60 protein-coding genes and 3 tRNA genes (2 of these 63 cut by a window edge) are annotated in these 56,344 nt (G+C 46.4%); 22 read left to right on the top strand and 41 right to left on the bottom strand.

Annotated features, from left to right (window positions below):
* Window positions 1-267, top strand: partial view of a DUF1080 domain-containing protein gene (locus tag C2758_RS03630; protein ID WP_215329635.1) — the 3' end only. Its footprint begins 327 nt before the window's first position; only the last 267 of its 594 coding nucleotides appear in the window; the start codon falls outside the window, past its left edge; the stop codon is at window positions 265-267.
* Between the two features lie 58 nt (window positions 268-325).
* Here C2758_RS03630 and C2758_RS03625 read toward each other — a convergent pair whose 3' ends face one another.
* From C2758_RS03625 to acs, 4 genes are all read right to left on the bottom strand, one after another.
* The gene (locus C2758_RS03625) at window positions 326-631 is read right to left on the bottom strand and encodes a YciI family protein (RefSeq protein ID WP_215329634.1); all 306 of its coding nucleotides are present in this window, start codon (window positions 629-631) and stop codon (window positions 326-328) included.
* Between the two features lie 96 nt (window positions 632-727).
* Entirely contained in the window at window positions 728-1,300 is a 573-nt protein-coding gene (locus C2758_RS03620; RefSeq protein WP_215329633.1) for a phasin family protein, read from the bottom strand.
* A 235-nt stretch (window positions 1,301-1,535) separates the two neighbouring features.
* Window positions 1,536-1,626, bottom strand: a tRNA-Ser gene (locus tag C2758_RS03615).
* A gap of 61 nt (window positions 1,627-1,687) precedes the next feature.
* Complete coding sequence (acs, locus tag C2758_RS03610; RefSeq protein WP_215329632.1) at window positions 1,688-3,661, bottom strand: acetate--CoA ligase; 1,974 nt, start codon at window positions 3,659-3,661, stop codon at window positions 1,688-1,690.
* Between the two features lie 166 nt (window positions 3,662-3,827).
* On the opposite strand from acs, the gene C2758_RS03605 reads away from it, so the two are divergent.
* From C2758_RS03605 to C2758_RS03585, 5 genes are read left to right on the top strand one after another with little or no spacing between them, the layout of a single operon-like run.
* Window positions 3,828-5,351, top strand: a complete 1,524-nt coding sequence (locus C2758_RS03605; protein WP_215329631.1) for a fumarate hydratase — start codon at window positions 3,828-3,830, stop codon at window positions 5,349-5,351.
* A 57-nt stretch (window positions 5,352-5,408) separates the two neighbouring features.
* Entirely contained in the window at window positions 5,409-6,215 is an 807-nt protein-coding gene (gene murI, locus C2758_RS03600) for a glutamate racemase (RefSeq protein ID WP_215329630.1), read from the top strand.
* Entirely contained in the window at window positions 6,212-6,907 is a 696-nt protein-coding gene (locus C2758_RS03595; protein WP_215329629.1) for an energy transducer TonB, read from the top strand. Before murI ends, C2758_RS03595 begins: the two co-directional genes overlap by 4 nt.
* A gap of 4 nt (window positions 6,908-6,911) precedes the next feature.
* Complete coding sequence (locus tag C2758_RS03590; RefSeq protein WP_215329628.1) at window positions 6,912-7,604, top strand: MotA/TolQ/ExbB proton channel family protein; 693 nt, start codon at window positions 6,912-6,914, stop codon at window positions 7,602-7,604.
* A 2-nt stretch (window positions 7,605-7,606) separates the two neighbouring features.
* The gene (locus C2758_RS03585; protein WP_215329627.1) at window positions 7,607-8,020 is read left to right on the top strand and encodes a biopolymer transporter ExbD; all 414 of its coding nucleotides are present in this window, start codon (window positions 7,607-7,609) and stop codon (window positions 8,018-8,020) included.
* A gap of 2 nt (window positions 8,021-8,022) precedes the next feature.
* On the opposite strand, the gene C2758_RS03580 is transcribed toward C2758_RS03585, so the two are convergent.
* A complete protein-coding gene (locus tag C2758_RS03580) occupies window positions 8,023-8,340 on the bottom strand; it encodes a hypothetical protein (RefSeq protein ID WP_215329626.1) in 318 nt (105 codons plus the stop codon).
* A gap of 144 nt (window positions 8,341-8,484) precedes the next feature.
* Window positions 8,485-8,573, bottom strand: a tRNA-Leu gene (locus C2758_RS03575).
* Window positions 8,574-8,706: 133 nt separating this feature from the next.
* On the opposite strand from C2758_RS03575, the gene C2758_RS03570 reads away from it, so the two are divergent.
* The 4 genes from C2758_RS03570 to purU all read left to right on the top strand — a co-directional run bounded on the left by C2758_RS03570 (window position 8,707) and on the right by purU (window position 12,952).
* The gene (locus C2758_RS03570) at window positions 8,707-11,172 is read left to right on the top strand and encodes a penicillin acylase family protein (RefSeq protein ID WP_215329625.1); all 2,466 of its coding nucleotides are present in this window, start codon (window positions 8,707-8,709) and stop codon (window positions 11,170-11,172) included.
* A 78-nt stretch (window positions 11,173-11,250) separates the two neighbouring features.
* Entirely contained in the window at window positions 11,251-11,661 is a 411-nt protein-coding gene (locus tag C2758_RS03565) for a surface-adhesin E family protein (protein WP_251369251.1), read from the top strand.
* A gap of 82 nt (window positions 11,662-11,743) precedes the next feature.
* Entirely contained in the window at window positions 11,744-12,049 is a 306-nt protein-coding gene (locus C2758_RS03560; RefSeq protein WP_215329624.1) for a hypothetical protein, read from the top strand.
* Window positions 12,050-12,097: 48 nt separating this feature from the next.
* The gene (purU, locus tag C2758_RS03555; protein WP_215329623.1) at window positions 12,098-12,952 is read left to right on the top strand and encodes a formyltetrahydrofolate deformylase; all 855 of its coding nucleotides are present in this window, start codon (window positions 12,098-12,100) and stop codon (window positions 12,950-12,952) included.
* 7 nt (window positions 12,953-12,959) lie between these two features.
* On the opposite strand, the gene soxA is transcribed toward purU, so the two are convergent.
* The 6 genes from soxA to C2758_RS03525 are packed head-to-tail and all read right to left on the bottom strand — an operon-like array spanning window position 12,960 to window position 17,721.
* On the bottom strand, window positions 12,960-13,745 hold the full coding sequence (soxA, locus tag C2758_RS03550) for a sulfur oxidation c-type cytochrome SoxA (protein ID WP_251369250.1): 786 nt from the start codon (window positions 13,743-13,745) through the stop codon (window positions 12,960-12,962).
* Window positions 13,742-14,071: a thiosulfate oxidation carrier complex protein SoxZ gene (locus C2758_RS03545; protein ID WP_215329622.1), complete on the bottom strand. Its 330-nt coding sequence runs from the start codon at window positions 14,069-14,071 to the stop codon at window positions 13,742-13,744. Before C2758_RS03545 ends, soxA begins: the two co-directional genes overlap by 4 nt.
* Entirely contained in the window at window positions 14,068-14,553 is a 486-nt protein-coding gene (locus tag C2758_RS03540) for a SoxY-related AACIE arm protein (RefSeq protein WP_215329621.1), read from the bottom strand. The genes C2758_RS03545 and C2758_RS03540 overlap by 4 nt, the downstream gene beginning before the upstream one ends.
* Window positions 14,554-14,576: 23 nt before the next feature.
* A complete protein-coding gene (gene soxX / locus C2758_RS03535) occupies window positions 14,577-15,011 on the bottom strand; it encodes a sulfur oxidation c-type cytochrome SoxX (RefSeq protein WP_215329620.1) in 435 nt (144 codons plus the stop codon).
* Window positions 15,012-15,030: 19 nt separating this feature from the next.
* Complete coding sequence (locus C2758_RS03530) at window positions 15,031-17,262, bottom strand: molybdopterin cofactor-binding domain-containing protein (RefSeq protein WP_215329619.1); 2,232 nt, start codon at window positions 17,260-17,262, stop codon at window positions 15,031-15,033.
* A 9-nt stretch (window positions 17,263-17,271) separates the two neighbouring features.
* Window positions 17,272-17,721, bottom strand: coding sequence for a (2Fe-2S)-binding protein (locus tag C2758_RS03525; protein ID WP_215329618.1), 450 nt, complete (start codon window positions 17,719-17,721; stop codon window positions 17,272-17,274).
* Window positions 17,722-17,853: 132 nt separating this feature from the next.
* On the opposite strand from C2758_RS03525, the gene C2758_RS03520 reads away from it, so the two are divergent.
* The 4 genes from C2758_RS03520 to C2758_RS03505 all read left to right on the top strand — a co-directional run bounded on the left by C2758_RS03520 (window position 17,854) and on the right by C2758_RS03505 (window position 21,738).
* Window positions 17,854-18,207 (top strand): CidA/LrgA family protein, encoded by a 354-nt coding sequence (locus C2758_RS03520; RefSeq protein ID WP_215329617.1) that lies wholly within the window; start codon window positions 17,854-17,856, stop codon window positions 18,205-18,207.
* Window positions 18,204-18,929: an LrgB family protein gene (locus tag C2758_RS03515; RefSeq protein WP_215329616.1), complete on the top strand. Its 726-nt coding sequence runs from the start codon at window positions 18,204-18,206 to the stop codon at window positions 18,927-18,929. The genes C2758_RS03520 and C2758_RS03515 overlap by 4 nt, the downstream gene beginning before the upstream one ends.
* Window positions 18,930-19,105: 176 nt before the next feature.
* A complete protein-coding gene (locus C2758_RS03510; protein ID WP_215329615.1) occupies window positions 19,106-20,098 on the top strand; it encodes a tripartite tricarboxylate transporter substrate binding protein in 993 nt (330 codons plus the stop codon).
* Window positions 20,099-20,148: 50 nt separating this feature from the next.
* Entirely contained in the window at window positions 20,149-21,738 is a 1,590-nt protein-coding gene (locus C2758_RS03505; RefSeq protein WP_215329614.1) for a gamma-glutamyltransferase family protein, read from the top strand.
* A gap of 5 nt (window positions 21,739-21,743) precedes the next feature.
* Here the strand turns inward: C2758_RS03505 and C2758_RS03500 are convergent, their stop codons facing one another.
* Window positions 21,744-21,935, bottom strand: coding sequence for a hypothetical protein (locus C2758_RS03500; protein WP_215329613.1), 192 nt, complete (start codon window positions 21,933-21,935; stop codon window positions 21,744-21,746).
* A gap of 163 nt (window positions 21,936-22,098) precedes the next feature.
* Here C2758_RS03500 and C2758_RS03495 point away from each other — a divergent pair, with 163 nt between their 5' ends.
* Both C2758_RS03495 and C2758_RS03490 read left to right on the top strand, forming a co-directional pair.
* Window positions 22,099-22,392 (top strand): ADP-ribosyl-(dinitrogen reductase) hydrolase, encoded by a 294-nt coding sequence (locus C2758_RS03495; protein ID WP_215329612.1) that lies wholly within the window; start codon window positions 22,099-22,101, stop codon window positions 22,390-22,392.
* A 55-nt stretch (window positions 22,393-22,447) separates the two neighbouring features.
* Window positions 22,448-22,792, top strand: a complete 345-nt coding sequence (locus tag C2758_RS03490; protein ID WP_215329611.1) for a BrnA antitoxin family protein — start codon at window positions 22,448-22,450, stop codon at window positions 22,790-22,792.
* On the opposite strand, the gene C2758_RS10795 is transcribed toward C2758_RS03490, so the two are convergent.
* The 7 genes from C2758_RS10795 to C2758_RS03455 form a co-directional block, all read right to left on the bottom strand.
* Window positions 22,789-24,114 (bottom strand): ATP-dependent RecD-like DNA helicase, encoded by a 1,326-nt coding sequence (locus tag C2758_RS10795; protein WP_215329610.1) that lies wholly within the window; start codon window positions 24,112-24,114, stop codon window positions 22,789-22,791. The two genes, C2758_RS03490 and C2758_RS10795, sit on opposite strands and share 4 nt — an antisense overlap.
* Window positions 24,115-24,117: 3 nt before the next feature.
* Window positions 24,118-24,903 carry an SUMF1/EgtB/PvdO family nonheme iron enzyme gene (locus C2758_RS03480; protein ID WP_215329609.1) on the bottom strand — a complete coding sequence of 262 codons (786 nt, stop codon included), beginning with the start codon at window positions 24,901-24,903 and terminating at the stop codon, window positions 24,118-24,120.
* A 61-nt stretch (window positions 24,904-24,964) separates the two neighbouring features.
* Window positions 24,965-25,040 (bottom strand) — tRNA-His (locus tag C2758_RS03475).
* Window positions 25,041-25,103: 63 nt separating this feature from the next.
* Window positions 25,104-26,186, bottom strand: a complete 1,083-nt coding sequence (gene dusA / locus C2758_RS03470) for a tRNA dihydrouridine(20/20a) synthase DusA (protein ID WP_251369249.1) — start codon at window positions 26,184-26,186, stop codon at window positions 25,104-25,106.
* 28 nt (window positions 26,187-26,214) lie between these two features.
* A complete protein-coding gene (locus C2758_RS03465; RefSeq protein ID WP_215329608.1) occupies window positions 26,215-27,513 on the bottom strand; it encodes a HipA domain-containing protein in 1,299 nt (432 codons plus the stop codon).
* Window positions 27,513-27,764, bottom strand: a complete 252-nt coding sequence (locus tag C2758_RS03460) for a transcriptional regulator (protein ID WP_215329607.1) — start codon at window positions 27,762-27,764, stop codon at window positions 27,513-27,515. Before C2758_RS03460 ends, C2758_RS03465 begins: the two co-directional genes overlap by 1 nt.
* 110 nt (window positions 27,765-27,874) lie before the next feature.
* Window positions 27,875-28,774 (bottom strand): pseudouridine synthase, encoded by a 900-nt coding sequence (locus tag C2758_RS03455; protein WP_215329606.1) that lies wholly within the window; start codon window positions 28,772-28,774, stop codon window positions 27,875-27,877.
* Window positions 28,775-28,889: 115 nt separating this feature from the next.
* On the opposite strand from C2758_RS03455, the gene C2758_RS03450 reads away from it, so the two are divergent.
* The 3 genes from C2758_RS03450 (at window position 28,890) to C2758_RS03440 (ending at window position 30,508) form a co-directional block, all read left to right on the top strand.
* On the top strand, window positions 28,890-29,663 hold the full coding sequence (locus C2758_RS03450; RefSeq protein ID WP_215329605.1) for a TSUP family transporter: 774 nt from the start codon (window positions 28,890-28,892) through the stop codon (window positions 29,661-29,663).
* Window positions 29,664-29,775: 112 nt separating this feature from the next.
* Complete coding sequence (locus C2758_RS03445) at window positions 29,776-30,201, top strand: universal stress protein (protein WP_215329604.1); 426 nt, start codon at window positions 29,776-29,778, stop codon at window positions 30,199-30,201.
* Window positions 30,202-30,271: 70 nt separating this feature from the next.
* The gene (locus C2758_RS03440; protein ID WP_215329603.1) at window positions 30,272-30,508 is read left to right on the top strand and encodes a hypothetical protein; all 237 of its coding nucleotides are present in this window, start codon (window positions 30,272-30,274) and stop codon (window positions 30,506-30,508) included.
* A gap of 12 nt (window positions 30,509-30,520) precedes the next feature.
* Here the strand turns inward: C2758_RS03440 and arsH are convergent, their stop codons facing one another.
* From arsH to scpB, 16 genes are all read right to left on the bottom strand, one after another.
* Entirely contained in the window at window positions 30,521-31,240 is a 720-nt protein-coding gene (gene arsH, locus C2758_RS03435; protein WP_256441914.1) for an arsenical resistance protein ArsH, read from the bottom strand.
* Window positions 31,241-32,293 carry an ACR3 family arsenite efflux transporter gene (arsB, locus tag C2758_RS03430; RefSeq protein ID WP_215329602.1) on the bottom strand — a complete coding sequence of 351 codons (1,053 nt, stop codon included), beginning with the start codon at window positions 32,291-32,293 and terminating at the stop codon, window positions 31,241-31,243.
* Window positions 32,290-32,769: an arsenate reductase ArsC gene (locus C2758_RS03425; RefSeq protein WP_215329601.1), complete on the bottom strand. Its 480-nt coding sequence runs from the start codon at window positions 32,767-32,769 to the stop codon at window positions 32,290-32,292. The genes arsB and C2758_RS03425 overlap by 4 nt, the downstream gene beginning before the upstream one ends.
* A complete protein-coding gene (locus C2758_RS03420) occupies window positions 32,769-33,095 on the bottom strand; it encodes a helix-turn-helix transcriptional regulator (RefSeq protein WP_215329600.1) in 327 nt (108 codons plus the stop codon). Before C2758_RS03420 ends, C2758_RS03425 begins: the two co-directional genes overlap by 1 nt.
* 37 nt (window positions 33,096-33,132) lie before the next feature.
* Window positions 33,133-33,891 (bottom strand): molybdate ABC transporter substrate-binding protein, encoded by a 759-nt coding sequence (gene modA / locus C2758_RS03415; RefSeq protein ID WP_215329599.1) that lies wholly within the window; start codon window positions 33,889-33,891, stop codon window positions 33,133-33,135.
* 38 nt (window positions 33,892-33,929) lie between these two features.
* Window positions 33,930-34,346, bottom strand: coding sequence for a type II toxin-antitoxin system VapC family toxin (locus C2758_RS03410; protein ID WP_215329598.1), 417 nt, complete (start codon window positions 34,344-34,346; stop codon window positions 33,930-33,932).
* A complete protein-coding gene (locus C2758_RS03405; protein ID WP_215329597.1) occupies window positions 34,346-34,600 on the bottom strand; it encodes a type II toxin-antitoxin system Phd/YefM family antitoxin in 255 nt (84 codons plus the stop codon). The genes C2758_RS03410 and C2758_RS03405 overlap by 1 nt, the downstream gene beginning before the upstream one ends.
* A gap of 80 nt (window positions 34,601-34,680) precedes the next feature.
* A complete protein-coding gene (locus C2758_RS03400; RefSeq protein ID WP_215329596.1) occupies window positions 34,681-37,044 on the bottom strand; it encodes a Tex family protein in 2,364 nt (787 codons plus the stop codon).
* Between the two features lie 127 nt (window positions 37,045-37,171).
* Window positions 37,172-38,989, bottom strand: a complete 1,818-nt coding sequence (gene typA, locus C2758_RS03395) for a translational GTPase TypA (RefSeq protein ID WP_215329595.1) — start codon at window positions 38,987-38,989, stop codon at window positions 37,172-37,174.
* Window positions 38,990-39,059: 70 nt separating this feature from the next.
* Window positions 39,060-39,971: a tRNA pseudouridine(55) synthase TruB gene (gene truB / locus C2758_RS03390; RefSeq protein ID WP_215329594.1), complete on the bottom strand. Its 912-nt coding sequence runs from the start codon at window positions 39,969-39,971 to the stop codon at window positions 39,060-39,062.
* A 6-nt stretch (window positions 39,972-39,977) separates the two neighbouring features.
* Window positions 39,978-40,346 carry a 30S ribosome-binding factor RbfA gene (rbfA, locus tag C2758_RS03385; RefSeq protein ID WP_015420788.1) on the bottom strand — a complete coding sequence of 123 codons (369 nt, stop codon included), beginning with the start codon at window positions 40,344-40,346 and terminating at the stop codon, window positions 39,978-39,980.
* Between the two features lie 14 nt (window positions 40,347-40,360).
* The gene (gene infB, locus C2758_RS03380) at window positions 40,361-43,138 is read right to left on the bottom strand and encodes a translation initiation factor IF-2 (RefSeq protein ID WP_215329593.1); all 2,778 of its coding nucleotides are present in this window, start codon (window positions 43,136-43,138) and stop codon (window positions 40,361-40,363) included.
* Window positions 43,139-43,151: 13 nt separating this feature from the next.
* Window positions 43,152-44,633, bottom strand: a complete 1,482-nt coding sequence (nusA, locus tag C2758_RS03375; RefSeq protein ID WP_215329592.1) for a transcription termination factor NusA — start codon at window positions 44,631-44,633, stop codon at window positions 43,152-43,154.
* Window positions 44,630-45,121, bottom strand: a complete 492-nt coding sequence (gene rimP / locus C2758_RS03370; RefSeq protein ID WP_215330061.1) for a ribosome maturation factor RimP — start codon at window positions 45,119-45,121, stop codon at window positions 44,630-44,632. Before rimP ends, nusA begins: the two co-directional genes overlap by 4 nt.
* Window positions 45,122-45,294: 173 nt before the next feature.
* Window positions 45,295-47,037: a pseudouridine synthase gene (locus C2758_RS03365; RefSeq protein ID WP_215329591.1), complete on the bottom strand. Its 1,743-nt coding sequence runs from the start codon at window positions 47,035-47,037 to the stop codon at window positions 45,295-45,297.
* Window positions 47,038-47,043: 6 nt separating this feature from the next.
* Window positions 47,044-47,769, bottom strand: a complete 726-nt coding sequence (gene scpB, locus C2758_RS03360) for an SMC-Scp complex subunit ScpB (protein ID WP_215329590.1) — start codon at window positions 47,767-47,769, stop codon at window positions 47,044-47,046.
* Window positions 47,770-47,970: 201 nt separating this feature from the next.
* Between scpB and C2758_RS03355 the strand changes: the two genes are divergently transcribed.
* A complete protein-coding gene (locus C2758_RS03355; protein WP_215329589.1) occupies window positions 47,971-48,885 on the top strand; it encodes a patatin-like phospholipase family protein in 915 nt (304 codons plus the stop codon).
* Window positions 48,886-48,904: 19 nt separating this feature from the next.
* On the opposite strand, the gene C2758_RS03350 is transcribed toward C2758_RS03355, so the two are convergent.
* The 5 genes from C2758_RS03350 to C2758_RS03330 form a co-directional block, all read right to left on the bottom strand.
* Entirely contained in the window at window positions 48,905-49,567 is a 663-nt protein-coding gene (locus tag C2758_RS03350; protein ID WP_215329588.1) for a C40 family peptidase, read from the bottom strand.
* A 138-nt stretch (window positions 49,568-49,705) separates the two neighbouring features.
* A complete protein-coding gene (locus C2758_RS03345) occupies window positions 49,706-51,385 on the bottom strand; it encodes an ABC transporter ATP-binding protein (protein ID WP_215329587.1) in 1,680 nt (559 codons plus the stop codon).
* Window positions 51,382-52,407, bottom strand: a complete 1,026-nt coding sequence (locus C2758_RS03340; protein ID WP_215329586.1) for an ABC transporter permease — start codon at window positions 52,405-52,407, stop codon at window positions 51,382-51,384. Before C2758_RS03340 ends, C2758_RS03345 begins: the two co-directional genes overlap by 4 nt.
* Window positions 52,404-53,468, bottom strand: coding sequence for a microcin C ABC transporter permease YejB (locus C2758_RS03335; protein WP_215330059.1), 1,065 nt, complete (start codon window positions 53,466-53,468; stop codon window positions 52,404-52,406). The genes C2758_RS03340 and C2758_RS03335 overlap by 4 nt, the downstream gene beginning before the upstream one ends.
* A gap of 11 nt (window positions 53,469-53,479) precedes the next feature.
* Window positions 53,480-55,348 carry an extracellular solute-binding protein gene (locus C2758_RS03330; protein ID WP_215329585.1) on the bottom strand — a complete coding sequence of 623 codons (1,869 nt, stop codon included), beginning with the start codon at window positions 55,346-55,348 and terminating at the stop codon, window positions 53,480-53,482.
* A 50-nt stretch (window positions 55,349-55,398) separates the two neighbouring features.
* On the opposite strand from C2758_RS03330, the gene fabI reads away from it, so the two are divergent.
* Together fabI and chrA are read left to right on the top strand one after the other, a co-directional pair.
* Entirely contained in the window at window positions 55,399-56,184 is a 786-nt protein-coding gene (gene fabI / locus C2758_RS03325) for an enoyl-ACP reductase FabI (protein ID WP_215329584.1), read from the top strand.
* Window positions 56,181-56,344, top strand: partial view of a chromate efflux transporter gene (chrA, locus tag C2758_RS03320; RefSeq protein ID WP_215329583.1) — the 5' portion only. It continues 1,162 nt past the right edge of the window; the window shows 164 of its 1,326 coding nt (coding positions 1-164); the start codon lies at window positions 56,181-56,183; its stop codon lies beyond the right edge, outside the window. The genes fabI and chrA overlap by 4 nt, the downstream gene beginning before the upstream one ends.

The raw sequence follows: 56,344 nt of genomic DNA, 5'->3' as shown, positions 1-56,344 counted from the left end.
GAAATTAATATCTGGGATACCCGTCCAGGTCAGGAGTACTCAACTGGAGCCATTGTGGATATTGCCAAGGTCAACCCAATTCATAAAGCTGGTGGGCGCTGGAATACTATGGAAATCACAGCCAATGGGCCTCAACTCAAAGTCATGATGAATGGGGTGCTTACCGTCACAGATGCTAGAGATAGCAAGTTTTCTGAAGGACCCATTGCCCTTCAGTCCGCCGGTGGCATCATCAAATTTAGGAAACTACAAATTAAGGCAATCTAGCCCATCACTCGATAGATCCACTAAAGCAGCCACCTCAATGAGGTGGCTATTTTTTTACCTAAGCAGCAGGTGGAAACCCAACCTTTTGTTGCCAGCTATTGTTAAACACATGAATGACTGGCTTTTCATAGACTCCTGCTTTGGTGAATGGCTCATCTGCTAGCCAAGCCTCAACGTCAGCCTTGCTAGGAAAATCCATCGCCAACAAGCTACCCACTGTTGTCTTGCCATCTTCAGATGTCAGTGGGCCAGCAAAGGCCATCTTATCTGCGAACTTACCAAGGTAAGCGCGATGCTCAGGTCGCACTTGAATACGCAATTCTGCAGTACCAGGACGATCCATTAAAAGGATTGCAAAGATCATGTTTTCTCCTTATTAGCTCTAAAGCATCCATCTTACGGCAATCGGAAAAAGAAAAACCGCCCGAAGGCGGTTTCTCGTCTAAGCCATTAAAACGTATTAAGCAACTTTACGGCTTTTAACAGCTGGCTTAGCTACTGCGTATTGACCTTGAAAGTTAGCCATTGCAGTGTCAACACTTTTCTCAAAGTTTGCGAAAGCATCAGCTGCTGAAGCGCGAACTTGGTCAAACTGTTGCAGTGAAGTTTCGAATACAGTTTTGAATGTAGATACAAATGCCTCAGAACCAGCAGGAGCTGTCTTAGTAGCTTCTTTAACAAACTTAACCATATCAGCACGTGCGTCATCAATAGATGCCTCAACAACTTGAGCAACTTCTTTGTTGCTGTTACGCACAACTTTATTTACTTTAGCCTGGTAAGCAGCAGCGTACTTAGCGGCTTCTTGTGCTGTTTCTGGCTGAGCCAATTTTGCCAACTGTTGCGCATCTTTAATTGCCAACAATTGAGCGCTTGCATCTTGAGCAGCAACTAAAGCATCTTTAGCAGCAGCTTGGTTGATTTCAGCTAATTCTTTTGCGCTTTCAACAGCTACTTGAGCCAAGAACTTAGCGTTTTCAACAGCTTTAGTTTGAGCTTGTGTCATTTGGTCGTTTAATTGATTCTGGAACATGGTGGTTTTCCTAACTTTTATAAAATTGATAAATGTATTGCAATGCACCATTCTAAGAAGTTTTTTATTGCAGTGCAAGATTTATTTGCGGCAATGCAACAGAAACGTTAAAAACCCCTTTTTTTGATTAAAAACAGGGGGTTGAGGAACTAAATAATTTACCTTGAGATGGTGATTTGGGGCAAAAATCAAGGAAAGGAAAAGAAAAAACCACCCAAAGGTGGTTTCGAACTACTGGCGGAAGAGGCGGGATTCGAACCCGCGGTAGGCTATTAACCTACGCACGCTTTCCAGGCGTGTGACTTAAACCGCTCATCCACCCTTCCGTACAAGCCGTTGATTATACGTTTGCCAGAAGGGTTTGCCTCTAAAAGGGCAATAAGCTACCTAAACAGACTCTTTAAGCTGATCCAAAATTGCTGGATTTTCAAGGGTTGAAGTGTCTTGAGTAATCTCTTCACCTTTGGCTATGACACGAAGTAGGCGACGCATGATCTTGCCTGAACGTGTTTTAGGTAAGTTATCACCAAAACGAACATCCTTTGGTTTAGCGATCGGACCGATCTCCTTACCTACCCAGTTCCGTAAGTCAGTGGCAATCTTCTTCGCTTCATCGCCCGTTGGGCGTCCGCCCTTCAGAACTACGAATACGCAAATGGCTTCACCAGTCAACTCATCAGGACGACCTACTACTGCAGCTTCAGCAACCAAGGGATTGGCGACTAAGCAAGATTCGATTTCCATCGTGCCCATGCGATGACCAGATACATTCAATACGTCATCGATACGGCCCGTAATCGTGAAGTAGCCAGTATCCTTATTACGGATTGCACCGTCACCTGCCAGATACAAAGTACCACCCAACTCTTCTGGAAAATAAGACTTCACGAAGCGATCGGGATCACCCCAGATCGTACGAATCATGGAGGGCCACGGACGCTTCACAACCAAAATACCGCCATGACCATTTGGAACATCTGCGCCTGCCTCATCCACAATCGCTGCCTGAATACCTGGCAATGGCAATGTGCATGATCCTGGAATCATGGGAGTTGCACCAGGTAATGGTGAAATCATATGGCCACCAGTTTCGGTTTGCCAGAAGGTATCCGCGATTGGGCAACGTGAACCGCCTACGTTCTCGTAGTACCACATCCAGGCCTCTGGATTAATCGGCTCACCGACTGAACCCAAGAGACGTAATGAAGATAAGTCATAACTCTTTGGATGCACTGCTGGGTCATTGCTTGAGGCCTTGATCAATGAGCGAATCGCTGTTGGCGCGGTGTAGAAAATCGTCGCTTTGTGTTTTTGGATCATGTCCCAGAAACGACCCGCGCTAGGGTAAGTTGGAACACCTTCAAACACAATCTCAGTCGCACCCACTGCGAGTGGGCCATAAGTAATGTAGGAGTGGCCTGTTACCCAGCCGATATCAGCAGTACACCAGAAGACATCATTTGGCTTAATGTCAAAAGTCCACTTCATTGTAAGAATTGCCCACAGGAGGTAGCCGCCTGTTGAGTGCTGAACACCCTTAGGCTTGCCGGTTGAACCAGATGTATACAAAATAAATAGTGGGTGCTCAGCACTAACCCACTCTGGCTCGCAAGTCGAAGATTCATTGGCAACGATTTCTTGCATCCAAACATCACGACCCGCTGTCATGGTGACATCATTGCCGGTGCGCTTGTTTACGATCACATGTTTGACATTAGGACATTCGCCAGTCGACAGGGCCTCGTCACAAATCGCCTTCAAAGGCAATGATTTGCCGCCGCGGAACTGTCCGTCTGCAGTAATCACGGCCACGGCACCAACGTCAATGATTCGATCGCGTAGCGCTTGAGCAGAAAATCCGCCAAACACAACAGAGTGAATTGCACCGATACGAGCACAAGCTTGCATGGCAACAACGCCTTCGATAGTCATCGCCATGTAAATGATGACGCGATCACCAGACTTAATACCCATTTTGCGAAGTGCATTTGCCATTTTGCAAACATGCTCAAGCAACTCTTGATAAGTAACGTTAGTTACCGAGCCATCATCTGCTTCAAAAATAATTGCGGTCTTATTGCCAAGACCATTTTCAACTTGGCGATCTAAACAGTTATGGGAGGCATTGGTAGTGCCATCTTCAAACCACTTGTAGAAAGGTGCTTTGGATTCATCAAGAACTTTAGTAAAGGGCTTTTTCCAGAAGACATTTTCTTTAGCAAGGCGACTCCAGAAACCGTCATAATCATTGTTAGCTTCGGCACAGAGCTTGTTGTAAGCATCCATTCCAGAAATAGTGGCGGACTTGATAAAGTCTGCAGGTGGATTAAATACGCGGTTTTCTTGCATCAATGGTTCCATGCTTCACAGCCCTTCTATTCAATAATCAGTCGTCTTTTTCTGCAAAAATAGTGCAGAGTTAGGGAAACGCATCCCAAGAGCTAATAAGATAAGTGAAAACACGCTAGATTTGCTCTATGGCAAACCCTTAAAATAGATTAAACCTTACATAATTAAGCCTAAAACCATGACAAATATCAAACAAAACGACCTCATTCAGAGCGTGGCAGATGCATTCCAATTCATCTCTTACTACCACCCAAAAGATTTTATCTCCGCTCTGGGCAAGGCTTATGAGCTTGAGCAAGGTGCCGCAGCGAAGGATGCGATTGCGCAGATTTTGACCAATAGCCGGATGTGCGCAGAAGGTCACCGCCCCATGTGTCAGGACACTGGCATTGCAGTCGTTTTTCTCAAAATTGGTATGAATGTCCAATGGGGCGATGCCACCATGAGCGTTACTGAGATGGTGAACGAAGGTGTTCGTCGCGCTTACATGAACCCAGACAACCCACTACGCGCATCCGTTCTGACTGATCCAGCAGGTAAACGCAAAAACACAGGCGACAACACACCTGCTGTTATTCATTATGAAATCGTCCCAGGCGATGATGTTGAAGTCATTTGCGCGGCCAAAGGTGGCGGCTCTGAGAACAAGGCCAAGATGGTCATGCTCAATCCCTCGGATTCGATCGTTGACTGGGTAGTTAAAACTGTCCCGACGATGGGTGCTGGCTGGTGCCCTCCCGGCATCCTAGGTATCGGTATTGGCGGAACCCCAGAGAAAGCGATGTTGATGGCTAAAGAGTCCTTGATGGGCCCAGTAGATATTCAAGAGCTCATTGCTCGCGGGCCAAAAAATCGTGTCGAGGAACTCCGTTTAGAGATTTTCGATAAAGTAAACAAGCTTGGTATTGGTGCCCAAGGTTTAGGTGGTCTTACTACCGTTCTTGATATCAAAATCATGGACTACCCAACCCATGCAGCTTCACTGCCGGTGGCAATGATTCCGAACTGCGCCGCTACCCGCCACATTCACTTTCATTTACATGGTGACGGCCCCGCTAAATTAGAGGCGCCTTCATTGTCCGATTGGCCAGACGTCACTTGGACTCCGGACACTAAAAAATCAAAGCGTGTGAACTTGGATGCTTTGACCGCTGAAGAAGTAGCCGGCTGGAAAGAAGGCGAAACACTGCTCCTGAACGGCAAAATTTTGACTGGTCGTGATGCAGCACATAAGCGCATTGCCGACATGCTGGCTAAAGGTGAAGAATTACCAGTAAGCTTTAAAAACCGTGTGATTTATTACGTTGGCCCAGTAGATCCAGTAGGCAATGAAGCAGTGGGTCCGGCAGGCCCAACAACCTCAACTCGCATGGACAAGTTCACCGAGATGATGCTGGCTCAAACTGGCTTGATCTCCATGATTGGTAAAGCAGAACGTGGCCCTATCGCAATTGAAGCGATCAAAAAGCATAAGTCCGCTTATTTGATGGCCGTTGGTGGTGCTGCTTACTTGGTTTCTAAAGCCATTCAGACAGCGAAGGTAGTCGGCTTTGCTGACCTCGGCATGGAAGCAATTTATGAGTTTGATGTCAAAGACATGCCAGTAACAGTAGCAGTCAGTTCTGCCGGGATCTCTATGCATGAGACAGGCCCCAAAGAATGGCAAGCAAAGATTGCCGGCATTCCAGTTGTGATTGCTTGAGTCAATTAGTGCCTCATTTATTCATCAAACTAACCGCCCTTAGTTAAGCGACCTGACTTGGCACTCATCGGAGTTTTTGATTCTGGCGTTGGAGGCTTATCCATTTTGGATGAGGCTCTGCGCCAGCTTCCCGCGCATGACTTCATCTACTTAGCTGACTCCATTCATGCTCCTTATGGAGAGAAGTCTAGCGAGTGGATAGCTTCGCGGAGTATGGAGCTATGCCAATACTTAGCAGCGCAAAGTTGTGATGCCATTATGGTTGCGTGTAACACTGCCACCGCCGAAGCCATTGCAGATATTCGTGATGAGCTCAGCAGTATTCCAATCATCGGCGTAGAACCTGGTATCAAGCCTGCAGCAATGCAGTCTAGCAATGGCATTGTTGGGGTACTCGCAACCGAGGCTACACTCAAGAGTGATAAATTTAGTGCTCTACTGGCCACTCTGCCAAATTGTCAGTTTGTTAAACAGGCGGGTGCTGGCTTAGTTCCTCTGATTGAAGCGGGCCAAGCTCATAGCGAGCAAACTCTAGAGCTACTAGCCGAACATCTAGAGCCCATTCAGGAAGCGGGAGCAGATACCCTGGTTCTGGGATGCACACACTACCCCTTCTTGCGAAAAGCCATACGTAAATTATTGGGGGATTCCATTAACCTCATTGATACTAGTGAGGCAGTCGTACGCCAACTCAAACGAAAACTAGAGTCACAGGGCATGCAGTTAGATGATGGTGAATATGGCGCTATCAAATTCATTAGCAGTAAAGATGCGCAGAACTTGCATCATATGGCCCACGAGCTCATGCAATCAGATCTGGCTAAGCACAGCATTACATCTCAATTAGTGAGCTCTTTCACATGAGCACTTTTTTAAATCGAATGAATGGCTATCTACCATTCGATAAGACCGAACGTATCATCATTAGCATTGTTATTGCCTTGCATTTATTGTTTTTGATTGGCTTTCAGAGTGGGATGAAGCCGGATAACGATAACAATCAAGATGATGCGCGAGTAATGGCCAATCTAGTAAGTCCTGAGGCAGCCAAGCAGCCTCAAGCCACTCCAGCTGCGCCCCCACCAAAACCTAAGCAAGAACAAAAGAAGAAAACGGTGGATGAAAAATCCACGCAGGCACTAACACCGCCACAAACTCAACAACAGGCTTCCACCCCGCCAACACCCCAGCAATCCAAAAGTGAAACCCAGGCTCCTAATGCTACGGTTGCACCAGCCACCACCTCTGGATCCAGTGGCACACCGATTCAGACTGACATTGGTAAACTAGTCGTCGTATATCAACCAGATGCTGACGCTTACTACCCTTCTTTCTCCAAAAGATCTGGGGAGCAGGGAGAGGTAGTTGTGAGACTGATTATTGATGAAGCAGGTAATGTTGAGGATGTTGCCTTATTGCGTTCCAGCTCATTTCCAAGATTAGATAGAGCTGCAACAGAGATTGGTCGTCGTTATCGCTTTAAACCATTTTTGGTAAATGGTTCGCCCCAGAGAATTTCTACCAACCTTTTAATTAAATTTAATTTAAAGAATTAATATTATGAACACACCATTTGGCTTAGCAAATTTATGGCTCGAGGGCGATGCAGTGACCCGCTTTGTGGCAATCGCACTTCTGATCTGCTCTATTGTGACCTGGGTAATTTTGCTCTCTCGTTTTTGGGATTTGCGTAATTTACGTAAACTCCAGCCTGAGCTCGATCAGTTTTGGCGCGCCACTTCCTATGACCAAGGTCTGAATGCATTTACTAGCCATGCAAGCAATCCTTACTATCAAATTGCTAAGGCTGCCAGTGGAGCCTCTACTCACCACCAGAGTCAATCGACTAATCATCGTGAACTTCTGCAAACACTGAACTACTCTGAATGGATGGCAAGAAGTCTGAAGAACAGTATTGATGGTGTTGCGGCCCAACTCCAAAAAGGACTTACTTTCCTTGGCTCAACCGGTGCAACCGCACCATTTATTGGCCTGTTTGGAACGGTGTGGGGTATCTACCATGCTTTGATCGCCATCAGCAGCTCTGGTAGTGCGCAAATTGATCAGGTTGCTGGCCCTATTGGCGAAGCACTCATCATGACCGCTTTAGGCTTGGCTGTAGCGATTCCAGCGGTATTAGGCTTTAACGCAATTAATCGTGCCAATAAATTATTGCTTGCTGATCTGAATCGCTTTGGCAATGACCTCCTCGCTTACTTTGTCACTGGCGCCCGCGTGAAGTCTGGAGAATAAATATGTCTTTTAATCTTCAGAACGACCAAGAAGAAAGCGGCATCATGGCCGAAATCAATATGACTCCGATGGTGGATGTCATGTTGGTGCTCCTCATCATCTTCATCATTACTCTGCCAGTCATTCAGCAGGCGGTGAAGGTAGAGCTGCCTAAAGCCAATAGCGTGCGCAATGAAGTCAAACCAGAGTCAGTTCAACTCTCGATTGATGCGCAGGGTCAAATATTCTGGAACAGCACACTAATTGATTTAAAAACTTTTGATGGCTATGCAGAAAAAGCTGCTCAGAAGGAACCGCAACCAGAAATCAATTTACGCGCCGATAAGTCGGTGAAGTATGAATATGTTGCTCAAGTATTAGCCGCATCCCGACGCGCTGGCTTAACAAAGCTTGGATTTGTGACTGAACCTAATTAAGACTAATTAGCAGCAGTACATTGCTCTTGATACGACTTCCTACCCTCACCGAGGGTTGCCGAAAGTATTCCACCTTTTACTGTCTCCACCTTTCTCATCTGTCCCGTTGAGCGATTAATCGCAATCATCGTAATTACAGAGCCTGCGCCATACTGAACACCATCAAAATTTTCCGGGGGAAATTGTGCTTCCATTGAAATAAGGATCGTGAACTCAGAAACAAGAACACCCCTAATGGTTTGCTGACCCAACTCGCTAGCCCGATCTAAATCTCGATCATCGATGAAGACTTTAGCCTTCTGACTTTTTGAGGCAGCCATGACTTTGAGCTGATAAGTTTCGGTGTAATTCTTTTCCGAACGCTCGCAAGCAAAAACTAGGGGGTCTGCGGCCAAACTGGGGGCGGCACACAAAAGAAAGGGGAGAAGGTAAAGATATTTCAAGGATGCCTGAAATCAATCGATTGGTGCCCGAGGCCGGAATCGAACCGGCACGACTTTTTTGAGTCGGCAGATTTTAAATCTGCTGTGTCTACCGATTTCACCACTCGGGCTCGCACGAGCAATAAAGCCGCACTAAATAAAACAAGACAATTAAAATTTTAGCATGCGATCCCTATCGGAGGCAGGAAGCCTGCTTTCATCAAGTCTGGGGTCTAGTTCAAGCAAACCCACTAAACTATTCCCATGAAAATACCCACGCAACGCTCAGGCCTGAAATCAGCCCTCAAAGGTATCTTTTGGCTTGGCTCTGCAGCCCTAGTCTTTATCATCGCCGCTGGAACAGTCTACCTCATCTCAGCTCAAACTAATCCTTCTGGCAGGCGGATCATTAAGTCTCTCGGGGATTCTGTTTCGATTACCTTTGATGAGAGTGACATTCCCCATATTCAAGCAAAAAGCTCTACGGATGCGCTTTTTGCATTGGGTTATTTACATGCCAGTGAACGCTCTTGGCAAATGGAAATTAACCGTCGACTAGCCAGTGGGCGACTCTCTGAAATCCTCGGGAAAGAAACTGTCGGAATCGATCGCTTTATTCGGACACTGGGCATTAAGCACGCTGCAGAAAAACAGTTTGATCACTACCCTATTACTACCAAGCGATTACTTCAGTCTTATGCGGATGGCGTTAATGCTGGTAATGCCCACTTAGGCTGGGCCCTTCCAGTTGAATACTTTTTAACTGGATCTAAACCAGGGCATTGGTCCCCTACCGATAGCGTGGCATGGATGCTAATGATGGCGCTCGACCTTGGCGGTAACTGGCAAAAAGAATTGCAACGACTTGAACTCTCCCAGTTTTTAACTACCAAGCAAGTATGGGAGGTGATGCCGGCTTACACACCTAGTGAGCCTGTGAGTAATGTTGACTTTGCAAAAATATATCGGGATATCAATGTTTTTAATCCCAATCCACTCACAAGAGATCAAAAGTCAAAGAAACTACCTGCAACTGAATTAGCTATCAATGAGGTTCTGGGCGGCAAGGAGGGCATTGGATCGAATAACTGGGCACTTAGTGGGAAACTGACGGCCTCAGGCAAGCCCTTGCTGGCAAACGACCCGCATCTAGGCCTATCAGCGCCAGCGATTTGGTATATGGCCCACTTAGATGCGCCAGGCCTCAATGTCATTGGTGCGACCCTCCCTGGTATTCCAGGAGTGGTATTGGGTAGGACTGATAAGTTTGCCTGGAGCTTTACGAATACCGGCCCTGATGTTCAGGATTTATATATTGAGGAGCTTGATCCGAAAAATCCTGGAGTGTATCGAGGACCCGAGGGCCCACTAGCTTTTAAAGTTCGCCAGGAAATAGTCGATATCAAAGGCGAGCCTCCACTACGCTTCTTGGTCAAAGAAACACGGCACGGCCCAGTGATTTCTGAATCGTATGCACGGGCCAAGCGGGTGATCGATACCGATCGCTTTGTTTTAGCTTTACGCTGGACTGCCTTAGATGTTGAAAATCAATCTGTAGCTGGCTTGCTGGATATGAATCACGCCAAAGATTTAGAGACATTTAAGCAGGCACTACGCAAAAACTATGCGCCAATGCAAAACGTGGTGATGGCAGATGTCGATGGAAATATTTCCTATCAGGCGGCCGGTGTTGCACCCAAGCGCACCTTGCATCAAGGACTGTATGGAGTGGCACCAGCCTTAGGCTGGGAGAAGCAATATGACTGGACTGGATACGTCCCTTTTGAACAGCTACCTAATAGCAATAATCCTGACTCAAATTGGATTGCTACAGCTAACCAAAAAATAATTGCTAATAATGATCCTAATCCGCTGACCGGCGACTGGGAATTGCCGACCCGCTACGACAGAATTGTGGAGCTCATTAAGGGCAGATCAACACACGACTTCGCTTCCATGAAAGCAATGCAAGCAGACACTCTATCTTTGGGTGCCACACCATTATTAGAATTATTTAAATCAGCGCAATCAACACATCCGCTAGCCCAACAAGCAATTGAGCTCAGCAAGAACTTTGATGGGGATATGAAAATTGATAGTGCTGGTGTACTCATATTTAATGCTTGGGCTGATCAACTCTCACGCATGCTCTTCTCGCGCTTAGGGTATTTGTTCACCGAGAATTACGGCATACGCAGCTTTAGACAGGCTCTGATTCTGCAATTACAAAATCCTAATAGCCCTTGGTGCAATGACCCCTCAACCGAGCAAATAGAAAGTTGTGTTGATACTTCAAATGCCGCCTTCAATAAAGCGCTTGAACAACTGAGTACGCAATTTGGCAACAACCCTAAAAATTGGGTTTGGGGGAATGCACACATCGCAGTTTCAGAGCATCGTCCATTGAGCAAGGTGCCATTCCTGGGAAGTCTCTTTAATTTGACGCAACCTTTTCCTGGCGATAGCTTTAGCATCAATGTGGGTAACCTTGAACTACTGAGAGCTGACAATCCTTTTGAAACTAAGCAGGCGCCAAGCCTGCGGACAGTTTATGACTTATCGGATCTAGAGCAATCCCTCTTTATTTATCAATCTGGACAGTCTGGCTGGGTACAGAGCAAGCTTTACCGCAATATGAGTGCGCTGTGGGCTCGAAATGAATATTTACCCCTGCAAATGAAACCCCAAAAGGTCGGACGTCAACTAGATTTGGCTATTAAGGAGAAATAAGCTGGGGGAGTTTAGAATAGTTACGAAGCCTCCGACTGAGACTGAATTTACTTTAATAACAATGCGACAACGCCAAATATGATGAAAAAAATATACGCACTCACTATTTTTACTGCCTTCTCCTTGTTGCCTTTCACCAGCAGCTTTGCTGAGTGGAAAGAATTAGGGTCAAATGAAATGATGGTGGTATATGTTGATCTGGATACAGTAAGCGCAGCAGGTGAAAAAGCGCAAATCATGTCGATGCTCGACTTGAAGAAGCCTGGTGTTAATCCAAAAACTAAACAAGCTGTTAGCTCCATCATCGGCATCAACGAATATAACTGCCCTGCAATTAGCTATCGCCCAATCGAATACAAAGAGTTCGCTGGCAATAAAGGTGGCGGCAAGGTAGTTTCAGATAACAAAACTCCCAATAGTGAATTTGAGCCCGTGGTAAGTGAGTCTTGGGCTGCTGGAGTTTTCAACGTTGTTTGCCAGCGTAAATAAACATTCCATTTTGAATACTCCTCAAAACAGACTAGCCCGATGGGTTTGGTCTGTTTTTGGAAGTATAGTTCTCTGCTTTAATTTGGGCGGTTGTGCAGCGCCATTACTAGCTTTAGGGGGATCTGCCACCACAGCTGCAAGCTCTGTAGGCTCAGTAGCAGTATCGGCAGCGGTAGCCAACCCTTCGACTGCAGCTAGCGCCATCTCCACTGTGACGACTGGTAAATCTCCTCTAGAACATGCCGCCTCCGCAGCAACCAAGCAAGATTGTAATTTTCTGAATGCCTTAGGGCCAAAGCCGATTTGCTCGGATATTCCCATTCCCAAAATTAAAGATATGAGCGAATCCTATCTGGGACCAGCAGACAGAGTGCCCACTGCCAAATAAGCAGTCTAAAATTGCGTCTCACAAGTAATCCTTCTCTTATTTAAAGCTATGACTACAGAAAATTATTACCTCACACTGACCTGCCCTAATAGACCAGGCATTGTTGCAGCTGTTTCAACCTACATCTTTGAATTGGGTGGTGATATTGAGGAAGCCCAGCAATTTGACGACAAAGCCTCTAAACGCTTCTTCATGCGGGTAAGCTTTAGCGGTGGCGCTGACAGTAAATCCCTTAAAGCTGGCTTTGTAGAAATCGCTAAGCGCTTTGACCTCACCTGGGACTTGCGTGCTGTCAAAGATTTGAAGCGCGTGCTGATCATGGCATCCAAGCTCGATCATTGCTTAGTAGATCTTCTCTATCGCTGGCGTATTGGTGAGCTGCCGATGATTATTAGTGGCATTGTTTCTAATCATCCGCGTGAGGTTTACTCTAGCATCGATTTTGCGGATATTCCGTTTTATTACTTACCAGTTACGCCAGATACGAAGTCAGCCCAAGAAGCCAAACTGCTTGAGATTGTTGCTGATGCAAAAGTCGATATGGTTATTTTGGCGCGCTATATGCAAATTCTGTCGGATGATTTATCCACCAAGTTATCTGGACGCTGCATCAATGTTCACCACTCGTTCTTGCCAAGCTTTAAAGGAGCGAAGCCTTACCATCAAGCTCATGCTCGCGGCATTAAGTTGATTGGGGCTACCGCACACTTTGTTACGAGTGATTTAGACGAAGGTCCAATTATCGAGCAAGATGTCACTCGTGTTACCCATGGCGATACGCCCGAAGACTTAGTTCGTAAGGGCAGAGATTTGGAGCGCACTGTACTCTCACGCGCCCTGCGTTACTACTTACATGACCGTGTCTTAATTAACGGTGCGACTTCAGTAGTCTTTTCAGACTAATCCCTACTTAAGGCCGAACCCCTGGAGTTTCAAGGGGCATGCCTCTGGCTCGCCACATCAGAAATAACTCTAATTGAGCCATCTCTTGTGAGCCATACTCAAACTGCTGAGCGCGCACCCCACTCATACAGTTACGCAAACGTCTTTGTAAAGACCCCATGGTCTGCCATTCAATTCGGTAAATTGGGTAGGCAGTTGGGTGCCCCTGGGGAATGAGGCTTCCCCCTAATTTCAAACCAGCGCGATCTTGATGACATTGGGCACAAGATAAATTGAGTTGACCAATTCTTTCATTAAAGAACTGACGGCCTTGTTGTAGATCTTTTTTGTTCTGAGGCGTTTCTTGAACAGCGATTGGTAAACCCTTGGATTGAGTTGCTACAAATGTCGTTAAAGCTAGGAGCTCTTTACTCTCATAAGCGAGTGTCGAGGCTTCTTGCCGTGATGTACGACATTGATTAATTTGCCCCTCCAAGGTCTGCAACTTTCCTTTTTGCATCTTCGGAAATTGGGTTGCTACACCAGTCATCTTTTGACCGCTATCACCATGACAAGATGCACAAGATACATTCTTGTTTCCGGTCTTTTCTTTCCAGAGGCTGTGACCATCCATTACCCAAAATAAAGCGGGGTTGAGATTGGCATCATCTTGCATTGCCCGATTCTCGGGCGTCATCAGGTGATAGCTTGATTGCCGAGTATCTTTTGGAGTTTCAAGTGCTTGACTGGAATTAAGCCCAAGCAGAAAGACTAATAGCGGTAATACACGAAGGCAGAAAACAAACAGGCTCACGAAACAGTAATTTGTGCTTGATTAACTGCCTCATAGCCACCATCCCCCGCCCACTTGAACACAAGCGTGCCAGAGGCCACTGCTACTGTAGTGAAAATGATGAGGGGGTTTGCACCGGTACCTGGATAAAAATCGGCTCTGAATACTTCCTCGCCGTTATATTGACAAGTAAAGAGTTGAATAATGTCACGTGGGATTCGTTTACCATCTTCAGTGTATCGATAGCCCGTCTCCATGTCGTGTTGGGCGATTGCCCGAATTTCAATCATGGCACCTTTTTTTGCCTGGGCTGGCATCGTGATACCCGTGCGGGAAGTCTTGCTCATATCATCTCCGTACAGGCTGAAAGAGTGACTAGCGTGTCGGCATACCCTCGGAAAAAGCTACCATCACTCATTTGCGCGATAGCCCATACTCGCTGTGAGTCTGCCAAGCGCACACGAGTAGTTAACTCAGCGCGACCGGAGCGGGGCGAGAAATAAGCAGTAAACATATTGGGGGATGGATTGGCCTCAGAGATTACATGCACTGCCTTAACGTAGTCATTTGCAGTCATCGGACTGTCTATGGATAGCTTGAGAACCACCAAGTTGCCACTCTCCACCAAAGGCGGAATTACCAAGTTCACTCGGCCATCACGAATCCTGTTCGAGCCGGCAATTTTTGCGATCGCCTCCATTGCCTCTGGCTGTTTAGCCATAGTCAAACTCGAAGTCATCCAACTGGATAGACCTAAAAGACCCAGCGCAGACAAATACATACGCCGACTCAGTTTGATGGGATTTGAACTCGGATTGAATTTAGTCATATTGATTTCGTGATTTCAGTTGCTTATTGAAGGCTTACTAAAAAAGCCACAACATCTTCTATCTCCTGGCCAGTAAGAATAGTCTGATCGACAAACTTGGGAGCCACACGACTCAGCCCAGTAGTGCGATAGTACGCCGGCATGACACTGGATGGATTCAAGCGGCCCGGATCAACTAATCGAGCCCGTAATTGAGCTGGAGTGGATTGGCCCACACTAGCAAGCAAGTCTGGCGCTAGATTACCCTGAAAGCGTTCTTCCGGAAATGGCCCACTATGACACAACAAACATAAACCGACTTGACGGCTAGCTACAATCGCACGCCCTTTCATAACATCACCTGGAGAAGAAGTCAGGGGACTCACAATCGAATCCCCTGTCCAAGTTTGAGACTGCGCTAAGCAAGGCAGGAAAAGAGTCGAGGTCCCTAGCAATAAAACTACTAGCGTTCGTCTCATTCCTGTTTGCCCATAGCCATTACACCAACTTAAAACCACTGTTCTTCAATGGAACCGTACGCAAGCGCTTGCCTGTTGCACGGTAAATCGCATTAAGCACTGCTGGTGCCGCGACTGCAATCGTGGGCTCACCAACACCTCCCCACTCTTTGCCACCACCCTGAATAATGATGGTCTCTACCGGTGGCATCTGTGACAGACGAATAGAGTTAAAGGTATCAAAATTCTTCTGTACAACTGCGCCCTTCTCAATCGTGATTTCTTCTTCGAAGAGTGCAGATAAGCCATAAACAAAGGAGCCGGATACCTGACGGGCTATTTGTGCTGGATTGACCGCATAGCCCGGATCAGTTGCAGCCACCATTCGGAGAATCTCGACCTCATTGCCGTTAGTCACTGTGAGCTCACAAGCAGCAGCGACATAACTACCAAAAGAACGCATCTGGGCAACGCCACGGAATACACCTGGCTTAGCAGGCTTAGTCCAACCAATACCATCTGCTACTGCATTGAGAACAGCTACTGCACGCGGAAACTTCTCCATGTGCTTGCGACGGAACTCGACTGCATCCACACCAGTAGCTTCAGCCATCTCATCCATAAAGGTTTCGAGGAAGATTGCATTTTGATTAACGTTCACGCCGCGCCAAAAACCTGGCGGCACATGCGTGTTACGCATAGCGTGGTCAATCATCAAATTCTGGAAGCTGTAAGTAATACCATGCTCACCCGCAGCGTCTAGTCCTTGGAACACCACTGGATCCTTACCTTTGTTGGCAGCAACTACCGCTGGACGCACAGAAGCCAAAATGGATTGACTGGAGATGCGCATATCCAAGCCAGTGATATTTTTCTTATCATCAATGGCGGCCGTCATTTTACACATCGTTACCGGGTGATAACGGCCTTGGGTCATATCCTCTTCACGAGTCCAAATCAATTTGATTGGAGTGCCTGGCATTTGCTTGGCAATGTTGACTGCTTGTGTTGTGTAATCCTGGAAGGCGCCGCGACGACCGAAACCACCGCCAAGATTTACCTTATAGACATTACATTTTTCAGCAGGCAAGCCTGAAGCAGCGATTACCGCAGCCAAAGAGGCTTCACCATCTTGAGTGGGAACCCAAGCTTCGCAAGAATCTGCCGTCCACTTCGCTGTTGCTGTTTGTGGCTCCAGAGTTGCATGGTTCAAGAATGGATAGAAATAGGTTGCCTCGATCGTTTTAGTTGCTTTAGAGATTGCTTCTTTAGCATCGCCATTCGAATTACCGACAAAAGTCTCATTAGCAGTTAAGCCACCCTCAAGCATCTTCTTAATAGAGGCACTAGAGACATCGCCATTGCCGCCGTTATCCCAAACTATATTGACTGCGTCTAGGCCGGTCTTTGCTTGCCAGAAAGTGTCAGCAATCACTGCTACAGCAGAATCACCTACCTGAATCACCTTCTTTACTCCCTTCATGCTGGAGGCTTTGCTAGCGTCATAGCTCTTCACTTTGCCACCAAAAACTGGAGACTCATGAATGGTTGCTACCAACATACCGGGTAACTTCAAGTCAATTGCATAGATCTGCTTACCGTTTACCTTGTCAGCAGTGCCGTCAATACGATTCAATGACTTACCAATGACAGTCCACTCTTTAGGATCCTTTAAAGGGACATCTTTGGGCACTTCTAACTTGGAGGCTGCTACAGAAACTTTACCGAAAGTCGTTTTGCGGCCAGATGGTGTGTGGGTAATCACGCTATTTTTAGCGACGCATTCAGAGACGGGTACGCCCCATTGGGTTGCAGCAGCCTGAATCAACATCATGCGTGCTGCGGCACCGCCTTTACGAACATATTGCTCAGAAGTACGGATACCACGACTACCGCCAGTAGAGTAGCTGCCCCATACTTTGTTACGCTTGAGATTCTCACCGGGTGTTGGATAGTCGTAAGAGATTTTTTTCCAATCACATTCCAGCTCTTCAGCAACCATTTGTGCCAAACCAGTAATAGTTCCTTGACCCATCTCGGAGCGCACGATTCGCACTACGATATCGTCATTCGGCTTGACCTCTACCCAAACACCAATCTCGGATGTAGATAAGGGAGTCATGCCAGTGGTACCGGAACCCATCGCCGCATTCGCAGATGAGATGAAAGAGAAATCAAAGCCGATTGCTAATCCGGTTGCAATAGCGCTTGAGCCAACAATAAAGTGGCGACGTGAAGTGTTGGTAGTGTTTGTATTAATAGTTTTAGTCATGATTGCTCCTTATGCCTTGCTCACAGCATGAATAGCATCACGCACTTGTTGGAAGGTTCCGCAGCGGCAGATATTCGTTACGGCAGCATCAATCTGAGCATCAGTCGGTTTTGGGGTATTGCGCAATAGGGCCGTAGTTGCCATCACCATGCCTGACTGGCAGTAACCACATTGAGGCACCTGGTTATCAACCCAAGCTTTTTGCACTTTAGAGAGCTGCCCATTTTTTTCTAAGCCCTCAATGGTTTCAATCTTTTTACCTACAGCTGCGCTCACTGGTAATGCACAGCTCCGAATTGCTTGGCCATCAAACAAGACAGTACATGCCCCGCACTGACCTACACCGCAACCATATTTAGTACCTGTTAATCCAACATGATCACGGATCGCCCACAACAACGGGGTTTCTGGATCAACATCCACCTTGTACTTTTTACCGTTGACGTTTAAGTCAGCCATGCGTGCTCTCCTTAATTGATTTATTTTTGAAGTCTTACTAATTACCAAAGACCCTGCTTTTGATGTGTTTATATTAACCAAGAAATAATTTATTGCTTTGCAACATATATTGCAGAGCAGTAAGATCAAGCCATGATTTCCGGCCTAGTCCAAATCCTTCTCTTTCAAAGCCTGGGTGAGCTTGTATCTAAGTTTGTTCTGCCCACCCTGCCAGGGCCCGTAATTGGCTTGGTACTGCTGATTATTTGGCTAGTTCTACGCAAGGGAATTAACCCCGAGCTCGCATTGGTGGCGGACGGCTTTAGCCAATACCTTGGCCTCTTATTTGTTCCGGCAGCCGTTGGGGTGGTGCTATTTTTGCCCCAACTGCAGGCCAATGCGCTGGCCATCATCAGCGCTTTGGTCGGTAGCGTCATTCTGACTATTGCCACCAGCGCGATAGTGGTCCGCTTTTTGAGCCCAAAGCCAAAAGAGACGGGGCAATGAACGAAAAACACTCGATTGTGGAGATTTGGGTTTATCTCTCAGGTAGCCCTTTATTTGCCCTCTTTATTACTTTGGCCGCCTATAAAATAGGTCTCTCAATTTATAAGGCTGCCAAACAGAACCCCTTAGCCAATCCAGTAGCAATTGCAATCATTTTGGTGGCCAGCATTATTCAATTTGTTGAGATGCCGTATTCCACCTACTTTGAAGGCGCGCAATTTATCCACTTCTTATTAGGCTCAGCAACCGTCTCTTTGGCCATACCGATCTATAGAGGTTTAAGCAGCTTAAAGGGTCGATCATTTCCCTTGCTGGCATCTTTAATTGCGGGTGGCTTGGTATCCATTATTGGCGCGGTAAACATCGCCAAATTATTAGGGGCTGACTCCAGCATTACGGGTGCCATGTACCCCAAATCAGTTACTGCACCTATAGCTATGGGTATTGCTGAGCGGATCGGCGTATCCCCGACCTTGACTGCCATCTTTGCCGTCACTACTGGCATCCTAGGGGCTATTTTGGCACCCTTTATTCTGAATGCTTTGGGTATGAAAGCGTGGTGGCAACGCGGTTTTGCCATTGGTATTGGCGCGCATGGCATTGGAACCTCGCGTGCATTTAGCATTCATCCAGTGGCAGGAACTTATGCCAGTCTCGCTATGGGTATGAATGGCGTCATCAGTGCTGTAGCCATTCCGATTTTGTACCACCTGTTTAATTAGTTGACTTGCTCCAATAAAATGTCGTGGATGACCGCAAAAGTGATGGCTTGCACTAATAATGAGCAGCAATGTCCGATTTAGTATCAAAGAAGTCATTTCTCCGATCGCTACTGCTTTAAGCTTGAGCGATTGGTATTCTCCTAAAACAAATTATTCATCACTTAAAGAACGTCAACATGAATCCTCTTAAGCGCAAAACTGCCCATGTACTCTTAGGCTTTGTATTCACAAGCATCCTATGCGGCAACGCCTTGGCAGCATCAGATGTAGATTGGCCTAAGAAACCGATCATCGCCATCCTGCCTTTTCCTGCTGGTGGCTCTACTGATATATTTGCGCGCGCTATTGGCGTTCCACTCGGAGAAGCATTAGGTCAACCCATTGTGATTGAAAATAAACCCGGTGCTGGTGGCATGATTGCCCTAGGTGCATCAGCCAAGGCAGCACCTGATGGCTACACCCTGTTATTTAGTGCCCTCACCAATCAGTCTATTTCTCAAGCGCTTTTCAAAAATCCACCGGCCGACCTCACCAAAGATTTTGCGCCCATTGCACTAGTGGGTTCAATTCCGCATTTGATCGTAGTGAACCCTTCTGTACCTGCTAAGAATTTGCCTGAACTGATTGCCTTTATTAAATCCAAGAAGGGAGAATTTAATTACGCCTCTCAAGGTAACGGCAGTCTCTCTCACCTGGAGTCAACTTTGTTTATGCAACGGATTGGTGCTGCTGGCACCCACATCCCCTACAAAGGTAGCGCTTTTGCCCTGCCAGATTTAATTGCCGGTAATACACTCATGATGTTTGATAGCGTGACTGCATCTTTGCCACACATTCAAAGCGGTAAGTTACGCCCCATTGCGATTGCGGCTCCCGAACGCTCACCATTAATGCCGAATGTTCCAACCTTGGGTCAAGATGGCATGAAGCAATTTGATGTGGAGAACCTATACGCCTTTTTTGCTCCTAAAGGAACATCGCCAGCTATTACTGCAAGACTAGAAAGAGAAATTCGGAAAATTTTAACGAACCCTGACTTCAAGAATCGCCTGGCAAACCAGGGCATCCATCCTCAATTTGCCAACTCTGAGCAATTAACTTTGATCACTCAAAGCGAGCATGATAAGTGGGCAAAGGCAGTGAAAGCAGCCAACGTTAAAATTGATTAATAGCTAATACACCCAAGCTTGCACACCTTTAAATAGAATCGATTAGATCCATGTTAATTTCCCCTCCCTTTGGTGGCGGCCGTGCCCCAGTCCTTGCTAAAAATGCAGTTGCTAGTTCACAGCCATTGGCAACGCAGGCAGGTATTGAGGCTTTACAACATGGCGGCAATGCGGTTGATGCAGCCTTAGCTACTGCGATCACACTCACCGTGGTTGAACCAACCATGAATGGCCTTGGTGGTGATGGCTTTGCATTGATTTGGGATGGTAAAAAACTCCATGGTATGAATGCCTCTGGTCGTGCCCCAGCCGCTTGGACACCAGAGTATTTTTCTGGCAAAACAGCAATGGATTTAATTGGCTGGAATACTGTGACTGTACCTGGCATGGTTTCGGGTTGGATTGAGTTATCTCGCAAATTTGGCAAGCTGCCTTTTGCACAACTCTTTAAACGTGCGATTGACTATGCTGAAAATGGCTTTCCAGTTTCACCGGTCATTGCCCGTCAATGGCGCGAAGCAATTCCCATTCTGAAGAATGAGCCTGGTTTTAGTGCATCCTTTTTGATTGATGGCAAGGCGCCTGCTGCTGGCCAAATCTGGCGCTATCCTGCTCAAGCCAATACCTTGCGTGAGATCGCCAACACTGAGGGTGAATCTTTTTACACCGGTCAGTTAGCCCAAAGTATGGTCGACTTTGCTCAAAGTACCGGTGGCTGTTTCACCATGGCAGATTTTGCTGCTAATCAAACTAACTGGGTTGAGCCCTTGGCGTTTGATTATGGCGATTACACCTTGCATGAGATTCCTCCCAATGGCTCGGGCATTGTGGCGCAGATGGCGCTCGGCATTTTGCAAGGGGCTAATGCAAAACAATACCCAGCTAACTCTGCGAAACGCATTCATCTGCAAGTGGAAGCCATGCGCATGGCTTTTGCTGATGCCTATGCTCATGTATCCGATGCCAGCAACATGAAAGTGCCAACAAGTGCCCTACTAGATGGAGACTATTTGGCTAGCCGTGCTGCACTGATTAATCACAATCAAGCGGGTAGCTATGGCGCTGGAGATCCACATGCTGGTGGCACGGTTTACCTGTGCGCTGCGGATGAGAACGGCATGATGATTTCTTATATTCAGTCGAACTTCAAAGGCTTTGGCTCTGGCGTGGTTGCTCCTGGTGGTATTGCCTTTCATAACCGCGGCATGAGCTTTAGCTTAGTAGATGGTCATCCCAATCAAGTTGCGCCTGGTAAACGTCCTTTCCACACGATCATCCCCGCATTCCTCACCAAAGGCAGTCAGCCAGCAATGGCATTTGGTGTGATGGGTGGCAATATGCAGCCACAGGGACATCTTCAATTTGTGATGCGCTTTGTCGATGAATACCTCAATCCACAGGCCTGCTCAGATGCACCCCGCTGGAGAATTGATGATGTGGGCAAGCTCACTGTTGAAACGTCTATGCCAACTGCAGTAGTCGAAGGACTAAAAGCGATGGGGCATGAAGTGACGGTGATGCCAGCTAATAGCTTGGACTTTGGTAGCGCTCAAGCGATTGCCTTATTAGGCGAACAAACAAATGAAGCCTATATTGCTGGCAGTGATCATCGTCGTGATGGATTGGCGGCGGGCTTTTAAATAGCTTACCACTCCAATTCTTGATCTTCTAGATTCGGGAAATTACCCAAACGTAAATGGTCATCGCCGTCCCTGGCGATGGCCTTTGAGCTTTCGCTCCAGCCCACTCTAGGCACCACCCTCTCTGAAGTAAGTGTCCTTGAAATGCCGCTCTTAGAGTCAGCGAGCTCATCGGGATCGGTAAGATCTTTTTTCATATAGATAAAACAGAGTAGCGCTACGAGAAATTTTAATGGTGCGCTACTGTTGAATACCATTTAAATGAATCTCACTCTTTCAATCATGGGTTAATAAACCCAATCACTTTTTTAAACTCATCCTTTTGATAAAATATGTATATACGATACAGAGGAAAAAAGTATGAAAAATCTGGTCATAAGCCCAGCAATTGAGGGAAAGTTAACCTTCAAACACCAGATTTCTCGTCAAGACGTTGAACAGTGCTTTATTAATAGAGTTCGCTCTTACCTTATAGATGATAGACTTGAGCATCAAACAGAGCCGCCTACAGAGTGGTTTATCTCAGAAAATGATCGAGGAATTCTGATAAAAGTGGTTTTTATATTTGATCATGGACTAATTTACTTAAAAAGTGCATTTCCTCCAAATTCAACAGAAATCCGTATATACAATACAATATCAACACTTTACTAAAAATGTCATTTCTATGAAAGTGACGAAATATTAAAACTCAAGAGCGAGGAAAGAGATGATCGCAAAAAGTAAGAAAGTAAGAATAGAAAATTCCGCTGAGGCCTGGGAAAGTGGTGAGCTAGGTAACGACCTAAAGCATGCAAGAGCAGTTGATAAAAAAATCGGCGCTCAAATTGATGAAGCGCTAGGGCTACAAATGATCTCCATCAGACTGGAGCAGGACTTGATTGAGTCTTATAAGCTCTTGGGCGCTAAATACGATATGGGCTATCAACCTCTCATGCGCGAAGCCTTGAAAAGATTCGTTGAAGGTGAATTTAAGCTGATTGCCAGTGAAGCACTAGAAAAGCAGCGGGCCGAGAAACAAAAAAGCAGCAAGAAGATGGCAAAAGCAGCTTAACTAGGCAAGCAATTCAGATAGAAACGCTTCACCTCTTGGTCGCAGCTGACATCCTTGGGTTGTATAGGGCGCTCAAGGGTAATGCCCTCGATGGAGGTGCAGCGACTCAAGGCGACATAAACTTGCCCTGATGCAAATGCTCCTGAAGATAAATCTACTTTGATCTTATCTAGAGTCTTGCCCTGACTCTTATGAATAGTGACAGCCCAAGCTAGCATTAACGGGATCTGTACAAAGGTACCAATGATGTTTGGTGAAATCTTGCCAGACATCATGTCGTGGTCATAGCGATAGGATTCCCACTGATGTCCTTTGACTTCAACCGTATTTGAGTAGGGGCCGTTTTGCACCATCACCTTCACGGTGTTAGGTAGTAGTTCGCGAACGACGCCAATAGTACCGTTCACCCAGCGCTTAGGGAAATTGCTATCGGTTGCCGTGAACATGACCTTGGCACCAACCTTGAGAGTGAGCTGATTGGGTGATGGCAGATTGCGATCATCCACATTGAACTTACCAGTGCTATTACCCATATAGACTTTGGCATCAGTTGTAAGTGCTCGTAACCCTGCGCCATTAATTTGATCTGCACGGGCGTTAGTCGTGGTTAGCGTGATGGTTTGCTCATCAATTTCTTTTTTGGTTTCATAACAGACGGTATTTAAGGTATCCAGTGCTTCTTCAATGTCTTGATTGATACGGATCTGATTAAGTAGACCGGCAAAGTGCGCGTCTTTTTGACGGAAGATCTTGGATAGTTCCACCATGGTGACATCTTTGCGATGTAACGCATTAGCGCAGAAGAAATAAGGGCCTTCGTAACCGCGCTCCGAAAGTACTTGCATATCCGCCTGAGATACCACCGGCGGCAACTGAAACAAGTCCCCAACAAACATCACCTGTATGCCACCGAAGGGCTCGCTCTTCTGGGGTCCGTTAGCGCGTAGGAATAAATCAATTGCATCGACTACATCCACTCTCACCATCGAGATCTCATCAATAATGAGTAGGCGGATATCTTTGTACAGTCGCTTATCTTTTAGAGGCTTAATATCTTCTTCAGGAAAGATTAAGCGCGGTGGTAAGCGAAAGAAGGAATGGATCGTGACACCTTTTACCTGCAATGCAGCTACGCCAGTTGGTGCCACCACAACTACGTTGCCATGAATATGCTCACGTAAATAGCCAATTAAAGTGGTCTTACCGGTGCCCGCCTTACCGCTGACAAAGATATAAGGATCGTGACGCTCAATAGCGTCAATTACCTCTTGGTATTCAGGGGTGATTTCAATAGCGGATGGATCAATTACGGGTGCGGTCATTCCTTATTGTTTCACGGGATCAGCTACACACCGAAATCCAATGTAAACCACCCCAATATCTGCCGGCTTAGATTCCACATCAGATTCTTTTTGCCTCTCAGGGCCATACCACCAAGAAGCGCCACGAGTAATGAAGCCGCCATTACGCTCAGTAGCAGTCCACTCCCATACGTTACCACCCATGTCAAAGATGCCATTGACGCCGGGCTTCGTAGTGCCTACGGGGACATGACCAGTACCTCGGTTTAAGGCACCTGTTGGAGCCACACCTTTGTAGTCACCACAGCCACTGAGGCAATGAGAAACCGCAGGCGTGCTACCGCCGGGATATGTATAACGCTCACCCTTGACAAAGCCTGTAGGTGGGTTAGATCGTTGTTCTTCAAATGCCGCAGAAATCCACTCAGCCTCAGTAGGTAGACGCTTGCCAAAATAACGACAGGCAGATGCAGCCTCAGATTGATTGAGATGCACTGCTGGCTCCGCATCTTTTGCAGGAACACCGTATGGGGTTTTCCAAGTCCAACCGAGTTTCTTAACAAAGCCAGATTCGTAATTGAGCCCGCCGCCGTTTTTCTCAGCCTGGCTCACAAAGCCTGTAGCCGTCGCAAACGCTTTCATATCCGCAATGGTCATCTCAGTTTGATCCCAAGCAATATTGCCAACTTTAACCACAGGAATAGTCGATGAAGGTGCGCTAGTAGCAGTTGATGGCCTCAACATGAAATACAGTGCAATGACTGATAGCAAAAAACCAAATAGGATTGGGAGAATATCGAATTTTTTCATGAATAAAGTCTCAAAAAGAAAAGGCTCCGAATAGGGAGCCTTAGGATAATGCAATATTCGGTGGGGCGAACGACGGGGCTCGAACCCGCGACAACCAGAATCACAATCTGGGACTCTACCAACTGAGCTACGTCCGCCACTGAAGACTTAGATTATAGCTTTTGGGCTAAAACCCTGTCAAAAAGCCCTAGTTATAAGATTTAAGAGCCCTCGAACTCAAAAGCGGCCCAATCCCCTAGGGTAAGGCTAGCATCGATAAAGAAATCCAAAATGGCAGCCTTACTTTGAACCTTAGCCAAGGCATGGTGATCAGAAAGGCGCTGGCGCCAATAGCGTGACCCCGCTCTGCCATGGGCTAGGCCAAGAATATGTCTTGTAAAGGCGCCGATATAAAACAGTTTTCCTTTAGATTGGCACTCATCAAACCAAGCCTGCACCTGCTTCACCAATGCAATCTGAATGCGATGCCACTCTGTTTCGCTAAAAAGATATCCAGCAGCCTCTCCATCAGTATTAATTAAGTCATCCCAGCCTAACAACATAGCCGGAAAATGATAGGCCGCCCTACCCACCATAAAGCCATCAAAATCATCCCAATGGCCAGCGATTTGCTCATTGCTTTCTAGGCCGCCATTGAGCAGGACTTTGAGATCCGGAAATTGTTTACGTGCATCTAGACGAAGCTTTGCAGCGACCTCATAACGAAGTGGCGGTTTACTACGATTCTCTTTGGGGGATAAACCTTTGAGCACTGCATTACGGGCATGGATGGTGACCTGACTAGCACCCGCATCTGCTACAGCCAATATGAAGTTCAGGGCAAATTGATAATCTTTTTCAGAGTTAGCGGCATCCATCGAGTCCAATCCCAAGCGATGCTTGACTGTGATCGGGATATCGACAGCTGACTTCATGGCTTTGACACAATCGGCAACCAGTTGTGGCTCGGCCATCAGGCAAGCGCCAAAAGCACCACGTTGCACGCGTTCAGAAGGACAACCGCAATTGAGATCAATCTCATCGTAGCCCCACTGCTGCGCCAACTCTGCAGCTTTAGCCAAATCAGATGGCTCAGAGCCACCCAACTGCAATACGACTGGGTGTTGATCCTGTGAATAATCCAAATGGCGTGGCACATCCCCATGAATAAGGGCGCCAGTAGTTACCATCTCGGTATACAGCACAGCCTCTTTAGTCAGCGAGCGATGAAAAGAACGGCAATGACGATCAGTCCACTCCATCATTGGAGCAACAGCTAATCGTTTGTTTTGCTTATTTTTCACAGAAACTTTTTTAATAATTGATTACTCATCATTTTAGAGTTTTTATAAGACTCATTTCTATCTTGGGGGGCCGGGAGAAAAATCGCTTTTGCAGTTGACTAGTGTTACTAGCAATATGCTGGCTCAATCTTTCTACCATCGTTTTCTCAGCACCTACCGAGGCAACTGAGTTCATTTCTGCTGCAATAACTTCAATCTTCACCCGTAGGGCTTCAGATAGTTCTTGGCCAATTTTCAAAACATACTGCTCTTTAAAGCCAAGTTCATTTGCCATTAAGCAAAGCTCAGCCTTTCCAATATGAGAGGGTCTATTTTCCCCTCCAATTTTGAAGGCGAATTGATTCGATAAGCCTGGATAGATAGAGGTAGATAGAAGATCGTAGAAAGGAGTGAGTCGCGCACCCAGGCCAGGCGGAAAATAAACTGATAAATTTTTAGCGTGACTATCGTTATTACCAACAAACAAATTAAAAAAGATCCATTGCAAAAAACGCTTGAAATCCGATGCAGGCACTCCGCTCTCTTTTAACAGTTCATAGCACCTCAGCAAGCTAGGACCTCCATCAGTTTCATACTTTACTGTCGAAGGTTTTAGATCAAGCTGACAAAGGTCCATCTGATGAATTTTTTGTATACCTACTACTTTATTCGTAATACGATCGTATCGCTTAATAATGCAAGACTTCGCAGTAGGCTGATACAGCACTGGCGCAGCATCTAAACCCAGTTGTTTAGCCAACTTCATCACAAAAGTTTCATTAATGGCAGATGCCCAGATCCCTTCTATTCCAGCGATATCAGGTTTAACAATATAGCTTGATGGTGAACTACCTAATGGCAAAGAGATATTGCCTTGCTCATCCATCAGAATTCCCAGCTTCCTTTGAGCGCCTGCTAGTGAGATGCGCATACCCTTTTCTTGCTGGGCTATTTGAATCGTGCCTGAAGATGATTTAAAACCTAAAGCTACTTCATCCCAGTTGATTGCCTGATACTCTGGCTTAATCGGCCTCTCACTTTCTGGCAATATCATTAAGTCGCTTGCAGTATCGCCACCGATCACGCTAAGTAAGCCAAAGGTACTTGTCACTTGATACTTCAGCTTTAATAACTCGCGAATACTCGCCTCCGGAAGAAGGTTTTCAAAATAGGCCTCCACTGGGGGGCCACTCAATTCTTTTTCAGAAATACGTAGCGCAGGTGCAATAGATTTGCCTTGACCACCCAAGTAAGAATGAGCGTAAATAAATTGAAGCTCTGGCTCATCAAGCAGTTGACCTACTAGATCAGTGCCTCGATATACATCAAGCTTCTTGACATTGGCCATTAGTTACCGCCCTTTCTTTGGATGATCATCTCCAATCCAAGGGTATCTAAGACATCGAGAACTTTTTTGAATTGAACGGTCTCTTTGCCATTTTCAAGCTCAACAATAAAACGATTGCCCGTATTGGCCATCCCAGAAATATCAGCCTGAGTAATTTTTTGAGATGAGCGAAATTGCTGAATAAATAGGCCTAAATCTTTCGCAGATGCAATCTTGATAGAAGCATCTGATCCATTTTTAATATTTGCCATCACCCACTCCAAAAGTTACCGATAGGTAATATTTTAAGTGGTTTTTAAAGATTTGCAAGGATTAATTACCTATCGGTAATTAATTAAGGTGTTGGGCAATGAGAAACTTGCTACGGCAGATTTAACTCTTCCCTACTTAGAAACTCTCTTTTCGCCCCAGTTATGGGGTCTTTGAAACCAATTGTCTTTGCCAGTAGCTGCAGGGGTTTTGAAAAGTCCAGGTCATATTCTTGATAAGGCGTCAGGATTGGATAGATCTGATCAAAGCGTATTGGAACTCCGAGGGAATTAAGGTGGCAACGTAATTGGTGCTTTTTACCACTACCAGGAGTTAAGCGATATTTAGCCCAAGGTGCATTTACTTCAATCAATTCAATGTAGGTATCTGTATTTGCTACGCCATCCACTTCTTCCATTTGCAAGAAATGTTCAGACTCTTTTATATTGCTCACATAAGTCATTGGCAGTTTTTTGCAGAGCTCTTCTGAATATGGCGCTATGGCTTCGTATACTTTCTTGACCTCTCGGTCTCTAAACAAATTTTGGTATTGCGCCCTCTCTTGAGGTTTCACTGAAAAGATTACCAAACCCGCTGTATCACGATCAATGCGATGAATAGGACTTAAGTCCTGAATGCCTGTTTTTTTCTTTAAGCGATTCAGTAGCGTTTGATGTAGATAAAGACCACTTGGAGTCACTGGCAAAAAATGGGGCTTATCGGCAACCAAAATATGCTCATCCTGAAATAAGATTTGCTCCTCAAAAGGAATCTCCGGCTCTCTCACCAAGCGCCTAAAGTACAGCAAATGGGCATTAGGGAGATAAGTATCGCTAGCAGAAAGTGCTTCACCCTCTTGATTAAATATCAAACCCTCTTCAAAGCGAGCTTCCCACTCACCTCTCTCAATATGTGGAAAAGTAGTGATGAAGAAATCCAGCAAAGAGGCATAGCTCTGCGCTGCAGGCAAATACACCCTAGATGAGGAAACTCCTTCAGAATTGACTTTCATTTGCTCTAGATTATCCACCCCCACCAAGCTTGGCAACGCAATCCAAGTACGCCCAAATGAAACCCTCTAAAATGGGGCAGTAGCGCCCATTAGAACTAGAAAATGAATAGACAGCATGCTTGAACTCTCCGCATTCGACCTTGGCTTATTGTTTGCCTTCGCATTATTTGCGGGATTGGTCGACTCCATTATTGGTGGCGGGGGAATGATTCAGGTTCCAGCACTGTTTGCAGCCCTCCCAGGCCTTCCACCAGCCACCCTACTCTCAGTCAATAAGTTTGGCTCGATTGTAGGGACTATTGGTTCAGCCATTCAGTACAGTAGAGCCAACAAGAGTCCCTGGGGTCTGGTGATTATCTCCTCTTCCTTTGCTTTTTTTGCCTCGGTTGCGGGGGCTTACCTTGTTACTCGCTTACCAACAGAATGGCTCAGAGGCGCCCTGCCATTTTTATTGCTAGCACTACTGATCTTCAATATCAAATCTGGTGCTGGTCTAGTGCACGCTCCCAAACATCAACACCATAAACAAAAAGCCATTGCCTCAGCTGGCGCCGGCATCATTGGTTTTTATGATGGCTTCCTAGGACCTGGAGCTGGAGCCTTTTACAAACTCTTTTACACCCGTGTTTTAGGATTTGATTTTTTACGATCTGCAGCACCTGCCAAGTTTCTCAATATTGCCTCGAATCTAGGCGCACTCTGCGTATTTTTTTATCTAGGTTACTTTGACTGGAAACTCGGCTTACTCATGGCCAGCGCCAATCTGGTGGGGGGTCAAATCGGCACCAGAATTGCGATCAAGCATGGCAACTCTTTTATTCGTAAGGGATTCTTCATTTTAGTAAGCATCCTCATCATCAAAACCTTTTATGACGCTTTTCTTAAATAAGTAATTGATCAATAGATAAATGGATTAGTCGGGTATTAGTGATCATTCATAGCTTTATAGTGACTTAAAGAGTACATTGAACTCATACAGTCACTATATGAATTGAAAAAAAATGAAAATACTATTACCAGTTGATGGCTCAAAATCTGCGCTCAATGCAGCCAAGTTTGTTGTGAAATTAGCAAAAGATTTACGCAGCAAGTGCATAGTGACATTAATTAGTGTTCATGATGACATTGGCCTCGGTCACGTCAAGCAATTTGTGGCAAATAGTGTCGTTGATGATTACCTGCGCGAAGTGAGCGAAAAAGAGCTCAAGGGTGCCCAGAAGGTATTGGATACGGCTGGGGTAAAACACAGTATGGTCATTAAGCGTGGCAACATTGCTGGTGAAATCATTGCACTTGCTAATAAAGAAAAGTTTGATTTGATCGTAATGGGATCAAAAGGTCGCAGTGGTATTGTTGATGCTCTAATGGGCTCTGTTGCGCAGAGAGTAAGCAATACGGCCAAGCAAGCTGTCTTATTAGTCAAGTAAGTATTAAGTTTAATCACCAGATTAACCTCAATAGGCCGTCTATGTGACGGTCTTTTTTATGGATACTTAAATGAGTATTTTGCTGCTCTTATTCGCACCGGGGATATTTGCCATCTACTGGCTTATTCGGCTACAAATATGCTTGTCTAGAATTCGCTACCTAGTAGATACCTACGGAATGGATCGCAAGAAGCTTCAAAAACTCAAATGCAAAGAAGTAAAGGCACTCAGGGTGTCAATTGACCAACTCAGACATGCGAATGATGCATTTGGTTTAGAGAATTTAGTAAGACCTTACAGGGCCTAACAAACTAGCCAATTAAAGTGAGTGCTGATTTACCCGCTGAGACAGCTCCTCGGCAGATTCTTTTCGCTCGCTATAGCGATCTGTTAAGTGCTCACTAATGCCACGAGTGAGTAATGTGAACTTATAGAGCTCTTCCATCACGTCCACTACGCGGTCATAGAAAGAGGAAGGCTTCATGCGTCCATCCTCCTCAAATTCTGCGAAAGCCTTGGCAACCGAAGATTGGTTGGGGATGGTGACCATCCTCATCCACCGACCCAAGATGCGCATTTGATTAACGGCATTAAAAGATTGAGATCCGCCACATACCTGCATCACAGCCAAAGTTTTCCCTTGTGTTGGTCTGACAGCACCATCCGCCAATGGAATCCAATCAATCTGCGTTTTTAAGAGTCCCGTCATAGCGCCGTGCCGCTCTGGCGAAGTCCAAACCATACCCTCTGCCCATAAAGCCAGTTGACGCAACTCTTGCACCTTCGGATGAGTATCGGGCACGCTATCGACTAAAGGCAGTCCAGTAGGGTCAAATATTTTGACCTCGCCACCCATCGCCATGAGCAATCTAGCTGCTTCGAAAGTCAGAAGTTGACTAAAGGATCTCTCACGCAGTGACCCATAGAGCATTAAAAATCTTGGCGCATGATCGCCAGATTGGATGCTCAATTTTTCGATTCCGGGAACCTGGAAAAGCTCCTTTACTAGAGCTGGAAATTGCAGTGGAGACTCAAACACTTAGACCATATCCTTTGTAAAGAATTTTGCTTTAAACCATAAAGCCACAGTAACTAAGCCAATCATGATAGGTACCTCTACTAGGGGGCCTATGACTGCTGCAAAGGCGGCTCCAGAATTGATTCCGAATACCGCAATTGCTACTGCAATAGCCAACTCAAAATTATTACTTGAAGCTGTAAATGAGAGTGTGCAGCAACGCTTGTAATCGATTCCCATCTTGCCAGTGATAAAGAATGTCAGCAAGAACATGATCAGAAAGAATATGAGTAATGGAACGGCGATGGTAAGGACATCCATCGGGAGCGTCAACATTACTCCGCCCTTGAGACTAAACATCACAACGATGGTAAAGAGTAAAGCGATCAAGGTGAGCTTGCCAATACGAGGCACGATATGCTCGTGATAATACGCTTTAGTCATGAACTTGAGCATCACCACCCTAGTCAATATTCCGGCGATACAAGGAATGCCCAAATAAATAAATACACTCTGCGCAATCTGCCCCATACCTATGCTGACGCTAGATCCAACGAGTCCGAAATAAGGGGGCAAGACAGTGAGAAAAAAGTAGGCGTAGACACTAAAGAACAGCACCTGAAAAATGGCATTAAATGCTACTAGGCCAGCAGCATATTCAGTAGAGCCTTTCGCTAGATCATTCCAAATAATCACCATCGCAACACAAGGTGCAATACCTATCAATATCAGGCCAGCCATGTACTCAGGCTGATCTGGAACAAAAGTAATCGCTAAAAAGAACATTAAAGTTGGCGCAATGATCCAGTTCATCAATAGCGAGATCAGGAAGATACGCTTATCTTTAAAAACATCAGGCAGATCTTCGTAACGAACCTTAGCAAACGGTGGATACATCATCAGTATCAAACCAATAGCAATTGGGAGATTAGTGGTTCCAACTTGAAAGATATTAATAAACTGCTCTATATCTGGAATAAAGTGGCCCAAGGCAATACCTAAGGCCATTGCTACAAAAATCCAAACCGTTAAATAACGATCCAGAAAGGATAGTTTTTTAGTGAGGGAACTCATGCTTTGCTATGAATTTCTTTAAGACTCATAGAATCGAGCTTTTCTAATGGCATTGAAGCCAAAATATCTAAACGTCTTTTCAGACCATTCTTCACCTCATTAAAAGCCGCCTTTTTCTCTAAATCAGTGCCTTGCACTTGGGATGGATCTGGGAAGCCCCAATGCGCTGTTGCAGGCTGACCCGGCCAAAATGGGCACACTTCGCCAGCGGCGTTATCGCAAACCGTCACAATAAAATCCATCTTTGGGGCGTCCGCTAAACCAAACTCATCCCAGCTCTTCGATCTCAAAAGAGTACGGTCCATACCTAATTCTTCTGCAATATCAGCAGCAATAGGATTCACGCTTGTGCCCGGGGTGGAACCCGCTGAATAACCGATAAATTTTCCACTTGGGTGTGTAGATGCTAAAGCCTCACCCAGTACTGAGCGAGCAGAGTTGTGAGTGCATAAGAAAAGGATGTTGTACTGTTTCATTAGGCTTTTACCTTTTTGACGGTTTTTGTGGTTTTACAGGGCTTACCGCCGCAGCAGTTAGCCAGCAGGAATTGACTCAGATCCTCAACCATTCCCGGATTGGGTCTATAAATCAAATTGCGACCTTGACGCTCGACAGTAATTAGCCCGGCTTGATAGAGTTCTTTTAAATGAAAGCTGAGCGTCGCATTGGGAATACCCAACATTTCATGGATTTGCGATGGCAATAAACCTTGATCGCCCTTTTGAACAATCAGGCGATAGACGTTTAAGCGCGATTCTTGCCCTAGGGCAATGAATGCCAGAATAGCTTCAGTATTTTTCATAATTCGATAATAATCGAACTATATTACAAATAGATGACTACAGAGCGGTAAAGCCATACCTGCTCATAATTTGCCGGGATTTAGACTCTTGCAGGTATTGATAAAAATCTTTTGCGCTAGATGAACTATTTTTGATCAAGGCCATCTTTTGCCTTAAGGGCTTATGCAAGTGATCCGGAATTAATACATAGGTAGATTGAACTTGCACCTGGGGCGATATGGCTAGAGATAGGGCGGAAATTGCAAAATCTGCTGAGCCCGTTAAGGCAAACATCGTTGCTTGAGAAATGTTTTCACCAAACACCAGCTTAGGCTGAGCTAAATCCCAAACTCCAATAGTAGTGAGATATTCTTTTGCAGCCCTGCCGTAAGGAGCGTGCTCTGGATTGGCTATAGCAATTTTCTTTGCTTGTGTAATCGCTTTAATCAAACCATCTTTATCTGTGCCAAGTTTGATTGAACCCCCCTTTTTCTGCAAGAGGGCTATTCTGCCGATAGCGTAAAGACTTCCCTGGTCTATCGTTAAGCCATTTTTATATAAGTCATCGATATACGCTTCATCTGCAGACATCAGCAGGCCAAAGGGCGCTCCATTTTTGACTTGCTGCCAGAGTACACCAGATGAACCAAAGACCAACCTCACCTCTTGCCCTTTATCGGCCTTATAGTTAGCGGCAATTTCTTCTAGGGCAAACTTCAGGTCTGAGGCTGCGGCTACAGTTGGCGCTGATTGCGCTAAAGAAGCAGAGGCATACAGAGCGAGCAAAGCCAAAAGAATCTGCTTTATTAGTGTCATTTTTTTCACTCCTTAAACTTGTACGCTTATATGTTGCACTAAATCCAAGGATCAAAAACCTTCACGCCTGACTGACTGAAATCAGATACGTTTCTGGTGACGATAGTCATTCGACTCTCAATAGCAGAAGCTGCAATCATGGCATCTCGCTCCGATTTAGGATTCGGCACATGAAGGCTGGCGCAGCGTTGAGCAACAGCCAGATCAACTGGTAAGACTCTCTCGGAGAACGCCGGCAAGACATTCTGATTTAGCCAACGCCTGAGTAAAACCCCCTGTTTTTTATCGCGGCGCTCAATTTGTAAAACACCAATTTCTAATTCCAATACGGTGATCGCAGAAATGAACATTAATTCTGGAAAGATTGCTTCGGCCCAGGACTGAACGCCCTTATTAATTCGACCATCAGCCGATTTCCTCAACTCAGATACAACATTGGTATCCAATAAATACATTACAAAGAATCTCCAATTGACTTGATTAGGCCTTGCACTTTCGCAGGCTCAAATTGAATTTCACCCGCACCTTTCACCCCCAAAAGATCACACATGTTTTTTCTTTTTCCTAGGACTCGCTGGTAGTCTGAAAAAGTCATCAATACATGTGCAGGCCTACCCCGATCAGTAATAAAAACTGGGCCTATTTCAGATGCTTTTTTAGCTTTACCAGTATCTTGATTAAATTCTCGGCTGGATAAAGTGGTGATCATTGAAGCCTCCACAAAGGTATTAAATGTAGCAATGTTACTACATTATTATTAGGGGGGCAAGATCCTCTTTGAGGAGAGATTTAACCCTTTAATTTACGTAAAGCATCAGCCATTGCATTATTCATTGGAGGCGCAGATCTTCTATCTTCTTGAGGTCTTCTAGCATCTAGAGCTCTTGAGATGCCAGGTCTATTTGACCTTTGCTCAGGTTTTGAGTCTACTGAAACTTTAGGCGCCTGATCTGATAGTCGCATGGTAAGTGCAATCCGCTTGCGTTTCTCATCTATCTCCAACACTTTAACCTTCACAACCTGCCCTGCTTCGACTACCGTGTGTGGATCTTTTACAAAGGTATTGGCCAATGCGGAGATATGCACTAAGCCATCCTGATGAACACCAATATCAACAAAAGCGCCGAAAGCTGCCACGTTCGTGACCACGCCTTCTAAGATCATATCCACCATAAGATCGCTGATTTTTTCGACACCATCTTTAAATGTCGCTGTAGTGAACTCCGGACGCGGATCGCGTCCAGGTTTTTCTAATTCCTTAATGATGTCGGTAACTGTAGGAAGACCAAACTTCTCATCGGCATATTTTTCTGGATTCAGCCCCTTGAGTATTGCGACATCGCCAATGACCTCTTTGACACCTTTTTTAATGTCTTTCAGAATCTTCTCCACTAAAGGATAGGATTCTGGGTGGACAGCAGAGGCATCCAAAGGATCTTTGCCATTCATAATGCGCAAGAAACCAGCCGCCTGCTCAAAAGTCTTATCGCCCAAACGTGGCACGCTACGTAAATCTGCCCGCGTCTGAAAAGCACCATGGCTATCTCGATAAGTCACGATACCTTCAGCAACTGTAGTACTTAAGCCTGAGACTCTTGCCAATAAGGGTGCAGATGCTGTGTTCACATCAACACCGACCGCATTGACGCAATCCTCCACTACTGCCACCAATGACTTAGCTAATTGAGTCTGCATCACATCGTGCTGATATTGGCCCACGCCAATGGACTTGGGATCAATCTTCACCAGCTCGGCCAGAGGATCCTGCAGCCTTCTCGCAATCGATACCGCTCCACGTAAAGATACATCCATACCAGGCAATTCTTTTGAGGCGTACTCAGAGGCAGAGTAAACCGATGCCCCTGCTTCAGAGACCACAATCTTTGTTAGCTTGAGTTCTGGCTTGGCTTTGATTAAATCTTGGGCTAACTTATCAGTCTCACGAGAGGCTGTACCGTTGCCAATTGAGATTAGGTAAGCCTTATGCTTTTCTGCAAGTTTCGCAAGGGTATGTAGCGAGCCATCCCAATCATTCTTAGGTTGGTGGGGATAAATCACATCGGTATCTACCACCTTACCGGTCGCATCTACTACCGCAACTTTGACACCAGTTCTCATGCCGGGATCAAGGCCGATGGTCACCTTTGGTCCTGCAGGTGCAGCCAACAGTAAAGCCTTGAGATTGCGTGCAAAGACATTAATCGCTTCCGCTTCAGAGCGTTCACGCAAGGCACTCATCAACTCAGATTCCAAGTGCATGGAGCACTTGATACGCCAAGTCCAACGCACAGTCTCTGCGAGCCACTGATCGGCAGGACGACCTTCGTTTTTAATCTTGAACTGATTGGCAATACGGGACTCGCAAGGATTGTGTGGTGCGTCCCATTTGGGTTTTTCTTCTTCGGTATCTAGACGCAAGTTGACCATGAGCATTTGCTCACGACGACCTCTAAATAATGCCAAGGCACGATGCGACGGAATTGCCGAGATAGGCTCTGAGTAATCGAAGTAGTCCGAGAATTTCTCACCCTCTTGCTCTTTACCAGCAATGACTTTGGACTCCACCACACCATGTTCTTGCATGAAGGTTCTGAGTGATTGCACCAAGCCAGCATCTTCAGCAAAGCGCTCCATCAAAATCTGACGTGCACCTTCAAGGGCAGCCTTGGTATCAACTACACCTGGGTTGTCGCCCTGATCCGATGTAAATGCCTCTTTAAGATATTTGACCGCTTCCACTTCAGGATCTAGTATGGGATTAGCTAATAAGTCATTTGCTAGCGGCTCTAATCCAGCCTCTAAAGCAATTTGTGCCTTAGTGCGACGCTTGAGCTTATAGGGAAGGTAGAGATCTTCTAGGCGCGTTTTATCCTCAGCCAGCATGATAGATTTCAGAAGCTCTGGAGTCATCTTGCCCTGCTCTTCAATTGAAGAAACAATAGCCTTGCGGCGCTCTTCCAATTCCCGCAAATAACCGAGTCGATCTTCTAGTAAACGCAACTGCGTATCGTCTAGACCACCTGTTGCCTCTTTGCGATAACGCGCAATAAAGGGAACGGTTGCACCCTCATCCATTAATGCAATGGCAGCAGCTACTTGTGCAGGTTTAGCGGATAACTCTTGGGCAAGGCGTTGTTCGATTGATGGCAGCATGAAATGATTAATTTACTAAGGTTTTGAGAATATTGCTTTTGAGTAAAAATAAGAGCCACCCAAAGGTGACTCTTATTTAGCAACTAGATGACTGATTAAAGTGTCTCAGTGAAGCAACTTCGCGAAATTACTCGCGGGAAGCTTTCTTACGGTCATGCTCCTTTAGATAACGCTTACGGATTCGAACGCTTTTCGGAGTTACTTCAACCAACTCATCATCACTAATGAATTCAACAGCGTATTCCAAAGTCAAGTCGATTGGCGTCACTAAACGGACTGCTTCGTCAGTACCTGAGGAACGTACGTTAGTTAATTGCTTGCCTTTAATTGGGTTCACAACTAAATCGTTATCGCGACTATGAATACCAATCACCATACCTTCGTAAACAGGATCGCCATGTTTTACAAACATACGACCACGGTCTTGTAGTTTCCAAATAGCATAAGCAACAGCTTCGCCATCATCTTGGCTAATCAATACACCGTTATGACGCTCACCCAGGATGCCATCTTTAGCTGGAGCATAAGAATCAAATGTATGGCTCATCAAACCGTTACCGCGAGTCATGGTCATGAAATCGCCCTGGAAGCCAATCAAACCACGTGCAGGAATGCGGTACTCAAGACGGGTACGACCTTTTCCGTCACTCACCATATCTTGTAACTCGCCCTTACGCTTACCCAAGTCTTCCATCACGGAACCTTGAGTAGCATCTTCTACGTCAACCGTTAAGTTCTCATACGGCTCCATCTTGACGCCATTCTCTTCGTGGAAGACAACGCGTGGACGGGAAACTGCCATCTCATAGCCTTCACGACGCATCGTCTCTACCAAGATCGTGAGATGCAACTCGCCACGACCTGATACTTCAAATACGGTGTCATCATCAGTTTCTTTTACGCGTAAAGCCATGTTGGCTTTCAGCTCACGATCAAGACGCTCACGAATCTGACGGCTAGTAACAAACTTGCCTTCACGACCAGCCAATGGGCTAGTGTTCACCATGAAGTTCATGGTTAAAGTAGGCTCATCAATCTTGAGCATTGGTAATGGATCCGGTTTATCAACTGCACAAACCGTTGTACCAATTGCCAGCTCTTCAATGCCGTTGATTAAAGCAATATCGCCAGCAAATGCTTCTTCAACGATTTCACGCTCTAAACCTTTAAATTTCAATACTTGGTTGATACGGCCTTTAAATGGCACACCATCAGGACCGTTCATGCAGACTACTTCCATGCCTGACTTCACGCGTCCACGGCTAATACGGCCAACACCAATCTTACCGACATAGCTGTTGTAGTCGATTGAAGAAATCTGGAATTGCAAAGAGCCATCTGGATCATCATCACGCACTGGCACATACTTTAGAACAGCGTCAAACAATGGACGCATGTTGCCCTCACGGACATCTTCTGTAGTTCCCGCGTAGCCATTCAAGCCTGATGCATAGATGATTGGGAAGTCGAGCTGCTCTTCCGTAGCACCTAACTTATCAAACAATTCAAAAGTAGCGTTAATTACGTAGTCACAACGTGCACCTGGACGGTCAACCTTGTTAATCACGACAATCGGCTTCAAACCAAGAGCTAAAGCTTTCTTGGTTACAAAGCGAGTTTGTGGCATTGGGCCTTCAACCGCATCAACGAGGAGCAAAACACCGTCAACCATGGAGAGCACACGCTCTACTTCACCGCCGAAGTCGGCGTGTCCTGGTGTATCTACGATGTTGATGTGTGTGCCGTCATACTCCACCGCACAGTTCTTGGACAAAATAGTAATGCCACGCTCTTTTTCCAAATCATTTGAATCCATGACGCGTTCGGTCATTTTTTCATTGGAGCGGAATGTGCCAGATTGGCGCAAGAGTTGGTCAACCAGAGTAGTTTTACCGTGGTCAACGTGGGCGATGATGGCGATATTACGGAGTGCGCGTTTAGTCATGTGAAGCTTCTGAAGTTAAGAATATGAAATTCGGGTTAATTAAGGTTAATCAGTTAATAAGTCAAAAATATTAATGCGCCGAAGAAATCAAACGCTTGGGATGCAATACCCCTGAGCGCCAATCCCCAGTGCCGATAAAATTATGTGGAGCAGCAGTTGCACGATAGATGCGCACTAGCGCTTCTATCGAGGGTAAATTGAGTGGAACTCGTTGACCCATCTCCAAACGTTTTGCTTGCTGCTCATCTACAGTGAGGTGCGGCAAGGTTTGTAAAAGCGCATCGACTGGCAAGATATAGCTTGAGCTATCTTGCAAGCCTTTCTGAATAGACTCGATTGTGAAAGACTGCTCTAAATTGAGGTGGCCTACTTCAGTACGGCGCAATCCAACCAAATGTGCGCCACAACCTAATGCTTTACCAATATCTTCTGCTATGACACGGATGTAAGTGCCTTTGCTGCAGCTCACTTCTAAAGTAGCTTCAGGCCAATTGATATTGGTCCAGCGGATGGCATGAATCGTAATATTTCGTGGGGCACGCTCTAACTCAACACCAGCACGAGCATATTCATACAAAGGCTTGCCATCGCGCTTGAGCGCGGAATACATTGGTGGAACCTGGCTGATGGGGCCGGTAAACGCTGGTAGCAATGACTCTAGCGCTATTTTCACGGCAACTTCATCAGCGAATACTGGAAGCGGCAACTCTTCAACAATGAGTCCTTCAGCATCGCCAGTATCAGTGCGCTGACCAAACTTCACCTGAGCGATATAAGTCTTATCAGCTTCCAATAAATCCTGAGAGTACTTCGTTGCCTCACCCAAACAAATGGGGAGTAAGCCTGTAGCCATTGGATCCAAAGTACCGGTGTGCCCAGCTTTTTCTGCATTCAATGCCCGCTTCACTGCTGTGACCGCGCCTTGCGAGCTCATGCCAGCAGGTTTATCAAGCAAGACAACGCCGTCGATACGTACAGACATAGCTATTTACGCGTTCTCGTCTTTGCGGTCACTATCCACCGCTTGATCAATTAGGCGAGACATTTCGATGCCATGCTCAACAGAACTGTCGTAGTGGAAATGCAGAGTTGGCACAGTATGAATATGCAAACGCTTAAACAATAAAGAATGTAAATAACCCGCTTTATCCTGGAGTGCCTTTAATGCCACTTCAGGCTCTGCGCCTAAAACAGTAAAGAAGACTTTTGCGTGCGCTAAATCAGGCGTGAGTTCAATACTTTGTAAAGTAATCAAACCTAGGCTCGGGCTACGCAATTCACGAGGAATCAGCTCGGCCAGGTCTCGCTGAATTTGATCGGCGAGACGCTGGTTACGATGAGGGCTAGTTTTATGCATGAACTCAGTAATTCTTAGAGTGTTCTAGCGACTTCAGTCACTTCAAATGCTTCCAGTTGATCGCCCTCTTTGATGTCGTTGTAACCTTTTAATGACAAGCCACACTCAACACCGGCACGAACTTCTTTTGCATCATCCTTAAAGCGCTTGAGAGAATCCAACTCGCCACTCCAGATCACGACGTTTTCACGCAAGAGGCGAACGCTAGAGTTACGCTTGACAACACCATCGAGCACCAAGCAACCCGCAATCGCGCCAACTTTAGATACTAAGAAGACTTGACGAATCTCCACCATACCGGTGATTTCTTCTTTCTTATCTGGGGTCAACATGCCACTCAAGGCGGCTTTCACTTCATCAACTGCATCATAAATAATGTTGTGATAACGAATATCCACACCATTGTTTTCAGCTAGCTTACGCGCTGCACCATCTGCGCGAGAGTTAAAGCCAATAATGACTGCCTTAGAAGCAACGGCCAAGTTCACGTCAGTTTCAGTAATACCACCCACTGCTGCGTGAACGATTTGAACCTTCACTTCCGCAGTAGAGAGCTTTTGTAATGACTGTGACAATGCCTCTTGAGATCCTTGTACGTCTGCCTTAATGATCAGTGGCAACAACTTCGCTTCGATCGCACCCTCTTCCATGTTTTCCATCATGGTTTCGAGTTTGAATGCTTGCTGTTTCGCTAACTTCACATCACGGAACTTACCTTGACGGAAGAGTGCAATCTCACGTGCTTTACGCTCGTCAGGGACTACTTGCACTGATTCGCCAGCTGCAGGTACTTCAGATAAACCTTGAATCTCTACAGGAATAGATGGGCCAGCCTCATTACATGGCTTGCCGTTCTCATCCAACATCGCACGAACACGACCGTAAGTTGAGCCGGCTAGCAACATATCGCCACGCTTCAGTGTTCCAGACTGAACGAGGACAGTAGCAACCGGACCACGCCCTTTATCCAAACGCGCCTCAATCACTAAACCTTGTGCCGGAGCTTCTTTAGCCGCTTTAAGCTCTAACACTTCCGCTTGCAAGAGAACGTTCTCGAGCAATGCATCGATGCCATCACCCGTTTTGGCAGAAACACCAATAAATGGCACATCGCCACCGTATTCCTCAGGAACCACTTGCTCAGCCACCAATTCAGTTTTGACACGCTCTAAATTAGCCTCAGGTTTATCAATCTTATTGATTGCCACCACGATTGGAACACCCGCCGCTTGAGCATGGTGAATCGCTTCTCTGGTTTGTGGCATCACGCCATCATCAGCAGCAACTACCAAGATCACGATATCCGTTGCCTTAGCACCGCGAGCACGCATTGCCGTAAAGGCTTCGTGACCCGGGGTATCTAGGAAAGTAATCATGCCGCGTGGAGTTTCGACGTGATAAGCGCCAATGTGTTGAGTAATACCACCCGCTTCGCCAGTAGCAACCTTAGCCGCACGAATCTTATCGAGCAAAGATGTTTTACCGTGGTCAACGTGACCCATTACTGTGACTACTGGTGGACGCGGTAACAATTCTGCATCGTGACCAGCTATACCTAAATCTAAATCAGGATCATCTAACTTAGCAGCATGAGCAGTGTGGCCCATTTCCTCGACGATGATCATTGCCGTATCTTGATCCAAGATCTGGTTGATGGTGACCATCTGACCCATACCCATCAAGAGCTTAATCACTTCTGCACTCTTCACAGCCATGGCGTGAGCTAACTCAGCAACGGTAATGGTTTCTGGAACATTAACATCACGCACAATCGCTTCAGTAGGTACCTGGAAATTGGTATCGGTGTTGGCTTCAGCAATTTGACGTTGCTTTCTTCTGCCACCACCTGAACGCCAACCACCTACACCACCAGAGCTATCGCCACGGGTCTTAAGGCCACCCGGTTTCTTTGCGCCCTCTTCTTGCCAAGTAGATGAAGTCTCTGCAGACTTAATGGTCTTTCCGCCAACTTTAGCAACTGCTTTTTTCTTATCGTCAGCACCTTCAACCTTAGCAGGCTTATGTAGGGTGCCTTTTTTGGCATCTTCAGCAGCAATTTCACTTGGCGCTTTGAGGACACGTGCAGGTGTGCTCATCATGTCGCGAATCGCTAAAGCTTCAGCTTCAGCAGCAGCACGACGTTTTGTAATATCTGCTAACTGTGCCTTATTGGCATCAGCGATATCTTTAGCAGCCTTGTCAGCTTTCGCTTTCTTTTCAGCAGCTTTAACTGCTGCAGCATCTCCATCTGACTTAGCAGATTTCTCAGTCGATGACTCAGCTGCGCTTGCTGCAGCGGCAGCATCAGCCTCTTTTAGGCGAGCATCTTCTGCCGCTTTCATTTCAGCTTCTTGACGAGCTAATAATTCAGCTTGACGAGTAACTTCAGCTGCGCGTTTTTCTAACTCTTCGGGAGAAAGGATTGGCTTAGCAGATTCTGCAGGAGTAACTTCCTTAGTCACTGGAGCTGGCGTCTCTTCAGGAGCTTTCTCTCCCGCTTTAACTAGCACGCGCTTTTTACGAACCTCAACTTGAACGGTGCGAGTACGCCCAGCAGAGTCTGCCTGACGAATCTCTGAATTTTCGCGCTTGATTAAAGTAATCTTTTTACGACTACCTGTATCTGCACTGCCATGCTCTTTTTGCAAATGCTCTAGCAGGACAGTCTTATCCTTTTCGGTAATGCTGTCGTCCTCAGAACCTTTTTCAATACCGGCCGCCTTCAATTGCTCCAGCAGGTCTGGCGCGGTACGTTTTAATTCTTTAGCGAGTACTTTTACTGTTGTTGCCATGCACTACTTCCTCTCATGAAGTAAACCAATGTTCGCGCGCTTTCATGATGAGCGTTTTCGCGGTTTCTTCGTCAATTTGTGTCGCCTCAACTAGCTCATCAACAGCCAGTTCAGCTAAGTCGTCACGGGTATGAACTTGATTGTCAGCAAGCTTTGCAACCAATTCAGTCGTCATTCCCTCAAGGGAACGTAAATCTTGTGAGACTTCGCCAACTCGCTCTTCTTTGGCCAATTCCATGGTCAAGAGAGAATCACGTGCACGAGTACGCAATTCATTTACGGTGTCTTCGTCAAAAGAATCGATTTCCAACATTTCAGAAAGAGGCACATAAGCAACCTCTTCCAATGTGTTGAAACCCTCTTCGATCAAGATATCAGCTACTTCTTGGTCAACGTCCAATTTATCCATGAACAATTGGCGTACAGAAGCAGCTTCTTTTTCAGTTTTCTCAGCAGACTCTTCTGGAGTCATGATGTTGATCTGCCAACCAGTCAATTCACTAGCCAAGCGAACGTTTTGTCCGCTGCGACCAATCGCAATTGCTAAGTTCTCTTCATCAACCACCACATCCATGGCGTGACGCTCTTCGTCAACTACGATAGAAGATACTTGTGCTGGAGCCAAGGCACCAATCACAAACTGCGCTGGATCTTCAGACCACAACACGATATCCACTGCTTCGCCAGCCACTTCGTTACGCACAGCAGTAACGCGTGTGCCACGAACACCAACACAAGTACCGATTGGATCAATACGCTTGTCGTAAGTAATGACGGCAATTTTTGCGCGGATACCAGGATCACGAGCTGCGCCCTTAATCTCCAATAAACCCTGCTCCATTTCTGGAACTTCATTCTCAAACAGCTTGATCAAGAAATCTGGGCAAGTACGTGAGAGCTCAATCTGTGGGCCACGGGCTTCACGATCTACTTTCAGGATGTAAGCACGTACGCGGTCACCAGAGCGCAAGTTCTCTTTAGGAATCATTTGATCGCGACGCAGCAAGGCTTCAACGCGACCAGACTCAATAATCAAACCATTCTTATCAGCACGCTTCACGGTACCGGTCATGACTTTTTCGCCACGCTCAAGGTAGTCGTTCAGAATTTGCTCACGCTCAGCATCACGAATACGTTGCAAGATCACTTGCTTAGCAGCTTGTGCGCCGATACGGCCGAAGGCTAAAGATTCAATTTGCTCTTCGATGTGTTCGCCAACTTCCATATCCGCAAATTGCTCAAGCGCTTCAAAATGCAGAATTTCTTTATCTGGCTCTTGGAGGCCAGCTTCATCAGGAACAACCAACCAACGACGGAAGGTTTCGTATTCACCAGATTCGCGATCAATCGCCACACGAATATCCACATCTTCTGTCGGATAACGTTTCTTGGTAGCTGATGCTAACGCCATCTCTAGCGCCTCAAACACAATTGCTTGATCTACGTTCTTTTCACGCGCTAAGGCGTCTGCCAACATGAGAACTTCTCGGCTCATGACTTTCTTCCTTTGAAATCAATAACAGGGACCAACCGAGTCTTATCGACCTCGGCTAAAGAAAACTCCAATTGAGACTCAGCGCCATCGACGCCTTCAAACAACAAACCAAATTTCGCATCAGGCGAATCCAACTCACCATTCAGCAAACCTTGCAACACACCACGAAACTTCTTGCGATCGCCAGCGGCGACACGCAACTTCAAATCCACTTCCATTCCGGAGAAGCGCTCGTAATCAGCCGCTGATTTAACAGGGCGATCTAGACCAGGAGAAGAAATCTCTAGACGCTCAAAAGGAATGTTTTCCACTGGCAAGGTATAGCTCAGTTGATGACTTACCTTTTCGCAATCCTGGACATTAATCAAGCGCTCGTAATCCGGGTTTTCAATCGTGACGCGCAGCAAACCTCCGGCTTCACGCTCGATATCGACTAGCGTGTAACCTAGGTTTTCTACCTCTGCAGAAATAATCCGCTGATCCTTCACGAACACCCTTCAATCCAAAATGGCAAAAAAAAATGGGCTTCAAAGCCCATATTCTCGAAATTCAGAACAGGCCGACTTACGTTGATCGCAACATCAGTCGGTAACAACTCAAAACAGCAGCAAACTGCTGTAAGACCAAAATTATAGCCGATTTAGAGGAAAACTCATCAAAATCAGAAGCTTTCGCTTGGATTCCGCGGTTTTCTAGGGCCTTTATTGAAGGGTTTGCGCCCTTTTGGTGCCCCGCGTTTAGGGCCATTTCCTGGACTTTGAGGGCTTGCCGTCACAAAAGCAGACTGTCCGTGATGGACTTTCTTGGCTTTATTGCGGTTCTGGCCTTGAGCTCCCTGGCCGGCACCTTGACCACCCTGACCACCTGAGCCTGGACGCCCACCCTGAGTACGACCACGGAAAGGCCCGCGCCCTTCGCTCGAGCCACCACCGCCAGCTTTGCCGCCTCGACCTTGATGGGTGAGAGCGCCATGACCACTAGCTTGGGTTAAGGCATCCCGTGAACCCCAATAAGAAACCGAGGTTTGCATTGGATCTGGCTGAAAATCTCCGCTAGAAGCAGGATTACGGTCTCGTCCATGAGCGCCATTACTTGGACCACGCCCCTTATCTTGGGGTTGAGGCATTTTTAAGCCTGCAAACTTCATTAAGTTATAGATACCGCCGGCCTCAATCTCTTCCCACTTACCCCGCCTCAAACGTGGAGGCAATAAGAAAATGCCGTAACGCGTACGAATCAAGCGAGAGACGACATGCCCGACTGCTTCAAACATGCGGCGCACCTCACGGTTACGACCTTCAGTCAAAGCAACGTGGTACCAACGGTTTGCACCTTCCCCGCCCCCCATAGAAAGACGTAAGAATTTGGCTTGGCCATCATCTAGAGTAATGCCGCTCTTTAATTGAGCTGTGTTTTCTTGGCTCAGATCACCCAAAATACGGACAGCGTATTCGCGCTCAACGCCGTAACGGGGATGCATTAAGCGGTTAGCCAGCTCGCCTGAAGTCGTAAATAGCAATAGACCTTCAGTATTAAAGTCCAGACGCCCTACTGCAATCCAACGTCCTTGACGTGGCTTTGGCAAGCGATCGAATACAGTTGGGCGACCCTCTGGATCGGACTGACTCACGATTTCGCCGGAAGGCTTGTGATACATGATCACGCGTGGTGGCTTAGTCTGAATCTTGCGATGTACTGGTTTACCGTTAATGCGAACTTGATCAGTAGGCCCAATGCGCTGCCCAATATGGGCTGGCAGTCCATTCACGGATACGCGCCCTTGAATAATCAAGTCTTCCATATCGCGACGTGAACCCATGCCGACATCAGCCAATACCTTATGCAACTTGACAGTATCTTCGTCGTCAGCTTCGTCATCTAAACCATCTAAGTCTGACCACACTTCATCACGCAAGCTGAGCGGTAAATCATCGATGTTGGCAAATTGCAAACTACTCATCTCATCATCGCTAGGTGTATCAGCATCTTCGTCATGACGCACACGTTGTGCGCGACGCTCTGCACCAGTCTGATGAGAAATCTCATTCTCATTCACACCATCCGGATTTTTAACTTCAAGTACTTCAGGCGCATCTAATGCAGCATCAAATTCTCCAGAGACCACTGAAGCAAACAAGGCTTCACTCTCTGCTGCATTCGGTGCAAGCTTGGCAGCTGGGGGGTTAGCACCCTCGCCCTCGCGACGAGGCCGATCCTTGTTAAATGGACGCTTTTTATTAAATGGCTTGCCTGCACCTGCACCCTGACGGCGTGGACGACGTTGACCGCCTTCACGCCCTTCGCCTTTTGCGCCCTCTGAATGATTGGGTGCAGACTCAGAACCAGTAGAGTTATCCGATGAAGGTTTAATCGGAGTTGAATCGTTTTCGTTGTGACTTGTCATTAATAATTATTTTTGTTCGTCTGATTTTTCTTCAGACTCTGGAGTAACTTCTTCTACTACTTCACTTATTTCTTCGCTGATGGACTCTTCGTTTACTAACGCATCATCTGTTGACTGAATAATGGGCTGACCGTTTTCATCTAACTCGATGACTGTCTCTACGGTTGCAGTAGGATCAAACTCCATTACCGCCTGACCTAATTGCGCAGCTGCGGCCATCGGTGCAGCATCTTCTAGCATTGGCAAGCTTTGTAAATTAGTAAGGCTCAAGTCATCTAAAAATTGTTTGGTGGTGGCATATAAACCTGGGCGACCGATGGTCTCTTTATGGCCAATCACCTCAACCCAACCTCGATCCTCTAGCTGCTTCATCACATTGCTGCTGACTGCAACGCCACGAATCTCTTCGATCTCACCGCGGGTCACTGGTTGACGGTAGGCAATAATTGCTAAGGTCTCCATCACCGCGCGAGAATACTTTGGCGGCTTTTCTGGAGTCAAGCGATCAAGATATTCACGCATTGCTAGGCGGCTCTGAAAGCGCCAGCCTGTTGCAATGTGCACTAACTCCATGCCCTTTTCTACCCAAGCCTTTTGAAGCTCTAAAAGAGCATCATCAACTTCGCCAGCGGCAATATCTTCGACAAATAGACGCGTCAGATCAGCAACTGTGAGTGGTTCTTGCGCGCACAAGAGGGCTGTTTCAATTACGCGTTTATTGTGATCATCCATAAAATTCGGGCTATCAGGCAAGGACCTGATGAGACTATAAAAATGTATTTCAGTAATGGGTTGGTAGTTTTCTGGCGGCGCTATTTAGTTGCAACGGGCAGTTGATCTCTGTAAATACACACTGGAGAACTACCCGCGCTGAAACGAAGTCTTTTTCGCTCACCTGTAACCATTATAAGGGAGGCTCAATACAATAGCTATATGCACGAAATTACAGCCACATCCCCTCTTTTATCCACCAAGGCCGACACAAGACGTCGTTTTCTGGGCTTCGGCCTGAGTTTAGGGGCTCTCATTGGGGGCTCAAGCCTGAACGGGTGCAGCCTAATTAGTAGTCGCAAGCCTGTCATTGGTCTTGTCTTAGGGGCAGGTGCTGCCCGAGGTTTTGCCCATGTGGGCGTTATTAAGGCGCTGGAGGCTCAAGGTATTCGGCCCGATATTGTGGTCGGCAGTAGTGCCGGAAGCGTAATTGCAGCATTACTTGCCTCTGGCGCCACCGGAAATGATCTCAATCGACTCGCCTTAACTCTTGATGAGGCAACCATTGCCGACTGGGGGCTCCCCTTTGCTGGAAGGTTCGGAGGCCTGATTAAAGGTGACGCTCTTCAGAACATGGTGAACCGTGAAGTACAAAATAAGTCTATCGAGCAAATGCGTATACCCCTAGGAATTGTGGCAACTGAACTGCAATCAGGCAAAGGGATTTTGTTTCGCTCTGGCAATACTGGTCTCGCGGTACGCGCCTCCTGCAGTGTTCCAGGCGTATTCCAGCCAGCAGTTATTAGCGGCAAAGAATATGTTGACGGTGGCTTAGTTGCTCCGGTCCCTGTGAGCTATGCCAGGCAGATGGGCGCAACCATCATCATCGCGGTCAACATCTCATCAGAACCCGTTCATCAAGATGCCAGCGGAACCTTTGGCGTTATGCAACAAACCATCTCTATCATGCAGCGAAGTATTAATCAGTATGAGCTCAAGAGTGCGGATATTGTAATTACGCCTCACCTCAAGCAAATGAGTAGCGGCGACTTCAAATCCAGAAATGCCGCCATCCTAGCTGGTGAGGTTGCTGCACAGGAGCAAATGATGCTAATTAAAGAGAAGCTAAAGAGCTAGAAATACTTTAGCTGAGGGCCTATAGACTACGAGATTTACGCTTGAGTTTATTCACTTCATTCAACAACTCTTTACGCTCTGCGTCACCCAAGTTGTCACTGCCGTCTAAGCGGCGAGCGCCGTCAAAGCGCTTATCCCAGTAGAGGCTACCGAGATCGTCTACACGCACACTGGTACCCTTAGATGGGGAATGAATGAATTTATTGTCGCCAACATAAATGCCGACATGAGAGAAAGTTAAACGCATGGTGTTGAAGAACACTAAATCACCAGGTTGTAATTCTTCACGAGTAATCGGTTTGCCTACTCGGCTCATTTGAGTAGATTTGCGTGGCAATAAAAAACCCAATTTATCTTTGAAGACATAGCCAACAAAACTACTACCGTCCAAACCAGATTGTGGTAACTCTGCATCCCAACGGTAACGCACGCCAATTACTTCCATGGCGCGGTTAATTAATTCGTCTGATTTGCCGGTAACGGAGTCTGCTAAACGATCCGACACACGAGCGAAGTAAGACTTGCCTGCCTGAAACATGGTTTCTTTTGGAGTTTCCTTAGCAACTTCTGCGGGCAGATCTTTTGCGGCATCAGCAACAGCATCCACAGCGCGTGCAGGATTGGCAGCCAAGGTGATTGCAAACAGCAAAGCAATTGGCAAGAGGTCTTTTTTAAGGGACATTACTCCATTCTAACAAAGAAGGTCTCTTTCACCAAATGCCAGCCTTGGGGCTAACTAATTGTTTTCAATGGGATATTTACCATTATGGGGCGTAAATGCACCAATTAAGCGCCTACAGGAGTCTATTTCAGGAAAGCCTTAGGTCAGTTCAGCAGCTGCAAACAGCTCTTGGGTATAGCTCTGACGAGGGTGCTTAATGAGGGTTTCGGTATCACCAAACTCCACCACCCTACCCCCTTTGAGCACCATCACCTCATGTGACATTGCCCGAATAACCGCCAAATCATGGCTAATTATCAAATAGGCCAAGTTGTATTTTTTCTGGAGCTCAGTTAGCAAAGCGAGCACCTGTTTTTGAATCGATACATCCAATGCTGAAGTTGGCTCATCTAATACCAAAATCTGCGGCTTCAGAATTAAAGCACGAGCGATCGCAATACGCTGCCTCTGACCGCCAGAGAATTCATGGGGATAACGCGTGAGAGCGGAACGATCAATTCCCACCTCTCGCAAAATATCCAGGACGCGAGACTCACGCTCCGCCGCAGACAAATTCGGAAAGTGCACATCCAAACCCTCTGAAACAATTTGCATCACATTCATACGCGGAGAAAGTGAGCCAAACGGATCTTGAAAAATTACCTGCAAACTAGAGCGCATAACTCGGCGCTCCAATGGTTTCAACTTTTGCCAATCCTTACCCAGCACATCCACTGTGCCCGTAATCTCGGCAGCAGAGTCACCCAATAAACCTAAAACCGCCATACCTAAAGTAGTCTTGCCTGAACCAGACTCGCCAATCACACCGATAGTCTGTCCTTGCTTTAGCTCAAAGCCAAGCTTACGCAAGACCAGATGACGTGGAGCTTTTTTAAACCAAGAGGTCGACTCTGTGCCCGGATAAGAAACAGACAGGCTCTCCGTCTTCAATAAGACGGGTGCCAAAGGCATTACTGGCGCTAAATCGCGCACCGGCACACTGTTGACTAAGGCTTTTGTATACGCGTTATCTGGATGCTCGAAGACTTGCTTTGTAGTCCCCACCTCCATCAGGTTGCCCTGATTGAGGACAGCAACGCGCTGAGCAAAATGCTTAACCAAGTTGAGATCATGTGTAATCAACAGGATTGCCATGCCACCATGATCTTTAGACTCTTCTTGTAATTCTTTTAGTAAATCCAAAATCTGCAAACGCAAGCTTACGTCTAGAGCGGTAGTAGGCTCATCTGCAATAAGTAATCTTGGCTTGCACGCCAATGCCATCGCAATCATGGCGCGTTGACGTTGTCCGCCAGACAATTGGTGAGGATAAGAGTGGAAGCGCTTCTCTGGCTCAGGAATACCGGTTTTTTTGAGCAACTCAATTGCAGCAGTCATTCCGTCGGCCTTAGAGATCAGTGGCTCATAAATCTGCACCGCCTCCACAATCTGATTGCCGATAGTAAACAAAGGATTGAGTGCAGTCATCGGCTCCTGAAACACCATTGCAATCTCACGACCCCGAATCTCACGAATAGCTTGTATTGGTAAATCGAGCAAATTCACTGAAGGATTACTAGCATCTGCACTCTTGCCACCCCACAAAATTCGGCCGGATGTTTTTGCACCCTCAGGCTCAAGACGCAGTGGCGCTAAGGCAGTCAATGTCTTACCAGAACCAGACTCTCCAACTAGGGCAACGCGCTCACCCACGCCAATCTCTAGATCAAGATGGCTCACGGCAAATTTTTCACGCCGACCTGAACCAAATGAAATTGAGAAATCTTCATAGCGCAGCAAAGGAATTACTGGTTTATTTGAATTATTCTTTTCACTCATGAGCGACCCCCACTCATTGCGCCTGACTTACGAGAATCAAAGGCATCGCGTAAGGCCTCACCCATAAAAGTGAGCAAGAGTAAGGTAGCAACCAAAACAATAAAGGTCGATAGTGAAATCCACCACGCATCTAAATTACTTTTTCCTTGGGAGAGTAATTCACCAAGACTCGGCGTTCCTGGTGGCACACCTAAACCCAGGAAATCTAAACTAGTGAGCGACAAGATCGCTGCACTCATTCTGAAGGGAAGAAAGGTAATAACGGGCGTCAAACTATTTGGCAGGATATGACGGCGCATGATTTGAAGATTGGTCAATCCCAATGCTCGGGCTGCACGAACGTATTCCAGAGCGCGGTTACGGAAGAACTCTGCACGCACATAGTCAGATAAACCCATCCAACCAAATGCTGCCAGCAGAATAATTAAGAGCCAAATGCTTGGATTAAAGATGGAGGCAAAAATGATGAGTAGATATAACTCTGGCATCGCCGACCAAATCTCAATCAAGCGCTGAGACACCAGATCAAACTTTCCACCAAAGAATCCCATTAAAGAACCGGTGATGATGCCCACGCTGACGCCGACGATGGTGAGCGCTAAGCCAAACAAAATCGATAGGCGAAAGCCATAAATCAAACGAGATAAGACATCGCGCCCACGATCATCAGTGCCCAACCAGTTATCAAACGATGGTGGTGCAGGATTAGGTGCTTTTGAGAAGTAATTGAGCGTCTCATAGCTATAAGGAATCGGTGGATAAATTGCCCAATTACCATTGCTGGTGATGTTGTGACGAATGTCCGGATCTAAAAAATCGGTTGGCGTCGCAAAGTCACCGCCAAAAACGCGCTCAGGCTGTGACTTCACAATTGGGAAATAAAATTTTCCTTCATAGCGCACTATCCAAGGTTTGTCATTTGCAATCAGCTCAGCGCCCATGGAGAGACCAAATAGAATCATAAAAATCCAAAGGCTGGCATAACCCATGCGACTGTTTTTGAATCGATACCAGCGACTCATGAGCCACCTCCCGCACCAAACTGGATGCGCGGGTCAATATAGACATAGCAAAGATCCGAAATCAACTTTGTAAACAAACCAATCAGCGTGAAAAGATAAAGCGTTCCGAAAACTACTGGGTAGTCACGTCGCATGACAGACTCGTAAGAAAGTAAACCCAGTCCATCTAAAGAAAATAGGGTTTCGATCAGTAATGATCCTGTAAAGAAAGCGCCAATAAATGCTGCTGGAAATCCAGTCACCAAAGGAAGGAGCGCATTGCGGAATACATGCTTCCACAGCACTTGTTTTTCGGTGAGGCCTTTAGCTCTCGCAGTCAATACATACTGTTTGCGGATCTCTTCTAAAAAGGAGTTCTTCGTCAGCATCGTGATGACTGCAAAGCTACCTAAAACAGAAGCGGTGATCGGCAAAACTAAATGCCATAAATAGTCCAACACCTTGCCCATCATGCTGAGCTCACTCCAGTTATCTGAAGTCAGTCCGCGTAATGGAAAGATTTGCAAAAAACTGCCGCCACCAAAGAGGACAAGAAGGAGTACTCCCAATACAAATCCCGGAATGGCATAACCGACCAAGATAAAGCTACTAGTAACTGCATCAAAGCGAGAGCCATCGCGCACTGCTTTGGCAATGCCCAAAGGAATGGATACCAGGTAAGTAATAAAGAAGGTCCATAGACCGATACTGATCGATACAGGTAGCTTAGAAACTACTAAGCCCCAAACACTTTCGTGCTGGTAATAGCTTTGACCTAAATCGAATCTGGCAAAACGCCCCAACATCATGAAATAACGCTCTACTGGCGGCTTATCAAATCCGTAGAGCGCTTTAACCTCTTCCAAGCGTTGCGCATCAACACCTTGACGCCCGCGATAGGTTGCTCCAGCACCCGATGACTCTGATCCACCGGTTGCTCCAGCACCCTTACCCTTTAGTTCCAAGACCATCTGCTCCACTGGGCCGCCGGGTACAAATTGCACGACTGCAAAGGTCAAGGTCAGTACACCCAATAAGGTTGGGATCATTAACAGTAGGCGTTTAAAGATATAGGCGCGCATTTGACCTTGCATTATTTAGCCTCCTCTTTCCACCAGTTTTGCATAATCCAAGGCTCCGCTGAGTAGTACAAGGGAGGCTCTGGATAGCGCATCTCTTTGCGATAGGCAACCCGGTGCGTTGGGTTGTACCACTGTGGAATGACGTAATAACTATTCCAGAGTACGCGATCTAAGGCTCTCGTGGCGGCACGCAACTCCTCGCGATTTTGCGCTTTAGTAATTTCCTGAATCAACGCATCCACCACTGGTGACTGAATACCAATGACATTATCCGATCCTTTTTCTTTGGCAGCCTGACTACCAAAGCGATCCCATAATTCATTTCCAGGATTTTGCGAATCTGGGAAACGAACTGTTGTCATATCAAAATCAAATTCATTCATCCGCTTTTGATGTAGAGCGAAGTCGCTAGTTCGAATATCTACCTGAACCCCCAACTTCTCTAAATTACGCACATAAGCAGAAATCACCCTCAGAAAGAATCCGCCATTTTCCACCATCTCAAAACGAAATGGCTCACCCTTTTCATTACGTAATGCGCCATCGCGATACTGCCAGCCAGCATGCATCAATAGTTCGCGGGCTTTCTTTAAATTCTGACGTAGGCTATCTGGCGACTTGGTGGATGGGGCTGGGGGCATTGGATCAAAGACTGCATCAGGTACCCATTGTGGGTACTTTGTTTTTAATGGTCTTAGTAGTTTTAGTTCCGCCTCTGTGGGCTTACGCGGTCCATCAAAATTCGCACTCAGATCGCTATTCTGAAAATAGCTATTGATACGACTGTATTGATCATAAAAAATTTGGCGATTGAGCCATTCAAAATCTAAAGCGTAACCTAAAGCTTCACGTACTCGAGCATCCTTGAAGATTGGGCGACGAAGATTCATCGCAAAACCCTGCATCCCTGCCCCGTTGTTATTGAGGAATACCTTCCTCAATAGGGTGCCGTTATCAAACTTGGAACCCACATAACCTTTAGCCCAAATTTTGGCGCGGTATTCAACGATTGCGTCGAACTCCCCCGCTTTGAAGGCCTCTAAACGAACAGCATCATCACTATAGAGCTTGTAAAGCACGCGATCAAAGTTATAAAAACCAACGCGGACATTTAAAGGCTTACTTAATTGATCGGCCCAATATTGCGGGTTTCGCTTAAAGACAATGGATTTACCAGCTTTAAAGGATTCAATCAGGTAGGGCCCACTACCCAATGGTGTTTCAAAGGCAATCTTCTCAAAAGGAATGATCGTACCGTCCGGATTCTTTCCCCAGTTACGAGAAAAGATAGGGAGCGTTCCCGCCAAAATAGGTAACTCTGTGTTGTTGTTTTTGAAATCAAAACGCACTGCTCGATCGGATAACACAACCGCTTCTTTAATATCTGCGAAGGTAGTTCTATAGCGTGGATGTGCTTTACCACTCATCAATACATCAAAGCTATGTTTCACATCTGCAGCTAAGACTGGGCTACCATCAGAAAACTTTGCTTCAGGACGAATACGAAACGTTACCGACTTATGGTCTTGAGCAACGGCAATATCTTCAGCTAGCAAACCATAAATGCTTGATACCTCATCAGCACTTCCCTCGGCCAAAGATTCAAACATCAATTCAATTCCGGGCGCCGTTACACCCCGCAGAGTAAAAGGATTGAACTTATCAAAACTGGTTCTTTGTCCTGGGTTGGGTAAAGTGAGGGTACCTCCCCTAGGGGCATGAGGATTCACGTAATCAAAATGGGTGAATCCTTCGGCATATTTAGGCTTGCCGTACTGGGAAATCCCTTGAGCTGCCTGCGCTACATTGGCCCCAAGCCCCACTAGCATGGCTAGTAGCAAGAAATGGGCTATTTGGCGAATGGGGTTTAGGGTGGGCATATATGCAACAATTGTAGATAGCTAATCATATTTGAAGTAAAGGAAACAACATGGGCTTTCTCTCCGGCAAAAAAATCCTGATTACCGGGCTTCTCTCTAACCGCTCTATTGCCTATGGTATTGCCAAGGCATGCTACCGCGAAGGGGCTGAACTGGCCTTTACCTACGTTGGTGAACGCTTTAAAGACCGCATTGTCGATTTCGCCAAAGAATTCAATACCGAACTAATTTTTGACTGCGACGTTGGCAGCGATGAGCAAATTTCCGCCCTTTTTAAGGATTTGGCTAAGAGTTGGCCGCAATTTGATGGCTTTGTCCATGCGATTGGCTTTGCACCACGTGAAGCGATTGCTGGAGACTTTTTAGAAGGTCTTTCTCGCGAAGGCTTCAAAATCGCTCATGACATCTCGGCTTACAGCTTCCCGGCGATGGCAAAAGAAGCTTTGCCCATGTTGCGCGACAAATCTTCCTTATTGACACTCACTTACCTCGGCAGCTTACGCAACGTTCCCAACTACAACACCATGGGACTTGCTAAGGCCTCACTTGAAGCCTCGGTACGCTACATCGCTGGCTCAGTTGGACCTAAAGGCATTCGCGCTAATGGAATCTCTGCTGGCCCGATTAAAACTCTAGCTGCTGCTGGCATCAAAGGTTTCGGCAAGATTTTGGAAGCAGTTGAACAAACTGCTCCCATGCGTCGCAATGTCACAATTGATGATGTTGGAAATACCGCGGCTTTCCTATTGTCTGATTTAGCAAACGGCATCACTGCCGAAATCATTTATGTCGATAACGGTTTTAGCCAAGTGGTTGGTGGAATGGAAGAAGTTTGAGCGTTCCACTGCGCGAGGCCCTGAAGTTTTGGGCCAAGCTGGGCTTTATTAGTTTTGGTGGGCCCGCAGGACAGATAGCCGTCCTACATCAAGAGCTTGTTGAGAAGCGTCGCTGGATTTCTGAGCGGCGTTTTTTACATGCGCTCAACTATTGCATGTT

The sequence above is a fragment of the Polynucleobacter sp. AP-Sving-400A-A2 genome (assembly GCF_018688155.1).
In the GTDB taxonomy this organism is placed as follows: Bacteria; Pseudomonadota; Gammaproteobacteria; order Burkholderiales; family Burkholderiaceae; genus Polynucleobacter.
The sequence above is the reverse complement of the archived record's forward strand: the minus strand, read 5'-3'. Positions and strand labels throughout refer to the sequence as shown.

What these genes read in the sequence shown, in the direction of transcription:
- C2758_RS03625 (WP_215329634.1), bottom strand. Translation starts at nt 631, where the DNA reads ATGATCTTTGCAATCCTTTTAATGGATCGTCCTGGTACTGCAGAATTG.
- C2758_RS03620 (WP_215329633.1), bottom strand. Translation starts at nt 1,300, where the DNA reads ATGTTCCAGAATCAATTAAACGACCAAATGACACAAGCTCAAACTAAA.
- acs (WP_215329632.1), bottom strand. Translation starts at nt 3,661, where the DNA reads ATGGAACCATTGATGCAAGAAAACCGCGTATTTAATCCACCTGCAGAC.
- C2758_RS03605 (WP_215329631.1), top strand. Translation starts at nt 3,828, where the DNA reads ATGACAAATATCAAACAAAACGACCTCATTCAGAGCGTGGCAGATGCA.
- C2758_RS03595 (WP_215329629.1), top strand. Translation starts at nt 6,212, where the DNA reads ATGAGCACTTTTTTAAATCGAATGAATGGCTATCTACCATTCGATAAG.
- C2758_RS03590 (WP_215329628.1), top strand. Translation starts at nt 6,912, where the DNA reads ATGAACACACCATTTGGCTTAGCAAATTTATGGCTCGAGGGCGATGCA.
- C2758_RS03585 (WP_215329627.1), top strand. Translation starts at nt 7,607, where the DNA reads ATGTCTTTTAATCTTCAGAACGACCAAGAAGAAAGCGGCATCATGGCC.
- C2758_RS03580 (WP_215329626.1), bottom strand. Translation starts at nt 8,340, where the DNA reads ATGGCTGCCTCAAAAAGTCAGAAGGCTAAAGTCTTCATCGATGATCGA.
- C2758_RS03570 (WP_215329625.1), top strand. Translation starts at nt 8,707, where the DNA reads ATGAAAATACCCACGCAACGCTCAGGCCTGAAATCAGCCCTCAAAGGT.
- C2758_RS03565 (WP_251369251.1), top strand. Translation starts at nt 11,251, where the DNA reads ATGATGAAAAAAATATACGCACTCACTATTTTTACTGCCTTCTCCTTG.
- purU (WP_215329623.1), top strand. Translation starts at nt 12,098, where the DNA reads ATGACTACAGAAAATTATTACCTCACACTGACCTGCCCTAATAGACCA.
- C2758_RS03545 (WP_215329622.1), bottom strand. Translation starts at nt 14,071, where the DNA reads ATGAGCAAGACTTCCCGCACGGGTATCACGATGCCAGCCCAGGCAAAA.
- C2758_RS03540 (WP_215329621.1), bottom strand. Translation starts at nt 14,553, where the DNA reads ATGACTAAATTCAATCCGAGTTCAAATCCCATCAAACTGAGTCGGCGT.
- soxX (WP_215329620.1), bottom strand. Translation starts at nt 15,011, where the DNA reads ATGAGACGAACGCTAGTAGTTTTATTGCTAGGGACCTCGACTCTTTTC.
- C2758_RS03530 (WP_215329619.1), bottom strand. Translation starts at nt 17,262, where the DNA reads ATGACTAAAACTATTAATACAAACACTACCAACACTTCACGTCGCCAC.
- C2758_RS03525 (WP_215329618.1), bottom strand. Translation starts at nt 17,721, where the DNA reads ATGGCTGACTTAAACGTCAACGGTAAAAAGTACAAGGTGGATGTTGAT.
- C2758_RS03520 (WP_215329617.1), top strand. Translation starts at nt 17,854, where the DNA reads ATGATTTCCGGCCTAGTCCAAATCCTTCTCTTTCAAAGCCTGGGTGAG.
- C2758_RS03515 (WP_215329616.1), top strand. Translation starts at nt 18,204, where the DNA reads ATGAACGAAAAACACTCGATTGTGGAGATTTGGGTTTATCTCTCAGGT.
- C2758_RS03510 (WP_215329615.1), top strand. Translation starts at nt 19,106, where the DNA reads ATGAATCCTCTTAAGCGCAAAACTGCCCATGTACTCTTAGGCTTTGTA.
- C2758_RS03505 (WP_215329614.1), top strand. Translation starts at nt 20,149, where the DNA reads ATGTTAATTTCCCCTCCCTTTGGTGGCGGCCGTGCCCCAGTCCTTGCT.
- C2758_RS03500 (WP_215329613.1), bottom strand. Translation starts at nt 21,935, where the DNA reads ATGAAAAAAGATCTTACCGATCCCGATGAGCTCGCTGACTCTAAGAGC.
- C2758_RS03495 (WP_215329612.1), top strand. Translation starts at nt 22,099, where the DNA reads ATGAAAAATCTGGTCATAAGCCCAGCAATTGAGGGAAAGTTAACCTTC.
- C2758_RS03490 (WP_215329611.1), top strand. Translation starts at nt 22,448, where the DNA reads ATGATCGCAAAAAGTAAGAAAGTAAGAATAGAAAATTCCGCTGAGGCC.
- C2758_RS10795 (WP_215329610.1), bottom strand. Translation starts at nt 24,114, where the DNA reads ATGACCGCACCCGTAATTGATCCATCCGCTATTGAAATCACCCCTGAA.
- C2758_RS03480 (WP_215329609.1), bottom strand. Translation starts at nt 24,903, where the DNA reads ATGAAAAAATTCGATATTCTCCCAATCCTATTTGGTTTTTTGCTATCA.
- C2758_RS03465 (WP_215329608.1), bottom strand. Translation starts at nt 27,513, where the DNA reads ATGGCCAATGTCAAGAAGCTTGATGTATATCGAGGCACTGATCTAGTA.
- C2758_RS03460 (WP_215329607.1), bottom strand. Translation starts at nt 27,764, where the DNA reads ATGGCAAATATTAAAAATGGATCAGATGCTTCTATCAAGATTGCATCT.
- C2758_RS03455 (WP_215329606.1), bottom strand. Translation starts at nt 28,774, where the DNA reads ATGAAAGTCAATTCTGAAGGAGTTTCCTCATCTAGGGTGTATTTGCCT.
- C2758_RS03450 (WP_215329605.1), top strand. Translation starts at nt 28,890, where the DNA reads ATGCTTGAACTCTCCGCATTCGACCTTGGCTTATTGTTTGCCTTCGCA.
- C2758_RS03445 (WP_215329604.1), top strand. Translation starts at nt 29,776, where the DNA reads ATGAAAATACTATTACCAGTTGATGGCTCAAAATCTGCGCTCAATGCA.
- C2758_RS03440 (WP_215329603.1), top strand. Translation starts at nt 30,272, where the DNA reads ATGAGTATTTTGCTGCTCTTATTCGCACCGGGGATATTTGCCATCTAC.
- arsB (WP_215329602.1), bottom strand. Translation starts at nt 32,293, where the DNA reads ATGAGTTCCCTCACTAAAAAACTATCCTTTCTGGATCGTTATTTAACG.
- C2758_RS03425 (WP_215329601.1), bottom strand. Translation starts at nt 32,769, where the DNA reads ATGAAACAGTACAACATCCTTTTCTTATGCACTCACAACTCTGCTCGC.
- C2758_RS03420 (WP_215329600.1), bottom strand. Translation starts at nt 33,095, where the DNA reads ATGAAAAATACTGAAGCTATTCTGGCATTCATTGCCCTAGGGCAAGAA.
- modA (WP_215329599.1), bottom strand. Translation starts at nt 33,891, where the DNA reads ATGACACTAATAAAGCAGATTCTTTTGGCTTTGCTCGCTCTGTATGCC.
- C2758_RS03410 (WP_215329598.1), bottom strand. Translation starts at nt 34,346, where the DNA reads ATGTATTTATTGGATACCAATGTTGTATCTGAGTTGAGGAAATCGGCT.
- C2758_RS03405 (WP_215329597.1), bottom strand. Translation starts at nt 34,600, where the DNA reads ATGATCACCACTTTATCCAGCCGAGAATTTAATCAAGATACTGGTAAA.
- C2758_RS03400 (WP_215329596.1), bottom strand. Translation starts at nt 37,044, where the DNA reads ATGCTGCCATCAATCGAACAACGCCTTGCCCAAGAGTTATCCGCTAAA.
- typA (WP_215329595.1), bottom strand. Translation starts at nt 38,989, where the DNA reads ATGACTAAACGCGCACTCCGTAATATCGCCATCATCGCCCACGTTGAC.
- truB (WP_215329594.1), bottom strand. Translation starts at nt 39,971, where the DNA reads ATGTCTGTACGTATCGACGGCGTTGTCTTGCTTGATAAACCTGCTGGC.
- rbfA (WP_015420788.1), bottom strand. Translation starts at nt 40,346, where the DNA reads ATGCATAAAACTAGCCCTCATCGTAACCAGCGTCTCGCCGATCAAATT.
- infB (WP_215329593.1), bottom strand. Translation starts at nt 43,138, where the DNA reads ATGGCAACAACAGTAAAAGTACTCGCTAAAGAATTAAAACGTACCGCG.
- nusA (WP_215329592.1), bottom strand. Translation starts at nt 44,633, where the DNA reads ATGAGCCGAGAAGTTCTCATGTTGGCAGACGCCTTAGCGCGTGAAAAG.
- C2758_RS03365 (WP_215329591.1), bottom strand. Translation starts at nt 47,037, where the DNA reads ATGACAAGTCACAACGAAAACGATTCAACTCCGATTAAACCTTCATCG.
- scpB (WP_215329590.1), bottom strand. Translation starts at nt 47,769, where the DNA reads ATGGATGATCACAATAAACGCGTAATTGAAACAGCCCTCTTGTGCGCG.
- C2758_RS03355 (WP_215329589.1), top strand. Translation starts at nt 47,971, where the DNA reads ATGCACGAAATTACAGCCACATCCCCTCTTTTATCCACCAAGGCCGAC.
- C2758_RS03350 (WP_215329588.1), bottom strand. Translation starts at nt 49,567, where the DNA reads ATGTCCCTTAAAAAAGACCTCTTGCCAATTGCTTTGCTGTTTGCAATC.
- C2758_RS03345 (WP_215329587.1), bottom strand. Translation starts at nt 51,385, where the DNA reads ATGAGTGAAAAGAATAATTCAAATAAACCAGTAATTCCTTTGCTGCGC.
- C2758_RS03340 (WP_215329586.1), bottom strand. Translation starts at nt 52,407, where the DNA reads ATGAGTCGCTGGTATCGATTCAAAAACAGTCGCATGGGTTATGCCAGC.
- C2758_RS03335 (WP_215330059.1), bottom strand. Translation starts at nt 53,468, where the DNA reads ATGCGCGCCTATATCTTTAAACGCCTACTGTTAATGATCCCAACCTTA.
- C2758_RS03330 (WP_215329585.1), bottom strand. Translation starts at nt 55,348, where the DNA reads ATGCCCACCCTAAACCCCATTCGCCAAATAGCCCATTTCTTGCTACTA.
- fabI (WP_215329584.1), top strand. Translation starts at nt 55,399, where the DNA reads ATGGGCTTTCTCTCCGGCAAAAAAATCCTGATTACCGGGCTTCTCTCT.